Origin of the sequence: Collimonas fungivorans Ter331, assembly GCF_000221045.1 — a bacterium.
Taxonomy (GTDB): domain Bacteria; phylum Pseudomonadota; class Gammaproteobacteria; order Burkholderiales; family Burkholderiaceae_D; genus Collimonas; species Collimonas fungivorans_A.
Window position 1 is genome coordinate 626433 of sequence record NC_015856.1, and the last position, 56947, is coordinate 683379.

Annotated in this window: 58 protein-coding genes and 1 other RNA gene (2 of these 59 only partly in view); 34 read left to right on the forward strand and 25 right to left on the reverse strand. The window is 58.8% G+C overall.

Features of this window, described 5'->3' with window-relative positions; translation table 11 throughout:
• Both tatB and tatC read left to right on the forward strand, forming a co-directional pair.
• Positions 1–13: the 3' portion of a Sec-independent protein translocase protein TatB gene (gene tatB / locus CFU_RS02705; protein WP_041741131.1), read on the forward strand. The gene continues 488 nt to the left of window position 1, outside the view; the window shows 13 of its 501 coding nt (coding positions 489–501); its start codon lies off the left edge, out of view; it ends in the stop codon at positions 11–13.
• 85 nt (positions 14–98) lie between these two features.
• On the forward strand, positions 99–869 hold the full coding sequence (gene tatC, locus CFU_RS02710; RefSeq protein WP_041741132.1) for a twin-arginine translocase subunit TatC: 771 nt from the start codon (positions 99–101) through the stop codon (positions 867–869).
• A gap of 31 nt (positions 870–900) precedes the next feature.
• On the opposite strand, the gene CFU_RS02715 is transcribed toward tatC, so the two are convergent.
• Positions 901–1587 carry a DUF2461 domain-containing protein gene (locus CFU_RS02715; RefSeq protein WP_041741133.1) on the reverse strand — a complete coding sequence of 229 codons (687 nt, stop codon included), beginning with the start codon at positions 1585–1587 and terminating at the stop codon, positions 901–903.
• A gap of 33 nt (positions 1588–1620) precedes the next feature.
• Positions 1621–2787, reverse strand: a complete 1167-nt coding sequence (locus CFU_RS02720; RefSeq protein ID WP_041741134.1) for a Do family serine endopeptidase — start codon at positions 2785–2787, stop codon at positions 1621–1623.
• A 52-nt stretch (positions 2788–2839) separates the two neighbouring features.
• Here CFU_RS02720 and CFU_RS02725 point away from each other — a divergent pair, with 52 nt between their 5' ends.
• The 9 genes from CFU_RS02725 (at position 2840) to CFU_RS02765 (ending at position 13230) form a co-directional block, all read left to right on the forward strand.
• Positions 2840–3592: a Nif3-like dinuclear metal center hexameric protein gene (locus CFU_RS02725; protein ID WP_081466545.1), complete on the forward strand. Its 753-nt coding sequence runs from the start codon at positions 2840–2842 to the stop codon at positions 3590–3592.
• 17 nt (positions 3593–3609) lie between these two features.
• On the forward strand, positions 3610–3996 hold the full coding sequence (locus CFU_RS02730) for an RNA-binding S4 domain-containing protein (RefSeq protein WP_014004522.1): 387 nt from the start codon (positions 3610–3612) through the stop codon (positions 3994–3996).
• A gap of 348 nt (positions 3997–4344) precedes the next feature.
• A complete protein-coding gene (locus CFU_RS02735) occupies positions 4345–5016 on the forward strand; it encodes a TetR/AcrR family transcriptional regulator (RefSeq protein ID WP_081466546.1) in 672 nt (223 codons plus the stop codon).
• 26 nt (positions 5017–5042) lie between these two features.
• Positions 5043–6833, forward strand: coding sequence for an acyl-CoA dehydrogenase C-terminal domain-containing protein (locus tag CFU_RS02740; RefSeq protein WP_014004524.1), 1791 nt, complete (start codon positions 5043–5045; stop codon positions 6831–6833).
• Between the two features lie 87 nt (positions 6834–6920).
• The gene (locus tag CFU_RS02745; RefSeq protein WP_014004525.1) at positions 6921–9308 is read left to right on the forward strand and encodes a 3-hydroxyacyl-CoA dehydrogenase/enoyl-CoA hydratase family protein; all 2388 of its coding nucleotides are present in this window, start codon (positions 6921–6923) and stop codon (positions 9306–9308) included.
• 18 nt (positions 9309–9326) lie between these two features.
• On the forward strand, positions 9327–10520 hold the full coding sequence (locus CFU_RS02750) for an acetyl-CoA C-acyltransferase (protein WP_014004526.1): 1194 nt from the start codon (positions 9327–9329) through the stop codon (positions 10518–10520).
• 135 nt (positions 10521–10655) lie between these two features.
• The gene (locus CFU_RS02755) at positions 10656–11420 is read left to right on the forward strand and encodes an enoyl-CoA hydratase (RefSeq protein WP_014004527.1); all 765 of its coding nucleotides are present in this window, start codon (positions 10656–10658) and stop codon (positions 11418–11420) included.
• Positions 11421–11839: 419 nt separating this feature from the next.
• Positions 11840–12481, forward strand: coding sequence for a hypothetical protein (locus CFU_RS02760; RefSeq protein WP_041741137.1), 642 nt, complete (start codon positions 11840–11842; stop codon positions 12479–12481).
• On the forward strand, positions 12481–13230 hold the full coding sequence (locus CFU_RS02765) for a hypothetical protein (RefSeq protein WP_041741138.1): 750 nt from the start codon (positions 12481–12483) through the stop codon (positions 13228–13230). Before CFU_RS02760 ends, CFU_RS02765 begins: the two co-directional genes overlap by 1 nt.
• Before the next feature lie 262 nt (positions 13231–13492).
• Here CFU_RS02765 and CFU_RS02770 read toward each other — a convergent pair whose 3' ends face one another.
• Positions 13493–14209, reverse strand: coding sequence for a hypothetical protein (locus CFU_RS02770; RefSeq protein WP_041741139.1), 717 nt, complete (start codon positions 14207–14209; stop codon positions 13493–13495).
• A 325-nt stretch (positions 14210–14534) separates the two neighbouring features.
• On the opposite strand from CFU_RS02770, the gene CFU_RS02775 reads away from it, so the two are divergent.
• From CFU_RS02775 to CFU_RS02800, 6 genes are all read left to right on the forward strand, one after another.
• Entirely contained in the window at positions 14535–14744 is a 210-nt protein-coding gene (locus CFU_RS02775) for a SymE family type I addiction module toxin (RefSeq protein ID WP_041741140.1), read from the forward strand.
• Positions 14745–15120: 376 nt separating this feature from the next.
• Positions 15121–17736: a type VI secretion system Vgr family protein gene (locus CFU_RS02780; protein ID WP_014004529.1), complete on the forward strand. Its 2616-nt coding sequence runs from the start codon at positions 15121–15123 to the stop codon at positions 17734–17736.
• Positions 17736–19577, forward strand: a complete 1842-nt coding sequence (locus tag CFU_RS02785; RefSeq protein WP_014004530.1) for an esterase/lipase family protein — start codon at positions 17736–17738, stop codon at positions 19575–19577. Before CFU_RS02780 ends, CFU_RS02785 begins: the two co-directional genes overlap by 1 nt.
• 5 nt (positions 19578–19582) lie before the next feature.
• Entirely contained in the window at positions 19583–20539 is a 957-nt protein-coding gene (locus tag CFU_RS02790; protein ID WP_041741141.1) for a T6SS immunity protein Tli4 family protein, read from the forward strand.
• 245 nt (positions 20540–20784) lie between these two features.
• Positions 20785–21771 (forward strand): T6SS immunity protein Tli4 family protein, encoded by a 987-nt coding sequence (locus CFU_RS02795; RefSeq protein ID WP_041741142.1) that lies wholly within the window; start codon positions 20785–20787, stop codon positions 21769–21771.
• A gap of 195 nt (positions 21772–21966) precedes the next feature.
• Complete coding sequence (locus CFU_RS02800; protein ID WP_014004533.1) at positions 21967–22617, forward strand: M949_RS01915 family surface polysaccharide biosynthesis protein; 651 nt, start codon at positions 21967–21969, stop codon at positions 22615–22617.
• Positions 22618–22934: 317 nt separating this feature from the next.
• On the opposite strand, the gene CFU_RS02805 is transcribed toward CFU_RS02800, so the two are convergent.
• The 4 genes from CFU_RS02805 to CFU_RS02820 form a co-directional block, all read right to left on the reverse strand.
• Positions 22935–23084, reverse strand: a complete 150-nt coding sequence (locus CFU_RS02805; RefSeq protein ID WP_014004535.1) for an entericidin A/B family lipoprotein — start codon at positions 23082–23084, stop codon at positions 22935–22937.
• 70 nt (positions 23085–23154) lie between these two features.
• The gene (locus CFU_RS02810) at positions 23155–23826 is read right to left on the reverse strand and encodes a MarC family protein (protein ID WP_050808457.1); all 672 of its coding nucleotides are present in this window, start codon (positions 23824–23826) and stop codon (positions 23155–23157) included.
• A gap of 82 nt (positions 23827–23908) precedes the next feature.
• The gene (locus CFU_RS02815) at positions 23909–24826 is read right to left on the reverse strand and encodes an ornithine cyclodeaminase family protein (RefSeq protein ID WP_014004537.1); all 918 of its coding nucleotides are present in this window, start codon (positions 24824–24826) and stop codon (positions 23909–23911) included.
• A 12-nt stretch (positions 24827–24838) separates the two neighbouring features.
• On the reverse strand, positions 24839–26107 hold the full coding sequence (locus CFU_RS02820; protein ID WP_014004538.1) for a D-amino acid dehydrogenase: 1269 nt from the start codon (positions 26105–26107) through the stop codon (positions 24839–24841).
• Positions 26108–26285: 178 nt separating this feature from the next.
• On the opposite strand from CFU_RS02820, the gene rnpB reads away from it, so the two are divergent.
• From rnpB to CFU_RS02875, 12 genes are all read left to right on the forward strand, one after another.
• An RNA gene (gene rnpB, locus CFU_RS23550) (RNase P RNA component class A) lies at positions 26286–26611 on the forward strand.
• Between the two features lie 133 nt (positions 26612–26744).
• Positions 26745–27299, forward strand: a complete 555-nt coding sequence (locus CFU_RS02825; RefSeq protein WP_014004539.1) for a fasciclin domain-containing protein — start codon at positions 26745–26747, stop codon at positions 27297–27299.
• Positions 27300–27468: 169 nt separating this feature from the next.
• Positions 27469–28629 carry an acyl-CoA dehydrogenase family protein gene (locus CFU_RS02830; RefSeq protein WP_041741143.1) on the forward strand — a complete coding sequence of 387 codons (1161 nt, stop codon included), beginning with the start codon at positions 27469–27471 and terminating at the stop codon, positions 28627–28629.
• The gene (locus CFU_RS02835) at positions 28626–29414 is read left to right on the forward strand and encodes an enoyl-CoA hydratase (RefSeq protein WP_014004541.1); all 789 of its coding nucleotides are present in this window, start codon (positions 28626–28628) and stop codon (positions 29412–29414) included. The genes CFU_RS02830 and CFU_RS02835 overlap by 4 nt, the downstream gene beginning before the upstream one ends.
• A complete protein-coding gene (locus tag CFU_RS02840) occupies positions 29411–30568 on the forward strand; it encodes an enoyl-CoA hydratase/isomerase family protein (protein WP_014004542.1) in 1158 nt (385 codons plus the stop codon). The genes CFU_RS02835 and CFU_RS02840 overlap by 4 nt, the downstream gene beginning before the upstream one ends.
• 74 nt (positions 30569–30642) lie before the next feature.
• The gene (locus CFU_RS02845) at positions 30643–31101 is read left to right on the forward strand and encodes a DsrE family protein (protein ID WP_014004543.1); all 459 of its coding nucleotides are present in this window, start codon (positions 30643–30645) and stop codon (positions 31099–31101) included.
• 354 nt (positions 31102–31455) lie between these two features.
• Complete coding sequence (locus CFU_RS02850; RefSeq protein WP_014004544.1) at positions 31456–31911, forward strand: DUF2244 domain-containing protein; 456 nt, start codon at positions 31456–31458, stop codon at positions 31909–31911.
• 32 nt (positions 31912–31943) lie between these two features.
• The gene (gene coxB, locus CFU_RS02855) at positions 31944–33116 is read left to right on the forward strand and encodes a cytochrome c oxidase subunit II (protein WP_014004545.1); all 1173 of its coding nucleotides are present in this window, start codon (positions 31944–31946) and stop codon (positions 33114–33116) included.
• A gap of 14 nt (positions 33117–33130) precedes the next feature.
• Positions 33131–34732, forward strand: a complete 1602-nt coding sequence (gene ctaD / locus CFU_RS02860; RefSeq protein ID WP_014004546.1) for a cytochrome c oxidase subunit I — start codon at positions 33131–33133, stop codon at positions 34730–34732.
• A 158-nt stretch (positions 34733–34890) separates the two neighbouring features.
• On the forward strand, positions 34891–35472 hold the full coding sequence (locus CFU_RS02865) for a cytochrome c oxidase assembly protein (RefSeq protein WP_014004548.1): 582 nt from the start codon (positions 34891–34893) through the stop codon (positions 35470–35472).
• A gap of 58 nt (positions 35473–35530) precedes the next feature.
• Complete coding sequence (locus tag CFU_RS02870; RefSeq protein WP_014004549.1) at positions 35531–35746, forward strand: DUF2970 domain-containing protein; 216 nt, start codon at positions 35531–35533, stop codon at positions 35744–35746.
• Positions 35747–35815: 69 nt separating this feature from the next.
• A complete protein-coding gene (locus tag CFU_RS02875) occupies positions 35816–36676 on the forward strand; it encodes a cytochrome c oxidase subunit 3 (protein WP_041741144.1) in 861 nt (286 codons plus the stop codon).
• An 83-nt stretch (positions 36677–36759) separates the two neighbouring features.
• On the opposite strand, the gene CFU_RS02880 is transcribed toward CFU_RS02875, so the two are convergent.
• Positions 36760–36960, reverse strand: a complete 201-nt coding sequence (locus CFU_RS02880) for a twin transmembrane helix small protein (RefSeq protein ID WP_014004551.1) — start codon at positions 36958–36960, stop codon at positions 36760–36762.
• 96 nt (positions 36961–37056) lie between these two features.
• Between CFU_RS02880 and CFU_RS02885 the strand changes: the two genes are divergently transcribed.
• From CFU_RS02885 to CFU_RS02905, 5 genes are read left to right on the forward strand one after another with little or no spacing between them, the layout of a single operon-like run.
• Positions 37057–37779: an SURF1 family protein gene (locus CFU_RS02885; RefSeq protein WP_337999062.1), complete on the forward strand. Its 723-nt coding sequence runs from the start codon at positions 37057–37059 to the stop codon at positions 37777–37779.
• Positions 37739–38362, forward strand: a complete 624-nt coding sequence (locus CFU_RS02890) for an SCO family protein (RefSeq protein ID WP_014004553.1) — start codon at positions 37739–37741, stop codon at positions 38360–38362. The genes CFU_RS02885 and CFU_RS02890 overlap by 41 nt, the downstream gene beginning before the upstream one ends.
• A gap of 7 nt (positions 38363–38369) precedes the next feature.
• Complete coding sequence (locus CFU_RS02895; protein WP_014004554.1) at positions 38370–39530, forward strand: COX15/CtaA family protein; 1161 nt, start codon at positions 38370–38372, stop codon at positions 39528–39530.
• A complete protein-coding gene (cyoE, locus tag CFU_RS02900; protein WP_014004555.1) occupies positions 39527–40411 on the forward strand; it encodes a heme o synthase in 885 nt (294 codons plus the stop codon). Before CFU_RS02895 ends, cyoE begins: the two co-directional genes overlap by 4 nt.
• Positions 40412–40419: 8 nt before the next feature.
• The gene (locus CFU_RS02905; protein ID WP_014004556.1) at positions 40420–41046 is read left to right on the forward strand and encodes an SCO family protein; all 627 of its coding nucleotides are present in this window, start codon (positions 40420–40422) and stop codon (positions 41044–41046) included.
• A gap of 213 nt (positions 41047–41259) precedes the next feature.
• On the opposite strand, the gene CFU_RS02910 is transcribed toward CFU_RS02905, so the two are convergent.
• The 17 genes from CFU_RS02910 to ftsY all read right to left on the reverse strand — a co-directional run.
• Positions 41260–41811 carry a DUF4166 domain-containing protein gene (locus CFU_RS02910; RefSeq protein WP_014004557.1) on the reverse strand — a complete coding sequence of 184 codons (552 nt, stop codon included), beginning with the start codon at positions 41809–41811 and terminating at the stop codon, positions 41260–41262.
• The gene (locus CFU_RS02915) at positions 41808–42974 is read right to left on the reverse strand and encodes a saccharopine dehydrogenase family protein (protein WP_014004558.1); all 1167 of its coding nucleotides are present in this window, start codon (positions 42972–42974) and stop codon (positions 41808–41810) included. The genes CFU_RS02910 and CFU_RS02915 overlap by 4 nt, the downstream gene beginning before the upstream one ends.
• A 134-nt stretch (positions 42975–43108) precedes the next feature.
• Entirely contained in the window at positions 43109–44008 is a 900-nt protein-coding gene (gene rpoH / locus CFU_RS02920) for an RNA polymerase sigma factor RpoH (protein WP_014004559.1), read from the reverse strand.
• Between the two features lie 249 nt (positions 44009–44257).
• Positions 44258–44632 (reverse strand): hypothetical protein, encoded by a 375-nt coding sequence (locus CFU_RS02925; RefSeq protein ID WP_014004560.1) that lies wholly within the window; start codon positions 44630–44632, stop codon positions 44258–44260.
• A complete protein-coding gene (locus tag CFU_RS02930; protein WP_014004561.1) occupies positions 44629–45351 on the reverse strand; it encodes a response regulator in 723 nt (240 codons plus the stop codon). Before CFU_RS02930 ends, CFU_RS02925 begins: the two co-directional genes overlap by 4 nt.
• A gap of 149 nt (positions 45352–45500) precedes the next feature.
• Positions 45501–47795 (reverse strand): sensor histidine kinase, encoded by a 2295-nt coding sequence (locus CFU_RS02935; RefSeq protein ID WP_014004562.1) that lies wholly within the window; start codon positions 47793–47795, stop codon positions 45501–45503.
• Positions 47796–47797: 2 nt separating this feature from the next.
• The gene (locus CFU_RS02940) at positions 47798–48361 is read right to left on the reverse strand and encodes a DUF4390 domain-containing protein (protein ID WP_238531392.1); all 564 of its coding nucleotides are present in this window, start codon (positions 48359–48361) and stop codon (positions 47798–47800) included.
• A gap of 66 nt (positions 48362–48427) precedes the next feature.
• Positions 48428–49738, reverse strand: a complete 1311-nt coding sequence (rsmB, locus tag CFU_RS02945) for a 16S rRNA (cytosine(967)-C(5))-methyltransferase RsmB (protein ID WP_014004564.1) — start codon at positions 49736–49738, stop codon at positions 48428–48430.
• A 64-nt stretch (positions 49739–49802) separates the two neighbouring features.
• The gene (locus CFU_RS02950) at positions 49803–50441 is read right to left on the reverse strand and encodes a LysE family translocator (protein WP_014004565.1); all 639 of its coding nucleotides are present in this window, start codon (positions 50439–50441) and stop codon (positions 49803–49805) included.
• Between the two features lie 159 nt (positions 50442–50600).
• A complete protein-coding gene (locus CFU_RS02955; RefSeq protein WP_041741147.1) occupies positions 50601–51512 on the reverse strand; it encodes an alpha/beta hydrolase in 912 nt (303 codons plus the stop codon).
• Positions 51512–51856, reverse strand: coding sequence for a DUF1840 domain-containing protein (locus tag CFU_RS02960; RefSeq protein WP_014004567.1), 345 nt, complete (start codon positions 51854–51856; stop codon positions 51512–51514). The genes CFU_RS02955 and CFU_RS02960 overlap by 1 nt, the downstream gene beginning before the upstream one ends.
• A 125-nt stretch (positions 51857–51981) precedes the next feature.
• On the reverse strand, positions 51982–52524 hold the full coding sequence (locus CFU_RS02965; RefSeq protein ID WP_238531393.1) for a hypothetical protein: 543 nt from the start codon (positions 52522–52524) through the stop codon (positions 51982–51984).
• A gap of 37 nt (positions 52525–52561) precedes the next feature.
• On the reverse strand, positions 52562–53521 hold the full coding sequence (locus tag CFU_RS02970; RefSeq protein WP_014004569.1) for a DMT family transporter: 960 nt from the start codon (positions 53519–53521) through the stop codon (positions 52562–52564).
• Between the two features lie 90 nt (positions 53522–53611).
• Positions 53612–54448 (reverse strand): AraC family transcriptional regulator, encoded by an 837-nt coding sequence (locus tag CFU_RS02975; RefSeq protein ID WP_041741148.1) that lies wholly within the window; start codon positions 54446–54448, stop codon positions 53612–53614.
• Positions 54449–54467: 19 nt separating this feature from the next.
• The gene (gene ftsX / locus CFU_RS02980; protein ID WP_014004571.1) at positions 54468–55394 is read right to left on the reverse strand and encodes a permease-like cell division protein FtsX; all 927 of its coding nucleotides are present in this window, start codon (positions 55392–55394) and stop codon (positions 54468–54470) included.
• A complete protein-coding gene (locus CFU_RS02985; protein ID WP_041741149.1) occupies positions 55391–56074 on the reverse strand; it encodes a cell division ATP-binding protein FtsE in 684 nt (227 codons plus the stop codon). The genes ftsX and CFU_RS02985 overlap by 4 nt, the downstream gene beginning before the upstream one ends.
• Positions 56075–56112: 38 nt before the next feature.
• Positions 56113–56947, reverse strand: the 3' portion of a protein-coding gene (ftsY, locus tag CFU_RS02990; RefSeq protein ID WP_014004573.1) for a signal recognition particle-docking protein FtsY. 290 nt of this gene lie beyond the right edge of the window; only the last 835 of its 1125 coding nucleotides appear in the window; the start codon falls outside the window, past its right edge — the gene reads right to left on this strand; the stop codon is at positions 56113–56115.

Here is a 56947-nt window from a genome sequence, read left to right on the forward strand (position 1 = left end):
ATTTTTTTCATGATTTCATGCTTCGCCTCCAGCCGGGTCAACGCTGAGGCCTATGCTGAAATCGGCCAATCCGCTTGTTTGCAAAACACTCCGCTCCCATGACTGAAGAACAAAAGACCAGCGGCGTCGAAGAGACGTTCATTTCGCATCTGGTGGAATTGCGCAATCGCATCATGAAGGCGTCGATTGCCGTGATCGTGGTGTTCCTGTGCCTGATGCCTTGGGCCGCGCATATCTACGACCTGCTGGCGGCGCCTATGCTGGCCGCCCTGCCGGTGGGCGCCAAGATGATCGCCACCGGCGTCATCACGCCGTTCCTGATCCCGGTCAAGGTGACCTTGCTGCTGGCTTTTGTCATCGCCCTGCCATGGGTGCTGTACCAGCTATGGGCGTTTATCGCGCCGGGCTTGTATGCGCATGAAAAGAAACTGATCGCGCCGCTGGTGATTTCGTCTTCGTTATTGTTCATTATGGGCGTAGCGTTTTGCTACTACCTGGTATTCGGGGTGATTTTTCACTTCATCAACAATTTCGCCCCGAAGTCGGTCTCGGTGGCGCCGGACATCGATAGCTATTTCGACTTCGTGATGACCATGTTCATTGCCTTCGGCATGACGTTTGAAGTGCCTATCGTGGTCATCGTGCTGGTGCGCATGGGCCTGGTGTCGGTGGAAAAGCTGAAGTCGATCCGTCCCTACATCATTGTAGGAGCTTTCGTGATCGCCGCCGTTGTGACGCCGCCGGACATCATGAGCCAGCTGCTGCTGGCCGTGCCGTTATGCCTGTTGTTCGAGATAGGCCTGCTGGTGGCGCCGCTGTTCGTCAAGGCGACCCAGGCGCCGGCGGAAGAAGCGGAAAAAACCACTTGAATTGAACGGACAGCGCCAGGCTGCCCGGGTTTTACTCGGCTATCGGGGTCTTGATCTGCCGCAGCCAGCTTACCAGCGGGTAAGCGTCTTTAAAGCCGGACACCAGCTCTTTCTCCAGCGCGTCCGACAGCATCTTCTTCAGCGGCTGCTCGTTCCAGACGATAAAGTTTTTCATCTTGATGTATTCGATGTGCGGCGCGTCGGCGTCAAAGCCTTTGGGCGGCCGCTTCAGCTGGCCCTCGGTCTGCAGGTCGCCGTAAGTCTCCACCAGTTTCTTGTTTTTCAACACCTTGCCGAAACCCTTGGCATCGGCCACCACTTGCTGGCGGATCGCCCGCAGGCGGTCGGCCGGCGGCATGTATTCGCCGCCGGCGATGAGCAGAGTGCCGCTGGCGTCGATATGGAAATAATAAGCCGGCCCGCCGCCCTGGCTCGGCTTCTTCAGGCCGCTGGCGGTGATCGATGCCGAGAAATAGGATTTGTACGGACTCTTGTCGTGCGAGAAGCGCATGTCGCGGTTGATCCGGAACAGCGCTTTCTTCGGATTGCAGCCGGCGATCGCCGGATCGAACTTGCTGACCTGGGCGATCAGGCGCACCACCAGTTCCAGGAACTCTGCCCGCAAGATATCGTAGCGCGGCTTGTTCATGACAAACCAGGCCCGGTTGTTATTCTCCGCCAGCTCGGCGAGGTATTGGGTCAGATCGCGTACGTGCATTACCGGATTTCCTTTATGCGGGTTATTCGAATTTTATTCTGGCTCGCGCTTCATCGGCGGCCGCTTGCCGATAACGGCTTCTACCGTGGTTTCCTGGGTCTTGCGCAATACCGTCAGCTTGGCTTTGCTGCCGGGCTGCAACTGGGCGATCAGGTTGGTCATGTCGGTGCTGTCGGCGATCGGCTTGCCTTCGATCGCCACCAGGATGTCGCCCGGTTTCAGGCCGGCCTTGTCGGCCGGGCCGTTCTTGATCACGCCGGCGATGATGGCGCCGGTGCTGCGGTTCAGGCCGAAGCTCTCGGCCAGTTCGGGCGTGATGTCCTGCGGTTCGACGCCGATATAACCGCGCACCATGTGGCCGGTATTGATGATCGATTCCATCACGGTCTTGGCGGTCGTCATCGGCACGGCGAAACCGATCCCGAGCGAACCGCCGGTGCGCGAATAGATCGCGGTGTTGATGCCGATCAGGTTGCCGTTGGTGTCGATCAGGGCGCCGCCGGAATTGCCGGGGTTGATCGCAGCATCGGTCTGGATGAAGTTCTCGAACTGGTTGATGCCGAGATGGCTGCGACCCAGCGCCGAAATGATCCCCATGGTCACCGTCTGGCCGACCCCGAACGGATTGCCGATCGCCAGCACGACGTCGCCGACGCTGGCCTGGTCAGCGCGGCCCAGCGTCACCGCAGGCAGGTTCGGCAGCTCGATCTTGATCACGGCCAGGTCGGTTTCAGGATCGGTGCCGACTACCTTGGCAGTAGTGGTGCGGCCGTCGGCCAGCGCCACTTCGATTTCGTCGGCGGCTTCCACCACATGGTTATTGGTCAGGATATAACCCTGGGCGCTGACGATGACGCCCGAGCCCAGGCTGGACTGCTTGTCATCGGCATCGTCGCCGCGGTCGCCGAAGAACTTCCGCAGCAGCGGATCTTCCGGCATGTCGGGGGTGACCGGCTTGGCGTCCTTGCTGGTGAACACGTTCACCACCGACGGCATGGCGCGCTGCGCAGCCTGGCGGTAGGAACCCGGCGTCGGCGTGCCCGGCGTGGCTTCCTGCAGCGGCACCTTGGAGGCGGCGATATGCAGCGGCGAACTGGTCAAGGCGCCGTTTAGCCAATCCGGCTTCAAGGTCGTTACAATGAACCAGATCGCTAAACCGATGGTGATGGTTTGCGCAAATAACAGCCAGAAACGTCGCATAGTGAAGATCTTAGAAGGAGTAGGAATCGTGAATCAAGAATCGGTGAAACCGGTGGATCGTATTGAACTGGCGAAATATCTTGCCGAAGCGTTAAATATTACACAGTTCCGTGATTATTGCCCAAATGGCCTGCAGGTGGAAGGACGCGCTGAAATTAGGCGCCTGGTGACAGGCGTCACCGCCAGCCTCGCCCTGCTGGAAGCGGCCGCGGACAGCGGTGCAGACGCGATCCTGGTGCACCACGGTTATTTTTGGCGCGGCGAAGATGCGCGCGTCGTCGGCCCTAAACACAAACGCCTGAAATTGCTGCTGGCGCACGACATCAACCTGTTTGCCTACCACCTGCCGCTCGATGCCCACCCGGAATTCGGCAACAATGTGCAGCTGGCGCAACAACTGGGCCTGGCGCCGCACGGGCGCTTCGGCGACGACAGCCTGGGCTGGCTGGGGAGCGCCGTCGATCCGCAGGTAAGCACCGTGGGCGACCTGGCGAATGTGATCGAGCGCCGGCTGCAGCGCGCCCCGGTCCTGATCGGCGATCCGTCCCAGCCGCTGGGGCAAATCGCCTGGTGCACCGGCGCCGCGCAAAGCCTGCTGGGCGATGCGATTGCCGCCGGCGCCGGGGTCTACATCAGCGGCGAGATTTCCGAGCCGACCGTGCACCTGGCGCGCGAAACCGGCGTGGCTTACCTGGCGGCCGGCCATCACGCCACCGAGCGTTACGGCGTGCAAGCGCTGGGCCGCCACCTGGCCGAACGTTTCGGCCTGCAGCATCAATTCATCGACATCGACAATCCGGTTTAATGTATGAGTAACGCAGCATGAGCAAAACAGTCGAAGCAGTGCGAATCGACAAATGGCTGTGGGCGGCGCGGTTTTTCAAGACCCGCACGCTGGCCAGCGACGCCATCGACAACGGCAAGGTCAGGCTGAACGACGAGCGGACCAAGCCCGCGCACAACCTCAAGAGCGGCGATATCCTGGCAATCGACAACGGCGCCAGCGTGTGGGAGGTGGCGGTACTGCTCCTGAGCGACACCCGCAGCTCGGCGGCGATTGCGCAGACGCTGTACCGGGAAACCGAGCAAAGCATAGCGAAACGCGCAACGCTGGCGGAAGACAGGCGGTTTTTCCGCGAGCCGACCATGCAGCTCAAAGGGCGGCCGACCAAGCGCGACCGCCGTCTGCTGGACAAGACGCAGTCCTGACAATCTTCAATAGCGATTTGACATCGCCTGCGTCCGCGTTTCGCGCTAGCGTGGAGCAGCCAGGACGTTTTCCCCTCAGGCGCGGCCGGCCAGGCGCGGCTACTGTTTCCGGGAGTCGAGGCGGGTAAATGGAACCCGCTCCGGATTTCGAAGGAATTCTCGGTAGAACGGCCCCTCTAAGTCGCTGTTTGACATTTCGATTCTGGTGCATAATAGTACGAGCGTTCGCATTCTTGCCGGCAGCCGCCGTCAAGCAGGCCAACGCCGGATATTTCCAGACGAAGATTTCCAAATACGACCAGACAGGACAGGACTATCGTGGCACATACTGACATGCCGCCGAAATTCATGCGTAAAGGCGAAATGACGCGGGCAGCGATTCTCGACGTTGCCATCACGCTGGCGAGCCGTGACGGCCTTGAAGGTCTGACGATCGGCCTGCTGGCTGAAAAAATGAACATGAGCAAATCCGGCGTGTTTGCCCATTTCGGCTCGCGCGAGGATCTGCAGATCGAAGTGGTGAAGCTGTACCACCGCCAGTTCGAGCAGGAAGTGTTCTATCCGAGCATCAAGGAAGCGCGCGGCCTGCCGCGCCTGGAATGCATGTTTGCGCGCTGGATCCGGCAGGTGACGATTGAAATCGCCTCCGGCTGCATCTATATCAGCGGCGCCGTCGAATACGACGACCGGCCCGGCGAAATCCGCGAGCAGCTGGTGACCATGGTGCAGACCTGGCAACAGGCCTTGCATCGCTGCGCGCTGCAGGCAATCGAGGCCGGCCACCTGCGTGGCGACACCGACGCCGACCAGCTGGTCTACGAGATGTACGGCCTGATCCTGGGTTTGCATCACGACGCCCGTTTCCTGAAAAAGGCCGGCAGCGTGGAGCGCGCGCAAAAAGGCTTTGACCGCCTGATCGACAGCTATCGCGATACACAGGTCGATACCCAGGCCACCAAGAAATCCTCGCAAACGAATCAAAAAATCGCTGCCAAGCCGGCAGCTAGATCAATCCAGTAAATACAAACAATCATCAGGAGAGCACCATGGGTCAATACGTCGCGCCACTGCGGGATATGCAATTCGTCATGCACGAGCTGCTGCATGTAGAAGATGAACTGAAACAATTGCCGAAGCATGCCGAGATCGATGCCGACATCATCAATCAGGTGCTGGAAGAGGGCGGTAAATTCACCTCCCAGGTACTGTTCCCGCTGAACCATTCCGGCGACCGCGAAGGCTGCCACCACGACAAGGCTACGCACACCGTCACCGCCCCGAAGGGTTTCAAGGAAGCCTACAAGCAGTACGTGGAAGCCGGCTGGCCATCGCTGTCCTGCGATCCTGAATTCGGCGGTCAGGGTTTGCCGCTGGTGATCAACAATTCGTTCTACGAAATGATGAACTCGGCCAACCAGGCCTGGACCATGTATCCGGGCTTGTCGCACGGCGCCTACGAGTGCTTGCACGCACACGGCACGCCAGAGCAGCAAGCCTTGTACCTGCCTAAGCTGGTTTCCGGCGAATGGACCGGCACCATGTGCCTGACCGAAGCGCATTGCGGCACCGACCTCGGCATGCTGCGCTCGAAAGCAGAGCCGCAAGCCGACGGTTCCTACAGCATCACCGGCAGCAAGATTTTCATCTCGGCCGGCGAGCACGACATGTCGCAAAACATCCTGCACCTGGTGCTGGCGCGCCTGCCAGGCGCACCGGAAGGTTCCAAGGGCATCTCGCTGTTCCTGGTGCCGAAGTTCCTGCCGAATGCAGACGGTTCGCTGGGTGCGCGCAATCCGATCACCTGCGGCGCGATCGAAGAAAAAATGGGCATCCACGGCAACTCGACCTGCCAGATGAACCTGGACGGCGCCACCGGCTGGATCATCGGTGCTCCGCACAAGGGCTTGAACGCGATGTTCGTATTCATGAACGCCGCCCGCCTCGGCGTCGGCATGCAAGGCCTGGGTTTGACTGAAGTGGCTTACCAGAACGCGCTGGTGTACGCCAAGGACCGCATCCAGATGCGCAGCCTGTCGGGCGTCAAGGCGCCGGACAAGCCAGCCGATCCGATCATCGTCCATCCTGACGTGCGCCGCATGCTGTTGACGGCAAAAGCGTATGCCGAAGGCGCGCGCGCTTTCTGTTCTTACGTCGCGCTGCAGCTGGACAAGGAACTGAACCACCCGGACGAACAAGTGCGCAAGGACTGCGCCGATGAAGTCGCCCTGCTGACCCCGGTGGTCAAGGCCTTCATCACCGACAACGCCTGGACTGCGACATCGGAATGCATGCAGGTGTACGGCGGCCACGGTTTCATCGCCGAATGGGGCATGGAGCAGTATGTGCGCGACGCCCGCATCAACATGATCTACGAAGGCACCAACACCATCCAGTCGCTCGACCTGCTGGGCCGCAAGGTATTGATGGACAATGGCGCCAAGCTGAAGAAATTCGGCGCCAAGGTGCAAGCCTTCATCGAAGAAAACGGCGCCGACGAAGCCTTGTCGGAATTCATCACGCCGCTGGCCGACCTCGGCGACAAGGTCAGCAAGCTGACCATGGAAATCGGCATGAAGGCTTTCCAGAATCCGGACGAAGCCGGTGCGGCAGCCGTTCCTTACCTGCGCGTAGTCGGCCACTTGGTCTACGCCTACTTCTTTGCGCAAATGGCAAAGATCGCGCTCGCCAAGCAAGACTCGGGCGACAAGTTCTACGTTTCCAAGCTGGCCACCGCACGTTTCTATTTCGCGCGCCTGCTGCCGGAAACCGCAATGCTGATTCGCCAGGCACGTTCCGGCTCGGGTAGCCTGATGGCGCTGGATGCGGATTTGTTCTAACGGATTTGTTCTAAATGAGCCGTAGGGTGGCCATGCGCTGCAAGCGAGCATGGCCACGCCCCCAACAGACTGACCAAGGAGATACAAGTGTCCAATTTCATCGTTAAAAAAGTCGCCGTCCTCGGCGCCGGCGTGATGGGTGCGCAAATTGCCGCCCACTGCCTGAACGCCAAGGTGCCGGTAGTGCTGTTCGACCTGCCGGCCAAGGAAGGCCCGAAAAACGGCATCGTCCTGCGCGCTATCGAAAACCTGAAGAAGCTCAGCCCCGCGCCGCTCGGCAACAAGGATGACGCCTCGCTGATCGAAGTCGCCAACTACGAAGACAACCTGGATGTGCTGGCCGGCTGCGACCTGATCATCGAAGCCATCGCCGAGCGCATGGACTGGAAACATGACCTGTACAAGAAGGTCGCGCCGCATATCGCGCCGAACGCCATCTTCGCTTCCAATACTTCAGGCCTGTCGATCACCGCCTTGTCGGAAGGTTTCGACGCTGAACTGAAAGCACGCTTCTGCGGCGTCCACTTCTTCAACCCGCCGCGCTACATGCACCTGGTGGAATTGATTCCTACCGCCACCACCAAGCCAGAGATCCTCGACCAGCTGGAAGGTTTCCTGGCGACGACGCTGGGCAAGGGCGTTGTGCGCGCTAAAGATACCCCTAACTTCATCGCCAACCGCGTAGGCGTGTTCGGCATCCTGTCGACCGTGCACCAGGCTGACAAATTCGGCCTCTCGGTCGACGTTGTGGATGACCTGACCGGCGCCAAGCTGGGCCGCGCCAAATCGGGTACCTTCCGTACCGCCGACGTGGTCGGGCTGGACACCATGGGCCATGTGATCAAAACCATGCAGGACAACCTGAAGGACGATCCTTTCTACGGCGTGTATGCCACGCCGCCGCTGCTGGCCAAGCTGGTCGAGCAGGGCGCGCTGGGCCAGAAGGCCGGCGCCGGTTTCTACAAGAAGGTCGGCAAGGACATCCTGCGCATTGACGCCGCCAAGGGCGAATACGTCACCGGCGGCGGCAAGGCCGACGAACTGGTGGCACGCATCCTGAAAGACAAGGATCCAGTCAAGCGCATGAAAACCCTGCGCGAATCGACTAATCCGCAGGCGCAGTTCCTGTGGGCCATTTTCCGCGACGGCTTCCACTACATTGCAGTCCACATGGAATCGATTGCCGACAACGCGCGCGACATCGATTTCGCCATGCGCTGGGGCTTCGGCTGGAGCGTAGGCCCGTTCGAAATCTGGCAAGCCGCCGACTGGAAACAGATCGCCGGCTGGGTCAAGGAAGACATCGACGCCGGCAAGGCGCTGTGCAATGCACCGCTGCCAGCCTGGGTATTCGACGGCCGCACCGGTGTGCACGCTGCCGACGGTTCTTATTCGCCAGCGAAGAAAGCCAACGTCGCCCGCTCCACTTTGCCAGTCTACGAGCGCCAGGTGTTCCGCGCACCGTTGCTGGGTGAAGGCGTGGCCGACGGCAAGACTGCCGGCACCACCGTATTCGAGGATGACTCGGTACGCGCATGGCACCAGAACGACGACGTCCTGGTCCTGTCCTTCAAGACCAAGATGCACGTGATCGGACCTGGCGTCATCGCCGGCCTGAACAAGGCGGTGGCCGAAGCAGAAAAGAATTACAAGGGCCTGGTGCTATGGCACGCGGATGCAGCCGAAGGCGGCGCATTCTCGGCCGGCGCCGACCTGCAGTCGATGCTGCCTTTGTTCATGTCGGGCGGCGCCAAGGCGATCGAACCGATGGTCGCCGAGTTGCAGCAGGCATTCATGGGCCTCAAGTACGCCAGCGTACCGGTAGTTGCTGCGGTGGCCGGCCTGGCGCTGGGCGGCGGCTGCGAGCTGGCCTTGCACACAGCCAAGCGTGTGGCCTCGATCGAGTCGTATATCGGCCTGGTTGAAGTCGGCGTCGGCCTGATCCCGGCCGGCGGCGGTTTGAAGGAAGCGGCAGTACGCGCCGCCAACGACGCCAAGGGCAACGACATCCTGCAATTCCTGAAGACCTCTTTCCTCAACGCCGCCACCGCCAATGTCTCGAAATCGGCCTTGCAAGCGAAGAGCATGGGCTACCTGAAGGCCGACGACGTGATCGTGTTCAATGCCTACGAGCTGCTGCATGTGGCCAAGGTCGAAGCGCGCGCCATGTTCGACGCCGGCTATCGTCCACCGCTGAAAGCGCAGATCGCAGTCACTGGCCGTTACGGCGTCGCCACCATCATGGCGCAGCTGGTCAACATGCGCGACGGCGGTTTCATCTCCGCCCATGACTACAAGCTGGGCACCATGATCGCCAACATCGTTTGCGGCGGCGAAGTGGAAGAAGGCAGCGTGGTGAATGAACAATGGTTGCTGGACCTGGAACGCAAAGCGTTCGTCGAACTGCTGAACAACCCCAAGACGCAAGAGCGGATCATGGGCATGATGCAGACCGGCAAACCAGTGCGCAACTAATCAAATCAGGAGCAGGAAATGACTAAACAACTTCAAGATGCGTACATCGTCGCCGCTACCCGCACGCCAATCGGCAAGGCGCCGCGCGGCATGTTCAAGAACACACGCCCGGACGACCTGCTGGTGCGCGTAATGCAATCGGCCCTGGCGCAAGTGCCAGGCCTGGATCCGAAACTGATCGAAGATGCCATCATCGGCTGTTCGTTCCCGGAAGGTGCGCAGGGTCTGAACATGGCGCGCAATGCCATTATCCTGGCCGGTTTGCCGAACACCATCGGCGGTGTCACCGTCAACCGTTATTGCGCTTCCGGCATCACCGCGGTAGCGATGGCGGCTGACCGCATCCGCGTCGGCCAGGCTGACGTGATGTTCGCCGGCGGCGCCGAATCGATGTCGATGGTGCCGATGATGGGTTTCCATCCATCGGTCAACATGGAAGTGTTCAAGGACGAAAACGTTGGCCTGGCCTACGGCATGGGGCTGACCGGCGAAAGAGTGGCGCAGCAATGGAAAATCTCGCGCGAAGCACAGGACGCATTTGCGTTGGAATCGCACCGCCGTGCGCTGGCGGCGCAAGCGGCCGGCGAGTTCAACGATGAAATGACTTCGGTCGAGATCATCGAGCGCTTCCCTAACCTGGCGACCGGCCAGATCGATACCAAGATCCGCACCGTCGATCGCGACGAAGGCGCGCGCGAATCCACCATGGAAGGCCTGGCCAAGCTGAAGGCAGTGTTTGCCGCCAAAGGTACGGTCACCGCCGGCAACTCTTCGCAAACTTCGGACGGCGCCGGTGCGCTGCTGCTGGTCAGCGAAAAAATCCTGAAGCAATTCAACCTGACGCCGCTGGCGCGTTTCGCCTCGTTTGCAGTGCGCGGCGTACCGCCGGAAATCATGGGCATCGGTCCTAAAGAAGCGATCCCGGCAGCGTTGCGCGCCGCCGGCATCACCCAGGACCAGCTGGACTGGATCGAACTGAACGAAGCATTTGCAGCGCAATCGCTGGCAGTCATCCAGGACCTCGGCCTGGATCCGTCCAAGGTCAATCCAATGGGCGGCGCGATCGCCCTCGGCCATCCGCTGGGTGCGACCGGCGCGATCCGTTCTGCCACCGCGATCCACGCCATGCGCCGCCACAACCTGAAGTACGGCATGGTCACCATGTGCGTCGGGGCCGGCATGGGCGCAGCGGGTATTTTCGAGCGCATGTAATCACGCATTTAATCAATTAGTCAGATTGTCATAAGCAATCGTCAAAAACGAAAAAGCCGTACAGCTACCGCCGTGCGGCTTTTTTGTCTCTTTGAATCAAGGCGCTGCACGCTGCAGGCCGAACCGGAGTAGCAGATGGATATATTGACCAGCAAGGAAAACGGCATCCTGACGATCGAATTCAATCGCCTGGAAAAGAAAAACGCAATTACCGCCGCCATGTACCAGACCATGGTCGACGCACTGAAAGATGCGGAGAGCGACAGCGCGGTAAGAGCCATCCTGTTCACCGGCAAGCCGCAGATTTTCAGCGCCGGCAACGACCTCGAAGATTTCATGAAGAACCGGCCGACCGGTTCCGACAGCCCGGTGTTCCAGTTCCTGTGGCAGATCAGCCATGCCAGCAAGCCGCTGGTGGCTGCGGTGGCGGGCGCTGCGGTCGGCATCGGCACCACCCTGCTGATGCATTGCGACCTGGTCTACGCAGCTGACAACGCGCGTTTCTCGATGCCGTTCACGCAGCTTGGCTTGTGCCCGGAAGCGGCTTCCAGCCTGATCCTTCCGCAAATCGCCGGTTACCAGCGCGCAGCCGAAAAGCTGCTGCTGGGCGAAGCCTTCACGGCAGAAGAAGCCGCATCCATGGGCTTGGTCAACAAGGTCTTGCCGGCGGAAGAACTGCTGGCGTTTGCCCAAGCGCAGGCAGCCAAGCTGGTGGCTTTGCCGGCAGCTTCGATCCGCGTTACGAAGCGGTTGATGAAGGGTGGTCAGACTGCTGAGGTGGAGGCGCGGATGGCGCAGGAGATCGAGCATTTTGGCGCGATGCTGGCGGCGCCTGAGGCGGCTGAGGCGTTTACTGCGTTTTTTGAGCGGCGTAAGCCTGATTTCAGCAAATTTTGCTGATTGGTGTTTTCACCGTAAGAATAAAGAGCCCGACTATAAGTCGGGTTTTTTATGGACGCTCAACATGCGTATTTTGCAGGTATATTTTCGCCCCCGAAGTTGTTTTTATTGGGTGAAGAGAGGTATAGAGTCATCGTATATCGGAACACGATGTGGGGTCGACTTCTGTGGCACTGGTCGTGCCGTGGCATAAAGTGCAATTTCTCAAACTTGAGCTGACAAGAAGTGTCAGGTCAAATCTGGAACGCATTCGAGATGCAATTGGCTGGAACCGGCCAGAAGCCGTCGGTCGCGCATCCACCGGTTGAATCCTCAGCTGAATGTAGTTATTCAGTTTTACATGGACACATCGAAACATGAATCTTCACATATATAGCTATGCGTGTCACAATGCTAAGAGTCATTCAAGGAGAGCTTAAATGGGAAAACAGCCGCCGAAGACAGATCAGAACGGAAAAATGAAGGTGCGGATCATCGAATTTGAGCTTGAAGGAAGCGATATCTCACTGCAGGAGAGCCTGAAAAGCATTACGGCGGCACTCTCACGACCTAGCATTGTTACCCCTGTCCGAATTCAAAGAATTGATGCAAACCGTCAGACTGATGTTGCTCAAAATGGAGAAGCTGAGTCTGTCAGTGAGGCAGATGACTCAGATTTCGTGGATGGTCAGGTCAACGAGATTTCTCCAGCACCGGTAAAAACCGCCAAAAGAACAATGAAGCTGCCGACACCATCGCTCCTGCGCGACGTCCGTTTTGACGATGTTCAGCCTACATTCTCAGACTTCATTCTTGAGAAGGACCCGAAGAGTGAGATGCTCAAATACCTTTGCGTCGCATTCTGGCTGAAGTCATATAAAGACATCCAGGAGATAAGTATTGACCACATATACACAGCATATAGGGTAATGAGTTGGGCGCTTCCGGCAAATGCCGTACAACCAATGCGAGAGCTTGCGGCCACTCGTGATGGACGGTTTAGTAAGGGGGTTGAGAAGGGACATTATGTGATCAACCATGTTGGCGAAGGTTTCGTCAATACCAAGATGGCCCGCGTCTAGTGAGCGATCTCGCAGACTTCACCCGACGGATTCCTGCCTTTGATCGGAAAGGGTTTACGGCCAAGATAGAGACCTTTGCTTGGTTCCTCCAAGAAATCTCCGCAAAGCCGAAATTTAGCCCCGCTGACATAGTCAAGTGTTTTGAGCTCTCCCACAGTGCCAAACCGTCCAGCGTCCATACTTTGCTTCGCAACCTATGCGAGAAAAAGCCAGCTAGGTTATTGAAAGACTCGCAGGGGTACCGCTTGACTGCCGCAGTTCGCGAACAGCTTGGGAAAAGCTTAGGCCAGCGAGCTTCGTCTGGCGCCACCACGGCTCTACTTGCCGGCCTGATTCCAAATGTAACCAATACTGCTCAGCGCACATTCCTCAATGAGACACTGATTTGTTTTAACAATAAGGCCTTCCGCTCTGCCATTGTAATGGCTTGGAATCTCATTTTCTCGCATGTGTGTGATCGAATCTTCGAAACTCATGCCGCTGTGTTCAATGAGCAGCGTCAAAAAGTCTATCCAAAGTTACCTGAGCTGACTAAGCGCACTGATTTCGAGGATTACAAAGAGTCACAAGTGATCGAAATTTGTCGAGGTGCCCGTATCCTCGATGCCACGGTATGCAAAACGCTAACCGAAAAACTCGGCCGACGCAATACAGCAGCACACCCATCTTCAAACGTGATAACCGAGGTTTCGGCCGAGGACATGATTGTCGACTTAGTTACCAACGTGCTTTTGAATCCGGCAATATGAACGGGCTGCTTTGATTTTAAATTTTTTCTAAGCCAAAGTATCGCTATACCTTAAAGCAGTCAAAGAGTAATTACTACTTCTGGTCGAAGCCAATTTGACCGAGCAATCTCACCGTCCGTTTACGCTGCATTTCTGTCGTTGGACCCGCGAGTCGTGACAGGCTGATCGGGGTCGTTTCGGGATGGAGATTCACACGACGAATGTCAGTTCAAGTCTGGGCTAAGACACATAGAGAGACGTGAGCGACTACAACATCAGCACCTCATTTTCCCAGAAGTTCCAGAGAGTGATTCCATTCCGCAGTCCACCCATACAAAAAATCATGCGCATGAAAAGCCCTTTTCAGCTGCGCTATCGGCACCCGATACACATCGTTTAATCCCAGCGCCAAGGTGACCGGATTCCACACGATCTTGTTCTTCGCTCTTTTAGCGCTGCCCTTAACCCTCGCACCTTCATCACCGAATATGCCGCCGCCATCGTTAAGAGCCTGCGCCAGATCAATTTTCACCAGGCTGGAAAATGCCATTAGCACCTGATCTTTGTTGATGCCAGTCTGCGATTCCATTGCCGCTTCAATCTTGACTGGTTGAGACTTGGCTTCGGCCTCGCGCTTCAGCTTGCCTGGCATGCGCTCCAGATCCTTTTTCAGAAAACGCAATTCATGCAAAGCTCTGCGAAAGCCCGGCGGCTTGAGTTGCGCCACGATCTTGTAGACGTCCTTGGTGATCGTGATGAGTACATCTTCGCTGCCGGCTGCGAGCCGTCTGGTGTCGCCTTCGAAAAAGATCGGCGCCGCATAACCGCCGTTGGCGTCGCCGAAGAGTTCCGGATAGTCGGCGTCATAGTCCAGCCAGACGTAAGGGATCAAGCCATTTTCTATCAGGCGCGCCAAGGTCCACGGCTCGCCGGTTTGCTGTGCAAGCCAGTGGCAAGCCTGCTCGGTGGTTGCCCGAAAAGGTAGTTCTATGTTCGTCATTTTTCTTTCTTTCACATGCCAGCGTCAATGCCGGCATTGCTTCGCGCGCTTATGGATACGTGCCACGCTCCACCCGCGCTATGCTTTTTCTTAAATATCGGCTAAGCGTGTTTTAAATGCTGCTTATTTTTTTGACGATGCTAATGTATTGAGTGCTGGGTTTGCATCGTTGAACAGGAAAAGATGGTTCCTGAATGATGAGGTGAGCACAGCGCTTGCAACTGACCTGCGCAGCATTGGCGGGCGAGGCAAGAAGCGCGGCACGAGGATGCTACCAACATCAACGCGCCGCTAACCACAAACAACTAAACCGTAGGAGTTGAATATGGCTAAGCGCAATCATACGCGAGACCTTCGCGCGCCCACAACAGATGATCCGGAACAACGGCTCACCGTTTCTTTCTATCAGGACGATAATCCCGAGACACTCTGGATCAAGCTATGTGGGGCCGGCCTCAAACAAGCCGGCTTTGCACCGCAGTCCTCCGTGCGTGTCAGGATCATGCCCGGCTGTCTGCTTATCACCAGCAACTGACGCCGACGCCTGAGCTATCCGCGCAGGCTAAGCCGCTTTCCCGATTCCGTGCATGCAGCGGTAACGGAAAGCGGCTTTTTATCCTCATAGTCCTCCTCAACCGATTGACGATTGCAAAAATAAGCTTTTTCGCATTTTTAGTTCGCCCTCGCAGACCACGACAATCTGCAATCGTCCAGATCTCCAGCGAAGCTGTCTCACAATCCCCGTAAAGTGTGAACTCTTGCAAATTTCGTTACTTTTATGCATTGCACTGTGGAAATTAAAGATGTTGTCGGTTATGATTTGGTTAAATATTTATCAAGTAGAATGCGAAGACATTGCCTTGCTAAAAAGACTATTTTATTGCTGATGAAATAATTTTCAGGGACCACGCATGAGTAGCCTGCTTCAATCCATAGCGGCCTTAATTCAGGGGCGGCAGCATAATCGAATCCTTCGACTGTCATTTCCACATGGCGATGGCCCGCAAGCCCAACTGTTGGTCAATAAGCTGGATGCGGTTGAAAGCCTGTCACGAGATTTTGAGTTCAAAATTGAACTATTGTCAGATGACCCTGCGCTGGCGCTGAAGGATCTGCAAGGCAAGCTATTCTGCGTAGAACTTGTTCGCGCGGACGGGACGCTTCGACATTTCAGTGGTTTTTGTTTTGAGTTCCGTTCAGTCCGTTCCGACGGTGGAATTACTTTCTACCAAGCTAAATTAGGCCCGTGGCTTCAATATTTGCATCTGCGCAAAGACAACTACATTTTTCACGGCAAGACATTACACGAGCAAATAAGCAGCATTTTCGAAGATTACGGTACGTTGCCCGATTGGGACTTCAGGGTCGGCGGAGAAGACGCCGCAATGACAGATGCCTTTCAATATGAAGAAAGTGACCATAACTATCTTCACAGGCGTCTTGAATCCAAAGGCTGGCTGTACTGGTACGAACATACTGCTCAGGGCCATAAACTCATTGTCACGGACGACTCGACGCAGGCGGCGCCAATAGATGGTGGCCCGGAGATTGGTTTTCAACGGCATGGCGGTGCGATTGAAGAAGACGGAATAGCCCAATTTTCGCCTGTGCGCCAGATTGTGGCCGGTTCTGTGTCGCTCTCGGGATTCAATTTCAAAAGCCCCGTACCAATCAACGTGGGCGTGCCGACACTGAACAAGCAAGGCGATGTGCTCGACATAGAATCCTATGAATATACCGGTGCATATGGCGTTAAGAACACTCAAGACGCCGACAAGCTGTCTCGATTGCGCATGGAAGAGATCGAAGCCAGTGGCAAGCATTTTGAAGCGGCCGGCAACAATCGCTTCGTCGTTCCTGGACGCTGGTTCCGCTTGACCAATCATTTTTCCTTCAATTCTTTTGGCAGCCATGACGAGGCCAGCAAAAGTGAATTCCTCATTCTCTCCGTACATCACAAGGCATCCAATAATTATCTGCAAGACGCTACCGAGAAGGCTGAATACGACAATACGTTGACATGCATTCGGAAGATTATTCCATGGCGACCAGGTCGCAACTTCAATAGCGTCGACACCAAAATCATTTCCCCGCAAACCGTCACGGTGGTCGGCCCTTCAGGCCAGGGCAGTATTTTTACCGACGAATATGGTCGTATTCGTGTGCAGTTTCATTGGGACCGCATTGGCAATAACGATGAAAAAAGTTCGGCCTGGGTTCGCGTCGCCAGTTCTTGGGCTGGCGGCGAGCTTGGTGCAAAGATGATTCCACGGGTTGGGTCGGAAGTTATTTCGCAGTGGCTCGATGGCAATCCTGACCGTCCTATCATTACTGGTAGCGTCTACAACCAGCGCAATATGCCGCCGTGGAAATTGGCGACCCAGCAATCGCTCATGGGTTTTCGCAGTCGTGAGTTAACTCCCGACGGAGGCAACCAGCCTGGCGGCCGCAGTAACCACCTGATCCTGGATGACTCCAACGGAAAAATCCAGGCCCAAATCAAGAGCGATCACCAACATAGCCAGCTGAGTTTGGGGCATATCACGCGCATCGAAGACAATGCGGGCCGTAAAGACGCGCGCGGCGAGGGCTGGGAACTGCGTACCGATGGTCATGGCGTGGCGCGCTCAGCACAAGGCATGCTGATCACGACCGAAGGCCGTAGCAATGCCGCATCGCACATGAAGGATATGGGTGAGACGGTGCAGAGGCTCACTTCGGCGCGTGATCAGCACGAAACGCTGGCCGATATGGCGCAGCAGGCCGGGGCTCAGGAAAAGCAGGGGCAGCAAGCCGATATTGCGAAAGTCCTTAAGACTCAGAACGATGCCATCAAGGGCGGCGGTGCTGGCAGCGACGGCACTTTCCCTGAACTGTCCGAACCGCATCTGGTGCTGGCTAGCCCTGCTGGCATTGAGAGCACCACTGCCCAATCGACCCATATCTCTAGCGACCAGCATACCGCCATCACTACTGGCAAGAGCCTGTCCATTGCCACTGGCGACAGCCTGTTTGCCAGCATTGCCAATACCTTCCGTCTGATGGTCCAAAAATCTGGCATGAAGATGGTCGCTGCAGCAGGGGATATCGATCTGAATGCGCTGAAGGACAGCATCAATGTTTTGGCAAAACTCAATATTACCCAAACCGCCAATCGCATCACGATCACGGCCAAGGAAGAAATCGTGATCAATGGCGGCGGTAGCTACGTCAAATTCAATGCGGGTGGAATCGAACACGGCACGAATGGCATTTTTGTCGCTCATGCCGCCACGCATAGCCTTCCTGGGCCCAAGAATCGTTCAGTTGACCTGCAAAATTCTGCGACCCCTGCGCCATTCGACAGGGAAGTGGTCTTTCACCACATAGACGACCAGAACAGTACTGCTGCCAAACAAATGTTCAAACTCGATCGGGACGGCGCTGGCGCGACTGGGCCTGTCACGGGATCGGACGGCAGTACTCAAATGCAACGCTCCGATGGCCCCGAATTCTACAAAGTCCGCTGGCTTGGGAGGGCCAAATAATGACGGTTCAAGGTGATGACCAAGATATCTGGCTCGATTTCACCCTAGGGGTAAACCAGTCTGCCGAGGTTGGTGTTCAAACCACCCCGACTAGCGATAAACGCAGGATTAGAGTACGCGTGCCTCCGGGCAAATTGATCCCGATCGTATTCTTTCCTGGCATCATGGGCAGCAATTTGCGTCTGTCCAAAAAACGCCAGGCAGAGATACAGCGCCAGGATAATCGTTCCTGGCGGCCGGATGACAAGGGCGATGCTTTGAAGCGACGCAATGCGTCAGCAGCGGAGCGTCAAATGCGCCTGGACCCCGACGAAGTCGAAGTAGATCACTATGAAATCTCCTACGATAAAGACAAAGATCGTTTCGAGTCTACTGGCAATGCAACACAAACTTCAGATAGCCGCCATGACAATGTGCCGGACAATCTCGCGGATGTGAGTAAGTTGTTGATGAGCGATCCCAAGCTTGAAAAGGATCATCCGCTTACCACAGGACACGAGCAGCACTTTAGCGCTGCGCAAAAGGCGCGTGCTCGCGGGTGGAGCGAAGTCATGTTTGGTTCTTACGGCAAAATCCTTATGCTGATGGAAAAGCAGCTCAACGACATGCTTAAGGCTGATGGCGCTAACGTAGAAGTGTCGGCTTCTTGGGCGAGCAAAGGTAACGCGCAAGCTTTGGTTGGACGCGCACCCGCCAGTTTTGGTAACTCAGATGCTCCGGCCCTGGCTGAGGCTGATATTAAAAAAATTGGCAACTGCTGGTATCCGGTACACGCCTTTGGGTACAATTGGCTTAAGAGTAATGGTGACGAAGCCAAAGATATCGGCCCGCGCATCCAAAAGCTTATTGACACTTACAACCAGAATGGATTCGATTGTCCCGGTGTCATTCTTGTCACCCACAGCATGGGCGGGTTATTGGGCCGAGCTTTGATACACCCCGATTATGGCAATCTGAAAGACAAGGTGCTGGGCGTGGTTCACGGCGTGATGCCGACAACGGGTGCCGCTGCGGCTTACAAGCGCTTGCGTGCGGGCTTTGAAGGCAGCAACAAAACATGGTGGCACTTCCTCGATAGAATCCAGGGCGGCATCGTCAAAGGTGTGCTGGGCGATAACGGGGAAGAGGTAACGGCAGTATTGGCCAACGCGCCGGGTGGATTAGAACTGTTGCCTAACAAGGTGTATGGCAGCGGTTGGCTCAAAGTACAAGACAGGCAAGGCAATGATTTAATGCCCGCTTTACCCAAAGAAGACCCTGCGACAGAGATTTATATGCAGGAGCCGCAGAAGTGGTGGCGGCTCATCAATCCGGAATGGATTGATCCGGCAAAGATGGGTGAAAGAGGCCTGAAAGGGACAGAGCAGGTCGGGCAAGAAGCAACAACGAGGCGCATCATCAATGCAATGGGGTTTTCTCATGCGATCCAGGATACCTTCCACGATGAAACCTATGCCCACTTCGGCGAAGATCCCGCGCAACTGGCCTGGAACGATATTGTCTGGAAGGTGACCGATGGCAATGCCAGTGCGGCAGGCGATCCGTTGTCCTGGACTCTTCTGGAGGGCCACAAAGGCGACAATGCTCAAGGCACCATCCGCGTGTTGAGCGCGAACGGCATTCCGTTGACCCTGGAGCTTCAGCCTTCAAACTCGGCTGCGGACGGTACTGTCCCCGTTGAGCGCAGTGCTGACAAGGTGCGTGCCAAGGTCAAATTCAGGCAGACCGGCTACGACCACCAGGGCAGCTACGACAACGAGGGGGCTCAGGCCGCCACGCTGTATGGGGTAGTAAAGATCGCTAATGCTTACAAATCCGACTGGTGGGACAAGAAAGACTGAATGCCATGAACCAACGAATCGAACAACTCTTTACCCGCTCCAAGCTACTTTGCTTTGGACGTTATGTGCTTGAAGTGCCGCAGGATGCGACGCTGATTTGGGGGACGGATGATTTTGAAACGTTTCCCAATCGCGCCAAGGACCTGAAGCAGATCGTGGAGGCAAAGCGGGACGAGATACTTGCAAAGGACAAGACTGCGACGATCAATTTCTCAGGCGAAGGCCCAGCTCCTAACGTAATGTGGATTCGATACTATGCAGATGCAGCTGCTAAGCAAGTAGGACTAGAAGGCTTTCGGATTTATCATGTTGTTGGCCCGCACATTTTTCGTTGGCAGACGGCGACCGCCAAGAGCGTCAACAGCACCGTCGAGACCATTACTCAGAAAACGATTTTTCTGGCCTCCAATCTGCGTCCGAGGACACCATCCGATGTGCCTAAAGAGCCCGGCCTGTGCCTTGAGTACGGTTTCTTGCGCGATGCGCCCTACGACAAACAGGAATACTTTGCGACCGGCTTGCTGCTGCCGACCCTGCCCGATGTGACCTTCAGTGTCGAAAGCAACAAGAACGCGAGCACTCAGGGCAGTAATGGCCACAGCCTGCTCAAACAAATCAATGATAGGCGTAGCGAGTTGGGTGGAAGTTATCCCAAAATCGTCACTTTGCGCGAAGGCAAACGCACCGTGCATGGTTGGGCCGGCGAGGAATCGCTGGTGCGTCGTGCTGATGGCACCCATGATTTTGAATGGAAGTTTATCGGCGAAACAGGTAATGTGGCCAAGCCTGCCATGCTGGACGTAACGATGTACAGCAAGGTCAAGGCCAACCGCGTTGGAGCCGCATCTGCCGCTTCCGTTGACGACGACGAAGCGGTAGCCTTGTGGGACAAGCTGTTGAACGGCTTGAAGTTCCGAGTCGCGGTACCCGGAGCACCGAGCGACGCGGTGGCGCTCTCATGAATGTGGTGACGACTATGGTGCCAATATCTCGTCGCCGTGCGCTTGGTATTCTGATCGCTGCATTGGCTGTGCCTTTGACACCCGCTTGGGCTTTCGAGCCTACCGAGCCTGTCAACCGCCTGTGGAAGCCTATCGATCCGTTCAAGGTGAACGTAAATTAACTATTAATTTGTCCTCATTGGACTCCTGCACGCTAGCTTGGAAAGAACTACGTTGTCGAGAATGGCTACCCACAATGCGACGTGATGGGGAAAGAAGAATTGATCACAGAATCGATGATGAATCAACGAATCGAAAAACTGTTTTCCAAATCTAAACTATTGTGTTTTGGGCGATATGTATTGCTGGCACCTCAAGACGCCAAGCTGATATTTGGCTCGGATTTCCCGACGCTACCGAACAGAGCCAAGGATATCAAGCAGATTATGGAAGCTAGGCGGGCAGAGATATTGGCGAAGGACAAGACCGCAAAGATTAACTACTTTGGCCCAGGCCCGGCATCCAATGTGATGTGGATTCGGTACTACGAGGACGAATTTTCTCCGAAGTATGGTTTAGAGAGTTTTGATACCTACTATATAGTTGGTCCGCATATATTTGTCGGAGGCGGGGCTACTGCTAAGAGCCAGAATTCAACTGTTGAATCCATCACGGCGAAAACCATTGAGGTTGCTCAAAACCTTCGTCCTCGTGCCCCCGACGAAGTTCCCACGGAACCTGGCTTGTGCCACGAATTCGGCTTCACTCGCCTAGCAAGTGACAAGGGCCAAGTGCTATCTCAAGTTGGACTCTACCTCCCGGAGTTACCAGACATCACCTTCAGTGTGGAGAGCAACCAAAATGCCAGCACTCAAGGCAGTAATGGCCACAGCCTGCTCAAACAAATCAATGATAGACGCAAGGAGCTGGGCGAAAATTACCCTAAGCTCACTACTTTGCGTGAAGGAAAACGTATCGTCCACGGTTGGGCTGGTGAGGAATCGCTGGTGCGTCGTGCAGACGGTACTCATGATTTTGAATGGAAATTCATCGGCGAAACAGGCAACGTGGCCAAGCCCGCCATGCTGGACGTCACGATGTACAGCAAGGTCAAGGCGAACCGCATTGGTGCGGCATCTGCCGCTTCCGTCGACGACGAAGAAGCCCTGGCCCTATGGGACAAGCTGCTGGAAGGTTTGAAGTTCCGAGTCGCAGTGCCTGGCGCACCGAGCGACGCAGTGGCGCTTCCATGAATGCGGTGACGACGATGGTCCCAATATCCCGCCGCCGTGCGCTTGGCATTCTGCTAGCTACATTGGCACTGCCTTTGACACCCGCTTGGGCCTTGGAACCTACCGAGCCTGTCAACCGCCTGTGGAAACCTGTCGATCAGTTCAAGGTGAACGTAAATTAACTATTAATTTGCCCCCTATTGGACTCCTGTAACTATGCAAAAAAATATTTCTTATGTAGTCATACTAATAGTTCTCTTTATTTCCGCGAATTGTAATATTGCTTTTTCAGCGGAAATAATGACCTCGAAGATTGATCAAAAAATTCTGTCCGAAGGACATATCGAGCTAAAAGGGAATTTAATTTCTGCGATTAGCGTACAAGATAAGATAGGTCAGCACATATTGGTCTTGACGGAAAAAGATGGACCGTCGAAAACGGAAAAAAATAACTCAAAAAATGAGCGCATAGATTTGCGTGCTGTTTTTTATGCCAAGGAAAATACGGGTTGGGTTGAAGAATGGGCTATCACGGATTTTGTCGACTGTCCTGGTTTGGATTCCAGCGCATCTTTTTTCGCAAAGAACGTGACGTTTACTGACTTGAACAATGACGGCATCGCCGAAGTCACTGTTCCATATAAGATGTTTTGTGGTGGAGGCATTGATCCTAGCACCGTCAAAATCATTATGCGGAAAGGTAAGGAGAAATTCGCCATCAGGGGTGAATCTCAAATAATCATCCAAGGCCAGGAGCCTTACGGTGGAGAGAAGACCTACGATAAGTCTTTATTGCTGCCTGAAAATGCAATGTATAAAAAACATCTTGATGCTGTGTGGAACAAAGTTTACGTTGAGCGTCATTAAGGCAGAACAAAGCTGATTGACCGCTGAAAAATGGAGCTGTCATGAAAGATCAGCATGTCTCTGAAAATTATTGCCGCTGGTGACGACACTGACCACGGCGGCAATGTGTCACCGTCATTCTTGCAAAAAGTGTCTTTGATTGACCCTGAAAATTAGGTGGTGTTGGAGTACATGTGACTTACTTCAGTCACGTAAATCAGGATGGAGATTTGCCGGGTCCTGGATGACGAGGCGACTTTATGCTGCTGGATATTGTTGCAAGGATGGTGGCAGGGGACGGCCGGTAACGCTGCCCGTCCCCGCCCGATCCGCCTGAATTACATTTTCTTTTGCACGTCCTGTGCCGCGTCTTGCACCTTTTCACCACCGGTCTGCACATCCTTGCCCATGCCGGCGACCGTATTGCACGCTGACAGCGCGCCCAGCATGCCAAACATCGCTGCAACTATCATCATTTTCTTCAGCATCGTGTGCTCCTAATGAGTTGGTGAGGCAATGATCTTATCACTAGAATTCTGCAAAACGGGAAAAAGTGATTTAGTGCGCTTGCCCCAGCAACAATAAGCCGCTGACGCCATCCCACAGGATCTGCACGCCGATGCACAGCAAGATGAATGAAGTCATGCGCTGCATGACGGTGGTGCCGGTCTCGCCCAGCAAGCGTATCAGGACGCCGGCAAAACGGTTGCTGAGATAGACTGCTAGTGCCGCCAGCGCCAGGCCGACGACGGCGGCGATCATGGACAGCGGCAGCGGCACGCTCGGCACGCGTATGCCGGCGCCGAGGGTAATGGCGACCGAGATCGAACCTGGGCCGACGGTGAGCGGAAACGCCAGCGGATAAAAAGCCTTCTTCGAGGCCAGCTGTTCGGTCCACAGCGATGCGGGCACCGCTTCCGCCATCGGCGTTTCATCGGAGTTCAGCATTTTCCAGGCGGTGGCCACCACCAGCAGGCCGCCGGCGACTTTCACCACGGGCAGCGACAGGCCGAAAAAAGCCAGCACATGGGTGCCGATGAACATGCCGCCTACCAGCAGCAGGAAGGAATTGATGGCGACTCCGCGCGCCAGGGAGTTGCGGGTGGCGTCGGAGGCGGAGATGGTCAGCGCATGGAAAATCGGCGCGCCGCCGGGTGGGTTCATGATCGGCAACAGCGCTGCCAGCACAAACAGCACGGTCTTCAGGAAGCTCAGCAGGTGGAATTCCATGTGCACATGTCGCCAGTAGTCGTCGGTGGCCCGATTCTAGACCGGCGGCATGATGTCGGCAAGCAATCCCGCTAACAGCCCCTTACCAGCCGAAACGCTCACAGGCGCGGCGGTAAACCAGGCCGGACAGGGCGATGTCTTCCAGGCCGACGCCGATCGCCTTGTAGATCACCAGGTCGTCCGGCTGGCGCTGGTAAGTGCTGCTGCCGTCGACAATCTGTCCCAGCTCCCACACCTGGTCCCAGGCGAAAGTGCCGGGCTGGCACAGCAGCAGGTCGCCGGCTTCCTGTTGCGCCTGCGGTTTCCATTCGACCACCAGCGCATTGGCGCGGGCGATCGCACGGTCGTCGAGTTCGCGCAGGTTGCCTTTGCTGGCGCCGACCGCCGCAACGAAGGCGCCGGTTTGCAGCAACTCGCCGGAAAACAGCGGTGTGGCCGAGCGCGTCACGGTAACCACCACGTCGCCGCCCTGGGCCGCCTCGTCGAGGCTGACGGCGCGCGCCGGGATGCCGGTCTGTTGCGTGACCTTTTCTGCGAATTGCTGCTGGCCGCTGCGGCCGGCGATCAGGATTTCCTTGAACTTGCGCACCGCCAGCAAGGCCGGTACATGCGAATGGGCCTGGACCCCGGTGCCGATCACGGCCAACGTGGCGACGTCTTGCCTGGCCAGGTGGTCGGCGGCGACTGCGGTGGCGGCGGCGGTGCGCAGGCCGGTCATGGTGTCGGATTCGATTGCCGCCAGCGGCCGTCCGTCTTCGGTGGAAAACAGCACGGTGACGAAATGGAATTTGCCGTTGATGGTGGTGTAGACCTTGTAGCCGGCAATACCTGCGGCCGGCAGCAGCGCGCCCATGCTGGACATCATGACGGGGCCGGCGCTGGTGCGCATCCTGGCCTGTTGCGCGCCCTGTCCGATGCCGGCGAAAGCGTCCCGCATGGCACCGATGGCGTCGCTGGTGTTGATCAGTTCGGCGACTTGCTGGTTGGTGATGAGTTTCATGGCTATCCTTGGTTAGGTGCTGAATGCAAAAGGGGCGGCGTCGATGGAGGTTGCTCCGCCCGCGATCAGCTGCGCCAGCAAGCTGGCGCTGCCGTGCGCCAGGGTCCAGCCGAGGCTGCCGTGGCCGACATTGAGGTACAGGTTCTTGACCGGCGAGGCGGAAATCAGCGGCACGCCGCTCGGCGTCGCCGGCCGGAATCCGCTCCACGGCGACAAGCCGGCGCTGTCGGACAGGTCGCCGCAGCCAGGGAACAATTCGCTGGCGCCGCGCTTCAATTCATCGATGGCGGAGGCCGGTATGCTGCGGTCCATGCCGACCAGTTCCACCCGTCCCGCAACCCGCAGGCGGTTTCCCAGCCGGGCGTAAACGATTTTCCGGGACAGGTCGGTGATCGATACCTGCGGCGCTGCGGCTTGCGTGGCGGCGTCGTTCAAGGGGACGGTGATGCTGTAGCCTTTGAGCGGATAAAGCGGCAGCGAGAAGCCGGCATGGCGCGCAAAACCGGCGCTGGCGGCGCCTAGCGCCAGTACGAAAGTATTGGCGGCGATCTGCTCCTGGCCAGCGTGCACCGCGGTCAAGGCGCCGTTGCGCATTTCCAGCTTGTGGATGCGTTGCGAGTGGGCGAAGCGGAAACCCGGCTGTTGCGACATGGCTTCGACCAGTTGCCGGCAGAACAGCGCGCAGTCGCCGGCCTCTTCGCTCGGGGTGTACACGCCGCCGACCCAGTCGCGCTTGGCGTTGGCCAGCGCCGGTTCGATCTGCATGCAGCGCGCGGCGTCGATGATTTCCTGCTGGCAGCCATGCAGGGCCTGGAACTCGATTTGTTTGCGCGCGCCTTCCAGGCCTTTGGCGTCGCCGTACATCACCAGCTTGCCGGCGCGGCGGTGCTGGAAATCCAGCTGCTGCACTTGCGTCAGCTGCTGCAATTGTTCACGGCTGAAGAACGCCAGCCGCAACAGGTCGATGGTGGTTTGCCGGACGCGGCCGGTATTGCAGGCCGCCAGGAACTTGAACAGCCAGCGCCACTGGGCGGGATCCATTTGCGGCCGCAGGGTGAGCGGCGAAGCGGCGCTGAACAGGTATTCCGGCCAATGGGTCCAGACCGACGGATCGGCCAGCGGCGCGACATAGGAGAAGCTCAGCTGGGCGCCGTTGCCGAGGCTGGTCTGGCTGCCCGGCAGCGCTTCGGCGTCGACCAGTGTGACTTGATGGCCGGCTTCCAGCAGCCGGTAGGCGGAAGTGACGCCGATGACGCCGGCGCCCAGTACGCAGATGTGCATGTGTTCTGTCCTGTTGGGGGTGTGATGTCGGCTGCTGCGATCTTGCAGCGCACAAAGCTACTATACGTACGCTCAAATATTCTGTCTCATGCCGTTTTAGCATCATTGGCCGAGCAAGATGACGCAAGTGCAATGAAATAGCACGGCTGCGCTCCCTCATTGCGGTAAAATGCCGCCTGAAGTAAGCCAGACAGCCGCTGGCCGGCGTTGCAATGCGCCGGCGGGAGGAAGGTCCGGACTCCATAGAGCAGGGTGACGGTTAACGGCCGTCCGCCGTGAGGCGAGGAATAGGGCCACAGAGACGAGCGTATTAAGTTACGGTGAAACGCGGTAACCTCCACCCGGAGCAATCTCAAATAGGCACGCGTTGATGTTGCTCGCGGAGCGTGCGGGTAGAGAGCTTGAGCGCTGGAGCAATCCAGCGCCTAGAGGAATGGTTGTCATAACGCGAGGGCGCAAGCCTGGGCGTCGTAACAGAATCCGGCCTATCGGCTTACTTCATTTTCTTCCGGCGGATGCCAGATCGGCATCGCTATCTTATTGCATGATTTTTTGAATCCGGCGAATCCAGTTTCGGGGCAGTTGCGTATATGACTGTGCAGGCTCCGAAAACTGACTTTCTTTCAAAGGAATCATCATGCGCAAACTTACCTATGCTTTGACTTTATCCACAACCCTGCTGGCCGCCGGCGCGGCCTATGCAGAAGATACCGTGATGGTCGGCGGACAAAGCATGTATCCCAGCAAGGACATCGTCGACAACGCTGTCAATTCGGCCGACCACACCACCCTGGTCGCCGCGGTAAAGGCCGCCGGCCTGGTGGATACGCTGAAAGGCAAGGGGCCGTTCACGGTCTTTGCTCCCACCAATGCCGCCTTCGCCAAGCTGCCGGCCGGTACCGTGGAAACCCTGGTCAAGCCGGAAAACAAGGCAACCCTGACCAAAATCCTGACGTATCACGTGGTGCCGGGCCGCTACGGTTACGCCAAGCTGGAAAGCGCCATCAAGCAAGGCAATGGCAAGGCTGAGCTGGCGACCGCCAGCGGCGGCAAGCTGACCTTCATGCAAAACGGCCCGCACAATATTGCCGTCATGGATGAGGGCGGCCATAGCGCCAATATCAGTACTTATGACGTGAATCAGTCGAATGGCGTGATCAACGTGATCGATACCGTATTGATGCCTAAATAGACACAAGGTTGGTAAGCGGCTTCAGGCGACGGCATTCTCCCCGTCGCTTTTTTTCGTCCAAAGGGATTGGGTGACGTTTACGTTAACGTCAATTATTGTTATTCTGCAGGGATAGAAATTGCCGGCAGCAGCAATCACCCATACCCATCCGCTTTGGAGACAGACCACCATGGATTTCGAATTATCAGAGGAGCAACGCGCGTTCCAGCAGACCGCGCGCGATTTCGCCACAGGAGAACTGGCGCCGCATGCCGCCAAATGGGATGCCGAAGCCATTTTCCCGACCGATGTCATCGCCAAGGCTGGCGAACTGGGTTTCTGCGGCCTGTACACGCCGGAAGAAGTGGGCGGCCTGGGTTTGTCGCGGCTGGACGCCACCATCGTGTTTGAGGAACTGGCGCGCGGCTGCACCTCGACCACGGCTTACCTGACGATCCACAACATGGTGAGCTGGATGATCGCCAACTGGGCCACGCCGGCAGTGAAAGATGCGTGGTGCGGCAAGCTGGCGCTCGGCCAGAAGCTGGGTTCGTACTGCCTGACTGAACCCGGTTCGGGTTCCGATGCCGCCTCCCTCAAGACCAGCGCGGTGCTGACCGACGGCCATTACGTCATCAACGGCTCCAAGGCATTCATTTCCGGCGCCGGTTCCACCAATGTGCTGGTGCTGATGGCGCGCACCGGCGCCGGCGGCGCGCATGGCGTTTCCGCCTTCGTGGTGCCGGCCGATGCGGCAGGCATCAGCTATGGCCGCAAGGAAGAAAAGATGGGCTGGAACAGCCAGCCGACGCGCACCATCAGTTTCGACAATGTCCGGATTCCCGCCGACCACCTGCTGGGGCAAGAGGGCGAAGGCTTCCGCCTGGCGATGCGCGGCCTCGACGGCGGCCGCATCAATATCGCTACCTGCTCGGTCGGTACCGCGCAGGCGGCGCTGGATGCAGCGCATGCATACATGAGCGAACGGCGGCAATTCAACCGGCCGCTGTCGGATTTCCAGGCGCTGCAGTTCAAGCTGGCCGACATGCAGACCGAGCTGGTGGCAGCGCGCCAGATGGTGCGCCTGGCCGCTTGCAAGCTGGATGCCAAGGACCCGAATGCGACTACCTACTGCGCGATGGCGAAACGTTTTGCCACCGATATCGGCTTCCAGATCTGCAACGAAGCGCTGCAGATCCACGGCGGTTACGGGTACATCCGCGAGTATCCGCTGGAACGCCATTTCCGCGATGTGCGGGTGCACCAGATCCTGGAAGGCACCAATGAAATCATGCGTGTGATCATTGCCCGCCAATTGCTGGGCAACGCATCCAACGAGGACATCCGATGACTGACACGATCTATACCAACCTGCGGCTGGAAATCGTCGGCCACACCGCCATCGTCACGATGGCCAATCCGCCGGCCAATACCTGGACCGGCGCTGCCTTGCGCGACCTGACGCGCCTGGTCCAGGACCTGAACGCGGACAAGAATATCTACAGCCTGGTGCTCACTGGCGAAGGCGAGAAGTTCTTTTGTGCCGGCGCCGACCTGAAACTGTTTGCCGATGGCGACAAGGTCATGGCGCGCGACATGGCGCGCCGCTTCGGCGAGGCATTCGAAACCCTGTCCGGTTTCCGCGGCGTCTCGATTGCGGCCATCAACGGCTACGCCATGGGCGGCGGCCTGGAGTGCGCCCTGGCCTGCGACTTGCGCATCGCCGAGGAGCACGCGCAGATGGCTTTGCCCGAAGCCGCGGTCGGTCTTCTGCCATGCGCCGGCGGCACCCAGAACCTGCCATGGCTGGTGGGCGAAGGCTGGGCCAAGCGCATGATCTTGTGCGGCGAGCGGGTCACTGCCGACACGGCGCTGCGCATCGGCCTGGTCGAAGAAGTGGTCAAGAAAGGCGAGGTCCGGCAGCGCGCCCTGGCGCTGGCTGAACAGGTTGCCAAACAGAGCCCGTCCAGCATCAGCGCTTGCAAGAAACTGATCCAGGGCGCGCGCAGCAATCCGCTGGCGAACTTGCTGCCGGTGGAGCGCGAATTGTTCCTTGACCTGTTTGATACCGAAGATCAGAAGGAGGGCGTGAATGCCTTCCTGCAAAAACGTCCGGCTGTATGGAGTAATCAATGATGGCAGAAGTGACTATGGCGCCGGCTTTGTTCGAAGAGCTGACGGCTGAAAATGGCAAGCGCATCGGCGTCGCCACGCTGAACGTCGAAAAGACGCTGAATGCGATATCGCTGGAAATGGTCGATTTGCTGGACCAGCAGTTGCGTGCGTGGGCCGCCGATCCGCAACTGGCGATGGTGGTGCTGCAGGCGGCCGGCGAAAAGGCTTTTTGCGCCGGCGGCGATTTGCAGGGTTTGTATCGCACCATGCTCGACCAGCATGCAGCGGGCAAGCAGGAAGACATCCGCAGCAATACTTATGCCTGCGATTTTTTCGAGCGCGAATACCGGCTCGATTACCTGATTCATACTTATTCCAAGCCTATCCTGGCCTGGGGCCATGGCATCGTGATGGGCGGCGGCATCGGCCTGATGGCGGGCGCCAGCCACCGCGTGGTGACCGAGAAATCGCGGCTGGCGATGCCGGAGATAACGATCGGCCTGTATCCGGACGTGGGCGGCACCTGGTTCCTGAACCGGATGCCGGGGCAGGTCGGCTTGTTCCTGGCCTTGAGCGGCGCCTCCATCGGTGCGGCCGACGCCATTTTTGCACGGCTCGCCGATTACCAGGTCAGCCACGCGCAAAAGCAGGCGGTGTTGGCGGCTTTGCTGAGCCAGCCGTGGGACGGCGGGCAGGACGATGTCCTGTTGAGCCGGATTTTGCTGGATGCCCAGGACCAGGGCGCGGCAGCTTTCGCGGGCGCACCGGCTCCGCTGCAGCAGCATTTCGCATTGATCAACCAGCTATGCAGCGCGCCTACCCTGGCGGAAGTGGTGGAAAATATCGTCACGCTGGCAGCCGATGACCAGTGGCTGCAACGAGGCATCGCCACCCTGGCCGCCGGCAGCCCCGCTTCGGCCTGGCTGTCGCACGCCCTGCAGAAACGGGCGCGGCACATGTCGCTGGCGGAAATATTCCGTCTCGAATATGTGGTTTCCCTCCACTGCGCCGCCCGCACCGATTTTGCCGAAGGCATCCGCGCCCTGATCATCGACAAGGACCGCCAGCCGAAATGGCAGCCCGCAACTTTGGCTGCGGTCACCAACGATTGGGGCAACGGCTTTTTCAGCGATCCGTGGTCCGGGAAAAACCATCCTTTGGCAGATTTGATATAACGTTGATGCGCTGATCAATCGCGCGGATAAATCGACGTTATCCTGTTTGTCCGTTTTTCCAGCCGGGAGCCAATATGCAGCGACGCAACATTCTGTGGACCATGTTTTCATCAATCGGCGCGGCGGCGGTCCTTGCCGGAACCGCGTCGCGCGCCAATGCGGCAAACGCTGCGGGCGTGGATAAAGCCAAAGTCGCTTATCACCTGAGCGAACTTGATAAAACCGGTTTCGTACTCGGCAATATCCAGAATCACTTTGACGGCATGGGCGGGCCGGACCAGGTCAAGATCAATCTGGTCATACATGGCGCGGCGCTCAAGGCGTTTCACTCGGCGCAGGCAAGCCCGGAATTGAGCGCGCACGTGGCCGAGCTGGCAAAAATGGGACTCGGGCTGAGTGCCTGTGTCAATACCATGAAGGCACAGAACGTATCGCTGAAAGATCTGCTGCCGGGTTTTAGCGTTGCCGACAAAGGCGCGGTTGTGCTGCTCGCCGACCTGCAGTCGCAGGGCTACGCTTATTTGAGGCCATGACCGGACTGAAGTGATTGACCGCATCACACGGAAAACCAGCATCTCGCTGGATTGGCCACAATAATTCGACTCTGACCCTAATTAATTCCAGGGCGGGACGCGGTGTGGGGCTGCCAATCCTGGTTTTTTTCAATATAATAAATTTCTTATATGAAACATATCGGCAAGGCGATAGTTGAATGGTTTGCCATGGGGGAAAGCGGCTCCGTACGGGGATGAAAACGCGGTTTTGAGGGCATGCGTGTAGCGGGTATAAGGATTTGATTCTCCTTGATAACATCTTCGGTTACCCCTTATACTTCGAAGGTTTTAGCTTGTGCGTACAGGCGACTTGCTCGGTGTCGATAGTGCATCATGATTAAGCGAGAATGGGACTTGAGGCGTAACTGCGCAATCGCGCCGCGCCAACTTGGTTTTTTCTATGCAATCCTCTGCGCCACGTCGTTTGCCGTGGCGATCGGCTTTACCTTGCACGGCGCCTGGTTTGTCCTGGTGTTTGCGGTCCTGGAAATGGCGGCGGTTGCTGCCGCATTCCTGGTCTATGCATGGCACGCCACGGACCGCGAGCACATAGCTATGCTGGACGATTACCTGCTTGTGGAATTGATACAGGCACAGGAAGTTCGACGATTCAAGCTGGATTTACATGCGATCCGGATTGCGGTGCAAGAGACAAACAAGGGCCTGATAGACATCGAGGCGCTTGGCACCAGGGTCGAAGTAGGGCGGTTTTTGACGAAATGGAAGCGGCGCGAGTTTGTTCTGGAGCTGCGGCAGGAGCTACAGCGCAACCAAGTGACCAGTGGTTGACATAATTATAATTTTGGGCTTTTGAGGAAATCATGGAATATGCGAAGCGCCTTATATCGTTGATGCTCGGTGCCTCGCTCTTGTCGGCAGCTATGCCGTCATGGGCGGTGGTCGATAGTCCGGGTGGTCCAGCGGTGCTGCAGATGAACTTTCAACCACCGGTAACGCAAATTGCCCAGCAAATCTATGACCTGCATCACTTGATGCTGATCATTTGCCTGGTGATCTTCCTGGCCGTTTTCGGGGTGATGTTCTACTCCATTCTCAAGCACCGCAAATCGCTCGGCCACAAATCGGCCAGCTTCCACGAAAGCACCGGCGTCGAAATCGCCTGGACCGTGGTGCCTTTCCTGATCGTCATCGGCATGGCCCTGCCTGCCACCAAGACCGTGGTGGCGATGAAAGATACCTCCAACGCCGACGTCACGATCAAGGTCACCGGCATGCAATGGAAATGGGGTTATGACTACCTCAACGGCGATGGCGCCGGCATTTCCTTCCTGTCCAACCTGTCGACGCCGCACGAGCAAGTGGTGGATTCGACCAAGGTCAAGAACGACAACTACCTGATCGAAGTCGACAATCCGATGGTGGTCCCGGTCAACAAGAAGGTCCGCATCATCACTACCGCCAACGACGTCATCCATTCCTGGGGCATTCCGGCATTCGGCGTCAAGCAGGATGCGATTCCCGGTTTTGTGCGCGATACCTGGTTCAAGGCAGAAAAGGTCGGTACTTACCGCGGCCAGTGCGTTGAACTGTGCGGCAAGGACCACGCTTTCATGCCTATCGTGGTCAACGTGCTGAGCGAAGCCGATTACAAGACCTGGGTCGACGGCAAGAAAAAGGAAATGGCTGCGCAGGCAGACGATCCGAGCAAGACATGGACTATCGACGAGCTGAAGCAGCGCGGCGAAAAAGTCTACACCGCCAACTGCGCGGTCTGCCACCAGGCTACCGGCAAGGGCGTGCCTGGCGCGTTCCCGGCGCTGGACGGCGACCCGGTGGTCAACGGCCCGCGTGCTGAACAAATCAACGTCGTGCTGAACGGCAAAGTCACCGGCACCATGCAGATGCCAGCCTGGAAAGCCGTGCTGTCGGATACCGAAATTGCTGCGGTGATTACCTACACCCGTAACAACTGGTCCAACAAGGCTCAGGAAAATATTGTCCAACCAGCTGAAGTGCTGGCTGCGCGTAAGTAAATTAGGAGATTGAGATGAGCACTACCGCAGTCGATCACGCACACGATCATTCTCACGACGACCACGCGCACCACGACCATCCGCACGGCTGGCGGCGCTGGCTGTTCGCTACCAACCACAAGGACATCGGCACCTTGTATCTGTGGTTCTCGTTCACCATGCTGCTGTCGGGCGGCGTGCTGGCGCTGCTGATCCGCGCCGAGCTGTTCCAGCCCGGCCTGCAGTTCTTCAAGCCTGAATTCTTCAACCAGCTGACCACCATGCACGGCCTGATCATGGTGTTCGGCGCGATCATGCCGGCCTTCGTCGGCTTCGCCAACTGGATGATCCCGCTGCAGATCGGCGCCTCCGACATGGCGTTTGCGCGGATGAACAATTTCTCGTTCTGGCTGATGCCGCCGGCTGCCTTGCTGCTGCTGACCTCGTTCCTGGTGCCGGGCGGCGCGACTGCTGCCGGCTGGACGCTGTACGCTCCGCTGTCGACCCAGATGGGCCCTGGCATGGACATGGCGATTTTCGCCATCCACATCATGGGCGCGTCGTCGATCATGGGTTCGATCAACATCATCACCACCATCCTCAACATGCGCGCGCCTGGCATGACGCTGATGAAGATGCCGATGTTCTGCTGGACCTGGCTGATCACCGCCTACCTGCTGATCGCCGTGATGCCCGTGCTGGCCGGCGCCATCACCATGACCCTGACCGACCGTCATTTCGGCACTTCCTTCTTTAACGCCGCCGGCGGCGGCGACCCGGTGATGTACCAGCACATCTTCTGGTTCTTCGGCCACCCCGAGGTCTATATCATGATCTTGCCGGCGTTCGGCATCGTGTCGCAGATCATCCCGGCATTCGCCCGCAAGCAATTGTTTGGCTACGCATCGATGGTGTACGCCACGGCGTCGATCGCGATCCTGTCGTTCATCGTCTGGGCCCACCACATGTTCACCACCGGCATGCCGGTGACTGCGCAGCTGTTCTTCATGTACGCCACCATGCTGATCGCGGTGCCTACCGGCGTCAAGATCTTCAACTGGATCGCTACCATGTGGCGCGGTTCGATGACATTCGAAACACCGATGCTGTTCGCGCTCGGCTTCATCTTCGTGTTCACCATGGGCGGTTTCACCGGCCTGATCCTGGCGGTGACGCCGATCGATATCCAGATGCAGGATACCTACTATGTGGTGGCCCATTTCCACTACGTGCTGGTGGCAGGCTCGCTGTTCGGGCTGTTCGCCGGCTACTACTACTGGAGTCCGAAGTGGACCGGTTTCATGTACAGCGAAAGACGCGGTCAGATCCATTTCTGGAATTCCCTGTTCTGGTTCAACGTCACGTTCTTCCCGATGCACTTCCTGGGCCTGGCCGGCATGCCGCGCCGCTACGCCGACTACCCGGCGCAGTTCACCGATTTCAACATGCTGGCTTCGATCGGCGCCCTGGGTTTCGGCCTGAGCCAGGTCTACTTCCTGTTCTTCGTGATCATTCCATCGATCAAGGGCGGCAAGAAAGCAGCCGACAAGCCATGGGACGGCGCCGAAGGACTGGAATGGACTGTGCCTAGCCCAGCGCCTTTCCATACTTTCGAAACGCCACCGACCTTTAAATAACGGCAGCGGCGGGCTGCAGCAAGCCCGTCGGCGCTGCATGACTGAGCAAAATGAGCAATCAAAAAAAGCCGAATAACTTGCGTACCGGATTACTGGTAGGCCTGCTTGCGTTGAGCTTCTTCATCGCGATTTTCGTCAAGATGCTGTGGTTCAAGTAAATGGCCGATCCTGCAGATAGCCAAGCAAACCAGGGCAAGGTCGAATCGCGGAAGCTGAACAAGCAAATGCTGGGCAAGCTGCTGGTGATTGCGGTATTGATGTTCGGTTTCGGTTATGGCCTGGTGCCGGTATATAAAAAGATCTGCGAGGTCACCGGCGTCAATTTCCTGACGCCGAAAGACGCCACAGTGGAAGCGCCGGCCAATACCCAGGTCGACAAGAGCCGCACGATTACCGTTGAATTCGACGGCAATTCGCAAGGCCCCTGGCGTTTCAGGCCGACGGTCAGCAGCCTGCAGGTGCATCCGGGCGAAATGACGCAGGTGGTGTATGAGGTGGTGAACAAGCAGTCGCGCAAGATGGATGCCCAGGCGATTCCAAGTTATGCGCCGCAGCAGGCGGCGGCTTTCTTCAAGAAAGTCGAATGTTTCTGTTTTACCCAGCAGACCCTGGGCCCGAACCAGGCCAAGGAAATGCCGGTGGTGTTTTACATAGATCCTGCTATACCTAAAGATGTAAAGCTGATCACGCTGTCCTATACGTTCTTTGAAATTGCAGGGCAGCCGGACAAGGCAGGCTGATTTGGGCTGATTTGGGCCGGTTCAGCAGCAGGGTTAGCCGGATAACGAGAGGTATCAAATGTCGGACCTGGAGCAAGCAAGCCGCCGTAAAGCCTCATTTGGCGCCACCATGAAAGCGGTATTCTGGTCGTTTTTCGGCGTGCGCAAGAGAAAAGATTATGAAAACGATGCCGCCAGCCTGAATCCAGTGCATGTAGTGATCGCCGGCATACTCGGCGCCCTGATTTTCATTGCGATCCTGATCACCATCGTGAAACTGGTTGTCGCTAAATAAACGCAGTGCCGTAGTACCGTAATTGTACTGACTGACAGAAACTAATTAAATTTGTATCGGGAGATGGAAATGAGTTCTCAACAAGGTAGTGCGCCATACTATTTCGTCCCTGGACCATCCAGGTGGCCGGTGCTGGGCGGCCTCGCGCTGCTGGCGACGATGGCCGGCGCCGCGGCATGGGTCAACAGCGTCGTGTGGGGCCCTGAGCTGTGCGCTATCGGCATCTTGTCGTTCCTGGTGGTGCTCTACAAGTGGTTCGGCGATTCCATCCGTGAATCCGAGGGCGGCATGTACAGCGCGCGCATCGATACCTCGTACCGCTGGAGCATGAGCTGGTTCATCTTCTCCGAAGTGATGTTTTTCGCGGCGTTTTTCGGCGCCTTGTTCTACGCCCGCAGCATTGCCATGCCGTGGCTGGGCGATCTGGACAACAAGCTGCTGTGGCCGGATTTTGCCGCGCACTGGGGCAATGCAGGCCCGGCCGGCACCATCGAATCCTTCAGCACCATGGGGCCGTTCCCGATCCCGACCATCAACACCGCCTTGCTGCTCGCTTCCGGCGTCACGCTGACCATTTCCCACCACGCGCTGCGCGCCGGCCACCGCGGCAAGACCGCATTCTGGCTGTTTGTCACGATCGCGCTGGGCGCAACCTTCATGGGCTTCCAGGCTGCCGAATACATCGAAGCGTATAGCGACTTCAACCTGAAGCTGACTTCCGGCGTCTACGGTTCGACCTTCTTCCTGCTGACCGGCTTCCACGGTTTCCACGTCACCATCGGCGCCATCATGCTGTCGGTCGTGCTGTTCCGTGTGCTCAAAGGGCATTTCACCCCGGAACACCATTTCGCATTCGAAGGCGCGGCCTGGTACTGGCACTTTGTGGACGTGGTCTGGCTTGGCCTGTACGTCGTGGTGTACTGGCTGTAACAGCCAAGCGGATCAAGCGCGCATAAAAGAAAGGCCACACTTCGGTGCGGCCTTTTTTACTGTGGATTCTTGCAGCGCTGGGCTTAGTGCAGCCCGGTCGGCTGGATATAACCGAGCTTGTACAGGACCAGCAGCAGGATGAACAGGGCGACTGAAAAGCCGACGCGCATGGTCAGGGCTTGCACCGTGCGGTTGCTTTTACCTTTGTCGCGCATCAGGAACACCAGCGCCGAGGCAAGGCTGCCGATAATCAGGATGAAGGCGATGGCGACGACGATTTTCATAGGCAGGCCGGGGAAACACGGGGAAACATTGATTAAGGCGCTATTGTAATGCCAATCGGATTCCGGTTCAGGTTCAGATTTCGGCCGGTCCCCTTCGTGGTGACCGTATTGCTGGTGGTGCTGGGCATCGCGTTGGCACAATGGCAAACCCGGCGCGGCGACCAGAAGCAGGCGATTGAAAGCAGGCTGCTGCGGCGCGAAGCCGACGCCACCGTCAGGCTTGGCGCTGCCTTACAGGTGCAGGACGTCGACCAGTTGGAGTTTCGGCGCATGGCGCTGCGCGGTGAATTTATTGCCGGCTGGCCGGTCTATCTCGACAACCGTCCCTTGAACGGCGTGGCAGGCTTTTATGTGCTGATGCCGTTCAAGCTGGCGGCGTCGGACACGGGGGTGGCTAACTACATCTTGGTGGCGCGCGGCTGGCTGCCGCGCGATCCGGCCGATCGCAGCAAGCTGCCGTCTTACCCGACGCCGGCCGGCACGGTCGAGATAGAAGGGCTGGTCAGGCGCGATTTCGGCCATGTCCTGCAGCTGGGCGATGCCGCTCCCTTGCGCCCTCAGGCGATTGTGCAGAACCTGGCGGTCAGCGAATTTGCCACTGCCAGCAAGTTCAAGCTGCAGCCGTTCGTGATCGAGCAGACCAGCAACACCGAAGACCATTTGCTGCGCGACTGGCCCCGGCCCTCGCTCGGTATCGAAAAGCACCGCGGCTACGCGTTCCAGTGGTATGCGCTGGCCGCGATGGCCTTGATTTTTTTTGTTGTGACAGGATTTAGACGTGGACCAGAAAACACCGACAAGCCAGCCCAGTCCGGCTGAGAATAAACCGCGCTGGGGCGGCCGCTGGAAACTGTTCGCGGTGATTGCGGTATGCGCAGCGCCCATGATTGCTTCCTATCTCACCTACTACGTGATCAAGCCGCAAAGCCGCAATAACTACGGCGAGCTGCTCGATCCGCGCGACTATCCCGTGCCGGAGCTGGGCAGCACCGCGCTCGACGGCAAGCCGCTTACGCTCGACGCCTACCAAGGCAAATGGCTGATGCTGCAGGCCGATGGCGGCGCTTGCCCCAAAACCTGCCAGGACAAGCTGTTCGAAATGCGCCAGCTGCGCCTGATGCAGGGCAAGGAAATGGAAAGGATCGAGCGGGTCTGGCTGATTACCGACGACCAGCCTTTGCCGACCATGGTGATGCGCGAATACGACGGCACCAGGCTGTTGCGGGTCAAGCCGGAGCTGCTGAAAGCCTGGCTGCCGACCGAAGCCGGCACCAGCGCCGCCGATCACATCTACCTGATCGATCCGCGCGGGCACCTGATGATGCGTTTCCCCAAAGACGCCGATCCAAGCAAAGTGAAAAAAGACCTGTCCAAGCTGCTGCGGGCGTCGGCGATAGGATGAGTTTGCGATGACAACGCCAATGTTAATCCAGCTCGGCAGCATGGGACTGCTGGTGGCCTTGCTGGCGTTTTGCGTGGTCTGGGTTTCCAGCGACACCGATAAATACCGCAAGCTGGTGTGGGTGACGCTGTTCCTGACCTTTGACCTGATCATGTTCGGCGCATTCACCCGGCTCACCGATTCCGGCCTCGGCTGCCCCGACTGGCCCGGCTGCTACGGCCACTCCAATCCGCTGCAGGCGCACGAACATATCAGCGCCGCCCAGGAAGCCATGCCGACCGGTCCGGTGACAGTGATGAAAGCCTGGATCGAAATGACCCACCGCTATTTTGCGATGGGGGTCGGCGTGCTGATCATCGCCCTGATGGCGATCGCCTGGATGCGCTGGTTCAAGGCGCGCAAATCGGCTGTGCCACAGGACAGCAAGTTTTCACCGTGGTTTCCGACCTGGCTGTTCTTGTTCGTCTGTCTGCAAGGCGCTTTCGGCGCCTGGACCGTGACGCAAAAACTGCAGCCCGTGATCGTCACCACCCATCTGCTGCTCGGCCTGACCTTGCTGGCGATGCTGACCTGGCTGGGCGCACGCCAGAGCGGCCACGCGCCGGTGGCAGCCAGTGCCGCCGGCCTGGTCAAGCCGGCGCTGGCCGGCCTGCTGCTGCTGATTCTGCAAATTGCGCTGGGCGGCTGGGTGAGCACCAATTACGCTGCCCTGGCGTGCACCGATTTTCCTACCTGCCATGGCGCGCTGCTGCCGCAGATGGATTTCGCCAACGGCTTTACCCTGTGGCGCCACCTGGGCATGACCGCCGACGGCGAATTCCTGTCGTTCCAGGCCCTGACGGCAATCCATTGGACTCACCGCAGCTTCGCTTTCGTGGTGATCGCCTTCGTTGTCTGGCTGGCTGGCAAAGCCTTGTGCACCGAGGGCCTGCAAAAAACCGGCCGCTGGCTGCTGATCGTTGTCGGCTTGCAATTGCTTACCGGTCTGTCTACCATTTTCCTGAACTGGCCGCTGGCTATCGCCGTGGCGCACAACGGTGGTGCGGCGCTGCTGCTGCTGTTGCTGGTCATGTTAAACTATAAGACTAGACTAGCTCCTGGCGTATCTCCGGTTTTTGGGGCGCCAAGCCATCCAGTAATCGCTGACCGCCTCAACCCGCATCCATGACCGCTTTGACCGTACCACCTAATCGAATTGCCCAGTACTGGGCGCTGACCAAGCCGCGCGTTACGCAGCTGGCGGTGTTTTGCGCGGTGATCGGCATGTTCCTGTCCACGCCAGGCTTGCCGGACTGGCAACGTTTGATCGCCGCCACCATCGGTATCTGGCTGCTGGCCGGCGCCGCTTTTGCCATCAATTGCCTGGTCGAGCGTGAAATCGACTCGCGCATGGCGCGTACCGCCCGCCGGCCCATGGCGCGCGGCGAAATCACCGTGCCGCAGACCCTGGTGTTTTCCGGCGTCATCGGCGGGGCTGGCATGTGGGTGCTGTACAACTTCGTCAATCCGCTCACCATGTGGCTGACCTTCGCCACGTTCCTCGGCTACGCCATCATCTACACCATCATCCTGAAACCGGCGACGCCGCAGAATATCGTCATCGGCGGCCTGGCCGGCGCCATGCCGCCGGCGCTGGGCTGGGCTGCAATCGCCAACGACGTGCCGATGCAAGCCTGGATCCTGGTGCTGATCATCTTCGTCTGGACCCCGCCGCATTTCTGGGCGCTGGCAATGTACCGGCGCGACGACTACGCCAAATCCGGCCTGCCGATGCTGCCGATCACGCACGGCATGAAGTTCACCCAGTTCCAGATCTGGCTGTACACGATCGCCCTGGTGGCGACCACCATGCTGCCGTTCGCGGTCGGCATGAGCGGCCTGATCTACCTGGCCAGCGCGGCGATACTGGGCCTGATCTTCCTCTGGTACGCATGGCAGATCTACCGGCACTACACCGACCTGATCGCGCGCAAGACCTTCGCCTATTCGATCGTCTACCTGTCGCTGCTGTTCGCCGCCTTGCTGGTCGACCACTACCTCAAATTCTGAAAGCAAACATGAAGCGTGTTATTCCTGTCGTTGTGGCCGGCTTGCTGGCGGCTTTGTCTTTAATCGCCTGTGGCGACAAGCCTGCGGGCGGCGGCCAGGAAATGACGCTGTCGCCAGCCAACAGCGCGTTCATCAACACCGACGTCACCGGCCTCGGCTACGCCCGCGATTTCGCCCTGACCGACCATACCGGCAAGCCGCGCACGCTGGCCGACTACAAGGGCAAGGCGGTCGTCGTGTTTTTCGGCTACACCCAATGCCCGGATGTCTGCCCGACTACCATGGTCGAAATGGCGAACGTGATGAAGGAACTGGGGCCGCAGGCAAGCAAGGTGCAGGTCCTGTTTGTCACCGTCGATCCGGAGCGCGATACGCAGGAGCTGCTGTCGAAGTATGTGCCGGCGTTCGATCCGAGTTTTGTCGGCCTGTACGGCGACCAGGCGGCGACCGACAAGGTGGCCAAGGAATTCCGCGTGTTCTACCAGAAAGTACCCGGCAAGACCCCGGGCAGCTACACCATGGACCATACCGCCGGCAGTTATGTGTTCGATCCGGAAGGCCACATCCGCCTGTTCGTGCGCCACGGCCAGGGACCGGATCCGATTGCCCACGACCTGAAGCTGTTATTGAAGTAATCGACAGGGCGTCCCGGTCGTTCCTGAGCAATCAAGGCAGAATCCTGTACGGTTCTGCTTTTTTTTGATCCGGCAATTAACGATTCTCCGTTGGGTCTTCCATGAAGCGCAGGCAATGCTCGGCGCTCGGCAGGAAACATGAATCGCTGCGGCCGAATATGCGATGGTGGTAGAGGGCGTCCCTGATGAAGGACGGCAGCAGTCATGCGGTGATCATAGGGCGATCTCTTCCTGTTCAATTTTCAGATAGCCTCGATACTCGGCCAGCACGCCGACCAGCGGCAGATGCGCCGCCACATTGAAATGCAGTTTGCCTGGGGAGGCGGTTTCTTCCGCCAGCACCGACGGCACGAGAAATCGCGGGCACGGAATACCGCAAACAGTTATGCGCTGGAGTAGCATTGTCAGCCGGCCGCTGTCGGCCTTCAGCTTGAAGTGCAAATCTACCGGGCCCAAGCGTTCAACCAGCGTTCCGGACTTGACCTGCATGCGCGAAATCATCATGCGGCCAGGGTAGTGGCGGCGCCAGGTTTCTTGCCGGGAGTCGGCATCCAGCTCAAACAGGAAATCGGTTTCCGCCATCGCTTTCGGCAGCGAAAATACCTTGCCCATCAGGCGTCCGATGGCGCTATGCGGGCTCTTCACCTCGCATCTGCCCGGCAAGCTGACGTTGCCGGCCATGCTGTGAAATATCTGCAGTTCGCGGCCGAGCGAATCGAAGTCTGCGCCTAGTACCTGGCGATAGAGTGAATCCGCAGGACTCATTTTGCGCTGCTCTCCGTAGTGATCGCCAGTCCCTGCATGACATCGAGGAAATCCTCAAGCTTGAGAATGCCGATGCAGGGAAATGCGCCGCGGCGTGTGGTTTGATTGCGGGCGAGCTTGCCGGCCAGGATGGCGCTGGCCAAAACCGGGACATAGGGACCGTCGCCGTTTGCGGCAATCAGCGTCCAGCGGCGATGCTGTTTTGCGCCATCGATTCCAAGCCCATCCAGCTCAACGTGCATGGCGCCGGCGTCGGAGCCGAAACGGATGAACAGGTCGCTGAGTTTTTTAAGGATCGCCGCGTGGCGCGACCAGTTTTGCACCAGCCCGGCCCGGCGCATTCCGCTCATCAGCCATACGCCGAAATGCAGTAATGGCAACTCCAGTCCGGCGCCAAAGGAAACCCGTTGCACACCTGGATAGCGCTCGGGGAAAAGCTGAAGATCGGGGACATCGCAGTTTGCCAGCCAGCGGCCGCCAACCGGCGCCCGGTAGTTCTGCCGGCGCAGTCCTTGCCAGCCGAAAGCCTGCTGCCAGCGTCCCGCGCGCCATTGCGGAAATGAAGCCCCGCAATAACCGAGGATCGCACCGACAGTCGCTAACCCGCGTTCGGTGCGATTGCCGGGGCTGATGCCGACGTCGATACCGTGCAGTTCGCTGAAATTTCCAGCCAGCTCGTCCACCACTGCGCCGGACAAGGCCGGCACCGAACTGGCGCCGCTCGTCACAAACAGGTCTGCTTGCCTGGCGTCGGCATCCAGTGTGATGATGCCAGAGACAAAATCGCGCCCGTCCGCCAGGTCGGCATAATGGACTCTCGCCTCAATGCAGGCGCGAGCCACTTCATATCCCTGTCCTTGGAATGGTCCGCTGGCGTGGATTACCATATCGGCCCGGCTTGCGCGGATCCGCGTTGCCAGTCCTGCTTCGGACACATCAATCCGGCATGCGGAGAATCGCTCGGTTGCTGTTCGTCGATTCAGGGAGTCCGCCAGCATCTGAGCTGCGGCCATGTCTCTGCCGGCAATCGTGACATGAAGAAGGGGATCGAGCGCAAGGCGTTCGGCAAGTCGCCTTCCAAAAAAGCCATATCCGCCGATCAAAAGCACTTTATACGCCGATTCGCCTGGGGAGCAGGCGGAGATGTTTTTTTCTTCCGTCATGAATCGTGCTCGGCAGGTAAGTAGTGATTAGTGTAGCACCCAGGGAAACTATTTCGAGGATAAAATAAAAGCCCCGGCAGCGTTGGCTGGCGGGGCTTTTGCAGGCTTGGGCTGCGAGATCGGCAGTGCCTTTGTCAGGCAAACGCCGCCAGCGAACCCTTCATCTTCTTCAGCGCAACCGCCTCGATCTGGCGTATCCGTTCGGCCGATACGCCAAACTCGTCCGCCAACTCATGCAAGGTGGAGCCGGAGCCGTCGTCGTTGGCCAGCCAGCGGGCTTCGACGATGCGGCGTGAGCGGTCGTCCAGCTTGCTCAGGGCCGATTCCAGGCCTTCCGACTGCATGCGGTCGTAGCGTTGCGCTTCCAGCACTTTGCTTGGCTCTTGCGCTTCGGTCGACAGGTAGGCGATCGGCGCAAACTTGTCGTCATCGTCGTCGGTCGGCGCTTCCAGCGCGATGTCGCGGCCGGTCAGGCGCGTTTCCATCTCGATCACTTCTTCGCGCTTGACGTTGAGGGTCTTGGCCAGTGCATCGACCTGGGCCGGCGTCATGGCGTCCAGGCCTTCCTTGTGGCTGCGCAGGTTGAAAAACAGCTTGCGCTGCGCCTTGGTGGTGGCTACTTTCACCAGGCGCCAGTTTTTCAGGATGTATTCATGCATTTCGGCCTTGATCCAGTGCATGGCGTACGACACCAGCCGTACACCCTGGTCCGGGTCGAAGCGCTTGACTGCCTTCATCAGGCCGATATTGCCTTCCTGGATCAGGTCGGCATGCGGCAAGCCGTAGCCGAGGTAGCCGCGGGCGATCGACACCACCAGGCGCAAATGCGACAGCACCAACTTTTGGGCGGCGCCGAGGTCGTTTTTGTCGCGTAATTGTTGCGCCAAAGTAATTTCTTCATCATGTGTCAACATCGGCAGGCGATTGACTGCCGAGATATACGCGTCAATATTTCCCAGCGTACCGGAAAAGCCGAGCGCCAGGGCGCTGGTGTCGGTGGGCATTAAAGCAGTGTTGACGGATGGGTTCTTCATTCTTTCTCCTTGCTGTCCGGCCAGCTGAAGCTGCCGGTAGATCAACGATCAGACCTTTGACTTGATTATATTAGCACTCTCTATTGTTGAGTGCTAATAGGATTTGTTAAAGAGTGTATATAGGCGGTTGCTATCGGTATTATTCTTTTGATTGTTCGAAGCAGATATTTAGAGAGGCAAACCGGAGGAAAGTTGCGTCCATATTAAAGCAAATGCTGCATAGCCGCACGGCAGCGCCGAAAAGGGCCGTCAGACCGCCAGATCGGGCGTCATCTCAAGGAAATCGTCGTAGGGCGGGTGCAGCAGGAAAGTGCGCAACTGCGCCAGGTGCGTACTGTCGGCGATGCTGATGTACAAGCGTGCCGGCGGCTTGCGCAGCAGGCGGTTCAGGGTGACGCGCAGGGTCAGGTTACCGATGCAGCACAAGCAGCCGGGCGCAATCCTTTTGATATCGAGATCGAGTCCAGGCGGCAGCGTCGCCGCTTTGCCGTCAGGCAGGCCTTCCAGTATGAGTGCAGTGCCGAGATGGACGCCGCTCCGTGCCAGGTCTTGCTCCAGGGCGGCGTAGATGGCGGTTTCGCGCATGCCGGCCGAGCCGCCGCTGACCAGGGTGGTGAGGGTCATCCGCCTTTTTTGGACAACTTCCCTGGGTCAACCCCGAGCTGTTTCAATTTGCGGTACAGGTGGGTGCGTTCCAGTCCGGTTTTTTCGGCCACCCGGGTCATGCTGCCGCTTTCGCGGATCAGGTGATATTCAAAGTAGGCGCGTTCGAAAGCGTCGCGCGCCTCGCGCAGGGGCAGGCCGAACGAGGATGAGAACAGGCTCTCGGAGGCGACCGCCACCGATGGCATCGTCGTGATATGGGCCGCTTCCGACGATGCCGGATTGTTAAAGACGCCGGCGGTGACCACCGTATCGTTCGATTCGCCGGAAGCCGCGGCCGGCTGCGGATACAGGGTTGGCGCGCGGGCGGTCTTGGGACCTTGCGACAAGCCTTGCTGGACTGCTTTCAACAGCTTTTGCAGGGCAATCGGCTTTTCCAGGAAATTCAGGGCGCCGATGCGGGTCGCCTCTACCGCGGTGTCGATAGTGGCGTGGCCGGACATCATGATGACAGGCATGGTCAGCAAGCCGTCGCGCTGCCATTCCTTCAATAGGGTGACGCCGTCGGTATCCGGCATCCAGATATCGAGCAGCACCAGATCGGGCACGCCGCCGTGACGAAATTCGCGAGCCTGTTGTGCATTTTCCGCGGCGGTTACTACATGCCCCTCGTCACCTAAAATCTCCGAGAGCAATTCCCGAATTCCCATTTCGTCGTCAACGACTAGGATGTTAGCCATGCGGTAGCCTTCCCATTTCCTGTTGCATCAAATCCCACTGTATGGACTGTTCGGACAGCCCAGTTAAGTTATCAATGTCTATTTATTTTATTTTCGCGTCCGGATACGTATGCTATATCAGCAAATCGTCAATTTGCAGCTGTTCTCGATCAAATTACAGCTGAATCGTGGTTCGAGGCTAACTTTAACAGCAAAATCAGGATTTTTGCGCCCTTTGTGTCGCTTCGGTTCTGCAGATCGATGCGGCCGCCGTGTTCGTCGATGATTTTTTTCACCATCGGCAAACCCAGGCCGGTGCCGCGCGGCTTCGAGGTGACATAGGGTTCGAAGGCGCGGGCCAGTATCTTGGGCGAGAATCCCGAACCATTGTCGGTGATCGACAGCCGCACCGCGGTGCGCGACAAACCGTCCGAACTTTGATAGCTGACGCGCTCGGTCACCAGGTCGATGCGCGGCGGCGCCACATCGTCGGCGCGCTCGAGCACGGCATCCTGGGCGTTTTGCAAAAGATTATGGATCACCTGCCGCAGCTGGGTGGCGTCGCCCATGATCAGCGGCAGGTCCGGCGCCAGCGAGGCGTGGATCATGTCGCGCTCGTCGCCGGCCAGGTAGAGGTGCAGGATTTCCGCCACCAGCACGTTCAGGTCGAGCTCGCCCAATACCGCCGGCGGCGTCTTGGCGTAGTCGCGGAAATCGTCCACCATGCGCTTCATGGCGGCCACCTGGTTGACGATGGTGTCGGTGCTTTTCTTCAGGATCGCTGCGTCCTGGGTCATCAGCTTGTCTTCCAGCTTCATCTGCAGGCGCTCGGCCGAGAGCTGGATCGGCGTCAGCGGATTCTTGATTTCATGCGCCAGGCGGCGCGCCACTTCACCCCAGGCGATGGAACGCTGGCCGGAGATGACGTCGGAGATATCGTCGAACACCACCACGTAGCCGGTGCGGTTTTCTACCGGCAGGCGCGAGCCGCGCGCCAGCAGGATGATGTCGTCGCTGTCGCTGTTCTCGCCGCTGTCGACCCGGCGCGGAATCTCGATCTGCTGCTGCCAGTGCAGCAGCTCGGTGCCGATCTTGCCGGTGGCGAACTGCGCGTTCTGTTCCGAGAAGGCGTTGATGATGACTTCGGCGAAGTGGGCCAGGCCGTCGATGATGGTCAGCGGCTGGCCGATGTGCGGCGAAAAATCGTATTGCAGGATGCGCGCTACCGACTGGTTGCTGGTGACCAGGCGGAAATCGCCGTCCAGCACCATCACGCCGGCCGACATGTTGGCCAGCACCGACTCCAGGTAGGCCTTGGCGTTTTCCAGCTCGCTGCGGTTTTTTTCCACGGCGGCGCGGGCGTCGTACAACTGGCGCGTCATCAGGTTGAAGGATTGGGTCAGGACGCCCAGTTCGTCGGAGGTGGCGACGATCGGCCGCGGCGACAGGTTGCCTTCGGCCACCGCCTTGGTGCCTTCGGCCAGCAGCAGCAAGGGCTTGGCCAGGTCGGTGGCGATCAGGAAGCCGCTGACGATGGCGCCGAACACAGCCAGCAGCAAGGTCAGGGTCAGGGTTCCTGTATACATTTTGCGCAAGCCGGTACGGCCTACCGAAAGCTCTTGATATTCGGCCGAGGCGGCGGCGACGAGGCCGATGTTGGAAGCCAGGTAGGACGGCACCGGCTGTATCATTTGCAGGAAATGCGTTTCGTTTTGCAAGGACGAACTTCTCAGCGGCGCCGGAATGGCGACTATCACGCGCTGGCGCAGGTTGGCAGCGTCATTGCCGTTGACCGGTTTACCGCTGCTGCCGGGGGCGTCGAGATCGCTATCGAGCTGGGCATAACCGCGCGGCAAACGCGCTCGCTGCAGCATCGCGGCGGTCGGCAAGCTAGGCACCAGGGTTCCCAGGTGGCCGCCGACGGAAGCGATCACCTGGCCGTTGGCGGTAACGATCGATGCTTCCACGTTCTGGTCGCTGAGCCGGCCCAATTGAGTTGCCTGCGCCGAATTGGACAGCTCCGACCATTCGGCCGCCAGCGTGCGCGCCCTGGCGCTGAGATCGCTGAGCGACGCATCGAGGGCGGCGTGGCTGAGGTTGACGCCGGCCTGCAAGGCGGTCTCGACGTGGACGTTGAACCAGGATTCAATCGAACGCGACGCGAACTGCACCGACACCAGGTAAATCACCGCGCCCGGCAAGATGCCGACCAGCGCGAACATCAGCACCAGCTTGGCGGTCAGCCGGGAGCCGAACTTGCGGCGTTTGTAGCGCTTGTACAGGCGTACCAGCAGCAGGCAGACCAGCAAGAACAGCGCCACCGCCATCAGCACATTCAGGCCAAGCAGCCAGGTATAGTGCTTGTCGAAAAAATCGGTATTGGAGGACGCCGAAGACAGCAGGAACAGCAGGACGCAGACGATGGCGCCGCCTACCACCAGCAGATAGCGTAATGCGCGCGACACGGCTATTCCGCCTTGTAGTTGAAACTCTTCCAGTCGGAAGAAAAGCGCCAGTCGCTATTGTTGAGGGCGTTGACCTGGAACGGCTTGGACAGCAGCCCGAGGTCGAGGCCCATGCGCACCGCAACCCGGTACACCTCGCCCTGCTTGAGCGCGCTCTTGTCGGCGATCAGCCAGCGGCTGGGGCGGCGGATCAGGGACAAGGCCTCGTCCAGCGTACTGAAGCTCTGCTGCAGGCTGCCGTTGATGGCAACGTTGTAGCGCCGTGTGATGACGTTGTATTGCAGACGGATGGTCTGGGTGGCGGTAATCGCCTTTTCATCGAACCAGTACCAGCGCGGCCGCGTCAGCTCGACGTCGGTGGTGAAATACAAGGTGACGCCACGGTTCACCACGTCTTCCAGGCCGCGGTTGAGATCGAAGGAAAACGTGGCCGACAGGCGATAGCCGTCGTCGCTGGCTTCGATATGGGCCTGACTCAATTCAACGCCATCCGATGCAAATGACGGCGGGCTAAAAGACAGAGCCAGCAGCAAGGCCAGCAGCCAGTATTTTATGAATTGAGGCAATGGTCGCGTCACTGGTTTCAGGTATGGTAAAAAGTTATCGCAAAAGGGTGTTGGAACTATGGGGCGTCAGCACTTCTGGAACAACGCGTAAAACAGGCCATCATGATCGTGTTGGGCATCGGCGGTCGGCAGCAGCTGCCCTGGCGCCGGCAGCCTGCGCGCATTGTTGCGCGCGGCAAAGGCTGCTGCCTGGGCTTCCGATTCCTGCGGCCATACGGAACATGTTACGAGTAACAATTTACCATCCGGGCGTAGCATCTGCCACAGATTGTCCAGAATCTTTGCCGAAAGTGTTGCAAGTTGCTCGGTATCGGTCTTGCGCCGCAGCCAGCGTATGTCGGGATGGCGGCGCACGATGCCGGAGGCGGTGCAGGGGACGTCGGCCAGTATGCGGTCGAACAGCTGGCCGTCCCACCAGTCGCCGCCCTGGCTGCCGGTGCCGGCATCGCCCAGCTGCAGCTTGGCTTCGAGTTGCAGGCGCTGCAGGTTCTGGGTGATGCGCAGCAAGCGTTTGGGATTGTTGTCCAGCGCGGTCAGCTCGACGTCGGCGCTTTCCAGGATATGGCCGGTCTTGCCGCCAGGAGCGGCGCAAGCGTCCAGCACCCGCATGCCGTCTTGCAGGTCCAGCAGCGGCGCGGCAAGCTGGGCGGCGGCGTCCTGCACGGAAGCCAGGCCGTCTTCAAAACCGGGGATCTGGGCCACCGGCATGGCTGTGTCGAGGCGTATCGCATCGGGGCCGATCTGCCGTGCCGTTATGGCGTGGCTGGCCAAGGTGTCCAGGTAAGCGGCGACCGAAGTCTTGCGGCGGTTGACGCGCAGGGTCAGCGGCGGCGCTGCATTGCCGGCGGTGAGGATGGCTTGCCATTGCTGCGGGTAGGCTGCTTTCATGCGGTCTATCCACCACACCGGGTAATTCCAGAGGCCGAACGGGGTTTTGATGGCAGCCGCCACCAGCGTTTCGCGTTCGCGCAGGAAACGCCGCAGCACGGCATTCACCATGCCTTTGGCGTGGGCCATCTGCGGATCGGATGAGACCGCGGTGACGGCCTGGTTGACCACCGTGAAATTCTCGTAAGCCGGATCGTCGACATCGGCCAGCAGGCACAGGGCCGCGCACAGCAGGCAATGCAGCAGGGTAGGTTCCGGCGGCCGGCTGGCCAGGTTGCCGAGCAAGGTTTCGGCGCGGCCGATGCCGCGCATGGTGCGGTAAGCGATGTCCTGGATCGCGCCGCGCGTTGGCGCCGGCGCTGCCGATTGTGCAAATACCTGGGTCAGCGCCTGCGGCAGCGCCGCGCCGTCGCGCACCAGGGCGATGGCTTGGGCTGCGCCTAACAGGCTAAAGGCGAGAGAGTCTTTTTTGAGGGTCGAATAGGTCACAAGTGGTTCAGGTCGGTTCTGCGGGTATTGGTTGTTGGAAAATCGGTTTTTGTTCAGTTCTTGTTCAGTTTTTAGTTAACGCCAGCTTGATGCCCAGGGCAATGAAAGCGGCGCCTACCGTGCGTTCCAGCCAATGCTTGATCTGCGGATTGTTGCTGGCGTGCCGTGTCAGGGTGCCGGCCAGCATGGCGGTGCCGCTGTTCCAGCACAGCGTGACGACCGAAAATACTGCGCCGAGCAGCAAGAAGGCAGCGATCTTGTGCGGCGAATCATGGCGCACGAACTGCGGGAAAAAGGACAGGAAAAACAAGATCACCTTGGGGTTGAGCACGTTGGTGATCAGGGCCTGGACAAAAATCGTCTTGTGCGAGCGCAGGTCCAGCTGCGGCTGCTGTTCGCTGGCGGCAGCTTTCTTGCTGAGCAGCATCCTGATCCCGAGATAGACCAGGTAGGCGCCGCCCGCCAGCTTGACCGCCATGAAGGCGGTGGCCGAGGTTGCCAGCAGCGCCGTCAGGCCGAAGGCCGACAAGGTTGCATGGATGCAGCAGCCGGCCGTGATGCCAAGCGCGGACAGCAGGCCGGCGCGCCGGCCCTGCGCCACGCTGCGGCCGACAATATAGGCGGTATCCGGGCCGGGAGTGGCGTTGAGCAGCAGGACAGCCATCAGGAACAGGCCAAAATCGGTAATGCCGAAGGAAATCATGATGCGGCTAGACAGGATGGGAACAACGCGATTGTAGCGGGGATATGGTCGCTCACCTACAGTTAGGTGGCGATTGCGACAGGAAAACGTGAAATTTCCGAATTGCTTGACAGTAACAATTCTTTGCCATAACGGTTAAGCTGGCAAGCGTATTGAATGTCAGATCGGCAATTTTTCCGCCAGGCCCGGCTGGACTGTCGCCGGCGGCTGCAGCAGGTACTGCGCCTCAAGCCAGCGGCGCACATCCGCAAATACCCGTTCGGCGCCGATTTCATTGAAAATCTCGTGGTACATGCCGTCATAGTCGCGGAATGTGACGATCGCGGGCGGCAAGGCGGTAAAAAACCGGCGGCTGCCGTCGGCATCGATGATGCGGTCGTCGCCGCCAATCACCAGCAGCGTCGGGACCGCCAGGGTGTGTGCTTGGCTTTGGGCGAATTCGCCGGAGCGCAGCATGCTGTTCAGCAGGCGCGCGGTGATCTTGTTGTGCACCAGCGGATCGCTGCTATAAGCTTTGGCCACTGCGGGATCGTGCGACAGGTGGTCGACGTCCAGGCCGTTGGGCAAGGCCAGGCCGGGAGCCACTGCCGACATCAGCTTGAGCAGGCCGAGCTGCACCCGGCTCAAGCGCAAGGCCAATCCGGGCGAGGATAAAATCAGGCCGCGCAGCGGAGCCATCGCAGCTACCGCAAAGCGCGCTGCAAACAGGCCGCCCATGCTATGGCCGAATAAAAAGGGGAGATTGCCCGCCAGCGCCGGATAGTCCAGCTGCGCCTGGCGGTTGAAATCGTCCAGCACCAGCCGGGCGTCGCGCAACAAGGCGGTGTCGTCCGGCGCATCGCCCCGCGGTCCGCCGGAACGGCCGTGGCCGCGATGATCGTAGCTGCGCACCAGCAGGCCGCAGCGGTTGAAAAAACGTATTACATGGGCGTAACGCCCGGCATGTTCGCCCAGCCCGTGCATCAGCAGGATGCTGCCGGCCACCGGCACGCCGTCGGCCGGCGCCCAGTCGGCGACGAAGAGAGAGATGCCGTCCGCGGTCGTAAGCTGTCGCTCAAGACCGGAGGTCATCAAACGCCCCAGAGTACGTTGTCGTTATGCTTGTGCGCTTCGCGCAGCATTTCCAGCAGGGGATAGATCTTGGCGGCGAAGTTGACTGTCTGCACCGGCTCATGGCCGCTGTCGTCGCCGGCAGCGTTGTGATGGGCCGCGATGTCGTGCTGCACGCTGTCCGATGCCGGGTGGGCGCGGCTTTCCGATGTTTCCGCTTCCAGTTTGGCAATCGCTGCCGCGCCTTCTTCGGCCGTGATGACGCCGATCTTCACATCTTTGTTCAGCAGGTCGAGGATGCGTTTGGCATCGTGTTCAAACATGATGACTTCGGCCGACGCCTTGGATTTGAATGTAACTAACATAAAACCTCAGAATATTGTTTTTGATGAAAAAAGACATTGTACAGAATACCCCTTTGTCGGGGGGCTCGCCACTGCTGTCACCGGTGGTTACAGTACGGCCGGGCGCCGTAATTCTTGCGTTAATGTCAATTATGTTTGAATGAGGAGATGAAAGTTTCGGCATTTTCTCGCGAAACGGCTTTTTCCGGCCCCATCACGATGACCTGGTAGATTTCCTTGTCCTTGCTGACAAAATGCCCGAACAGGATTTCCGCCTTGCCGCCCGGCGTGGTGCCGACTGCCTCGACATCAATGCTGGCCGACAGCCCTTGCGTACTGCTGGCGGCAGCAGCCGCTTTCTCCGACTTGACGGTGCCGTTGATGTTTTTCACCAGCGCGGTTTTCATCGCGGCCAGCGCCGCTTGCGCCTTGGCGGCGTCGGGCACGGTAGCGCTGCCGACCGCGAATACCGTGTCGTCCACCTTGGCGGCGGTCATGGTCATGGTGACCGGCGTGCCGTCGAGGTCGATAGGGCGCGCGAAGGTTGACGGTTTGGCCGGCAGCAGCACGCTGTAAGGAGCGTCCTTGCTGTGCACTTCGCGCCAGTTGAATTTGGGTGAGCAGGCCAGCAATGCCAGTACGGAACAGGCAAGCAGCAAGCGGGACGACAGGGTAAATGCAGGTTTCACGGGGTAACGCAGCCGGCTGCGGAAATGGAAGCAGCCACTATGGTATCTGATGCTGGAAGGTGCGCACACCGAAAACTATGCCTATGCACAGCAGCGCTATGCCCGCCATCACCTGCACGCCTGGCACGGCGTCGCGGAAAATGAAAGCGTACAGCAGTGCCGCCAGGGTTTCAAACACGATCAGCTGCGCCAGCAGCGCCGTCGGCAGATGCTGGCTGGCCTTGTTCCAGAGCAGGGTGCCGATCCAGGACGCGCACAGGCCGATGACCAGCATCAGGCCGACAAACTGCAGCGGCCGCGGGCCAAACGGGAAGGAATAGGAGCCGCCGGTCAGTTTCAGGTAAGCGCCGTAGCCGAGCAGTCCGATCAGGGCCAGCGGCAACACCGCCAGGCCTTGCGCGGTGGCCCAGGTGGACGGGCTGATATGCGGATTGGCGCGCAGGTAGCGGGCGTTGACGATCGGGTACCAGGTCCAGGCGCCGACCGCCGCCACTGCAATCAGGCAGCCCAGCACATAGTCGCCGATCGAGCGGGTATTGCTGCTGCCTGCCAGCCGCATATGCGTCAGTTCGGCGGCGTTGACGCACAGGATGCCGAGCAGGATAATCAGCAGCGACGGCGCCAGCCGGCGCCAGGCGACGCTTTCCACGGCATGCCCAGGCGACCAGTTGGAAAACACAGAAATCACCACCGGCAGGGTGCCGATCAGCATGGTCGGCAGCGGCGCATCGGCCAGCTGGATCGCCGTCGCCAGCGCTGCGTAATACAGCAGGTTGCCTACCAGCGACAGCTTCAGCGCGGCGCGCCAGTCGGCCCTGGTCAGGGCGGCGATGCGCTTGCGGTCAAGCAGGGCCGGCGCCAGCGCGATCAGGCCGAAGGCGACGTAGCGGCCGAACGACAGCATCAGGCCGGGGTAGTCGGGCAGCATCAGCGGCGCGATGAACACCAGTCCCCACATCAGGCCGGCGCCCAGGGCGCATAACAGGCCGGTCAGCATGAGGCAGGCCGGGGCGACAGCGCGGTAAAGTGAATTGGTGCCATGAAAGGGTCGAGGACAGGTAATGATATTGACCCATCATGCCCGTTTTTAGCTGAGCGGTCTTGTACCAATTTGCTGTTGATACTGCGCCGGGGTGACGCCGTAGGCGCGCTTGAACCAGCGCGTCAGGTGGCTCTGGTCGGCCAGCCCGACCGCGGCGGCGGCGTCGGTCGGCGTGCTGCGCTGGGACAGCAAGGTCTTGGCGCGGGTGGCGCGGCGCGCTTGCAGGTATTGGTGCGGAGTGGCGTGGAACGCGGCCGAGAACGCCCGCACGAAATGGAACATCGACATGCCGGCTTCCGCCGCCAGGGTATCGATATGCAGGGTCTGGTCGAGGTTGGCTTCGATGCAATCGAGCACGCGCCGCATCGCCAGCATGCGTTGCGGCTGGCCGGGCCTGGGCAGGGAAACCGGGCGCAGGTTCTTACCGTAGCGCTGGGTGACGGCGTCTATCAGCACCGTGAAATGCGAGATGAAGGCGAGGTCGTCCGGCGCCTGCCACATGCGTTTGAACAGCAGCTGGAAACTGTCCGCGAGCTGGGGATCGTGCGCGGTGGCGGCGGTGAAATACGCTTCGCTGCCGGTCAGTTCGCGCAGCAGCTGCGGTTCGATGAACAGCATCTGGTAAGTCCAGCCGGCAGCGATTTCGGCGTGGCCGTCATGCAGTTCGTCGGGATTGAGCAGCACCAGCGTGCCGGCCGGGGCCACATGCTGCGAGCCCTTGTGGCGGAAACGCTCGACCCCGGTTTCAATCGCGCCCAGCGAATAGGCCTCGTGCACATGCGGCGCAAATTCGTGGTCGACCAGCCGCGCCGAATACAATTCCACGCCCGGTAAATGCGGGCTGGTCTTGAAGGTGACGAATTCGGACGGGTGGTGGAACACGCTGGTCTCGGAGCCGGGTTCAGGCCAGGCGGGCCAGGTGGCGCCGCACCGACAGCAGGGCCCCAACTAGGCCGAGGCCGGCGCTGATCGCCAGCAGGACCAGGCTGGCGATCCAGTTCAGCGGCAGCAGGCGGAATTCGGAGGCATACAGGCGGGCGAATTCGGCAATCGCCTGGTTCAGCGGCTGCAGGCCAAGTGCTACCGCGCCCAGCGCCAGGCCGCCGGCGCACAGGCCGAGCAATGCGCCGGTGTAATAGAACGGCCGGTGGATGAAGGCATCGGTGGCGCCGACCAGCTTGGCGACGGCAATCTCTTCGCGCTGGGTCAGCACCTGCAGGCGCACGGTATTGAACACCACCGCCACCACCACGACCGCCAGCGTGACCGCCAGGAACATCAGCACCAGGCGCAGGATGCCGAGCAAGGCCGCCAGGCGCTTGACCCATTCCGAATCGACCTGCACGGTATCGACTCCGGGCAGGGCCTTGAGGTCGGCCGCGATGGTGTCGATGCGGGCTGCGTCAGGCGCATCGTGGAAACCGGTCAGTTTCAGTACGTAAGCATCCGGCAAAGGATTCTGGCCCAGCGTGGTCAGCGCATCGTCCATGCCGGTCTTGTTTTTCAGGCTGATCAGGGCGTCTTCGCGCGGGATGAACATGACCGTGGCCGTGCTGTGGTGCTGCTGTAGGATGGCGTCGATTGGCTTGGCCAGCGCGGTGGTTTTTTCGCGCGCCGCGTCCAGCGCCATGAAGATGCTGATTTCGGGTTCTACCGCCAGCTGCTCGGAAACAGGACGCACGTTCTCGATCAAGGTCAGGCCGCCGAACGGCAGCGCCAGCGCAATCGCCACCACCAGCACATTCAGCGCAAAACCGCCGGGCGCCTTGAACAGATGGGTGAAGGCGTCGTTGATGGCGAACAGGTGTTGTCGCAGCCAGCTGTTCATGCTGCCCCCCCGGCTGCGGACTTGCGCCAGTGGTCGACGATCTGGCCTTGGTCCAGGAACACCACGCGGTTGGCGCTGTCAAGGAACTGCTCATCGTGGGTGGAAATCAGGCAAGTCACGCCGGCTGCGTGGAACGACCGGAGCGCATCGAGCACCTTGTTGGCGTTGTCGCGGTCGAGGTTGGCGGTCGGTTCGTCGGCCAGGATGATTTGCGGCCGGTTGACGATGGCGCGCGCGATCGACACGCGCTGCTGTTCGCCTCCGGACAGGGCTTGCGGATCGGTAGCGGCCTTGTCCAGCAGACCGACCTTGTCGAGCGCGGCCTGCGCCCGTTTTTCCGCTTCGGCGCGGGTGGCGCCGGTCACCAGCAGCGGCAGCATGACATTGGCCAGCACGCTGCGGTCTTGCAGCAGCTTCTGCTGTTGCAGGATCAGGCCCAGGTTGCGCCGCAGGTAAGGCAGGCCGGACGATTTCAATTTGCCGACGTTGGCGCCGCTGACGGTCAGCGTGCCGCTGCTGGGACGTTCTATCGCGGCGATCAGGTTGAGCAGCGTGGTTTTGCCGGCGCCGGAAGGACCGGCCAGGAAAATCAGGTCGCCCTTGTTGACCGTCAGTGTGATATCGCGCAACGCAACTACGTCGCGCGTGTATTTTTTGGAGACCTGGTTGAATTCAATCATGGAATGGCTAGGACCTGTCATCGATAATTGGCTTGGAATTAATTCAGCAATGCATCCACAAATTCAGCCGCGTCAAACGGCTGCAAGTCTTCGATCTGTTCGCCGACGCCGATGAAATACACCGGGATCGCGCGGGTGGTGGCGATGGCCGCCAGCACGCCGCCCTTGGCGGTGCCGTCCAGCTTGGTGATCACCAGGCCGGTCAGGCCCAGCGCATCGTCGAACGCCTTGACTTGCGCCAGCGCGTTCTGGCCGGTGTTGCCGTCGATGACCAGCAATATCTCGTGCGGCGCGGTGGCCATGCCTTTGCCGATCACGCGTTTGATCTTCTTCAGCTCGTCCATCAAGTGCAGCTGGGTCGGCAGGCGGCCGGCGGTGTCGACCATTACCACGTTGGTGCCGCGCGCCTGCGCCGAATGCACGGCGTCGAACGCGACAGCGGCCGGATCGCCGGATTCCTGCGAGATCACGGTGACGTTGTTGCGCTCGCCCCAGATCGTCAGCTGCTCGCGCGCCGCGGCGCGGAAGGTGTCGCCGGCGGCCAGCAGCACCGATTGTTTATGCGCTTGCAGATGTTTGGCCAGCTTGCCGATGGTGGTGGTCTTGCCGGCGCCGTTGACGCCGGCGATCATGATCACCAGCGGCTGGTGCTGGTCCAGCACCAGCGGTTTCTGCAAAGGAGTGAGCAAATCGATCAGCAGGCTGCGCAGCGCCGCCTTGACCTGGACCGCCTCGGTCAGCTTGTCGTCCTTGACCTTCTTTTTCAGGGCGTTGAGCAGGAAATGCGTGGCGTCGACGCCGGCGTCGGACACCAGCAGCGCCGATTCCAGTTCTTCGTACAGGTCGTCGTCGATCTTGGCGCCGACAAACAGG

Bases quoted from the DNA above. Each gene is read 5' to 3' on its own strand.
- tatC (WP_041741132.1), top strand. From the start codon at position 99: ATGACTGAAGAACAAAAGACCAGCGGCGTCGAAGAGACGTTCATTTCG.
- CFU_RS02715 (WP_041741133.1), bottom strand. From the start codon at position 1,587: ATGCACGTACGCGATCTGACCCAATACCTCGCCGAGCTGGCGGAGAAT.
- CFU_RS02720 (WP_041741134.1), bottom strand. From the start codon at position 2,787: ATGCGACGTTTCTGGCTGTTATTTGCGCAAACCATCACCATCGGTTTA.
- CFU_RS02730 (WP_014004522.1), top strand. From the start codon at position 3,610: ATGAGCAAAACAGTCGAAGCAGTGCGAATCGACAAATGGCTGTGGGCG.
- CFU_RS02735 (WP_081466546.1), top strand. From the start codon at position 4,345: ATGCGTAAAGGCGAAATGACGCGGGCAGCGATTCTCGACGTTGCCATC.
- CFU_RS02740 (WP_014004524.1), top strand. From the start codon at position 5,043: ATGGGTCAATACGTCGCGCCACTGCGGGATATGCAATTCGTCATGCAC.
- CFU_RS02750 (WP_014004526.1), top strand. From the start codon at position 9,327: ATGACTAAACAACTTCAAGATGCGTACATCGTCGCCGCTACCCGCACG.
- CFU_RS02755 (WP_014004527.1), top strand. From the start codon at position 10,656: ATGGATATATTGACCAGCAAGGAAAACGGCATCCTGACGATCGAATTC.
- CFU_RS02760 (WP_041741137.1), top strand. From the start codon at position 11,840: ATGGGAAAACAGCCGCCGAAGACAGATCAGAACGGAAAAATGAAGGTG.
- CFU_RS02770 (WP_041741139.1), bottom strand. From the start codon at position 14,209: ATGACGAACATAGAACTACCTTTTCGGGCAACCACCGAGCAGGCTTGC.
- CFU_RS02775 (WP_041741140.1), top strand. From the start codon at position 14,535: ATGGCTAAGCGCAATCATACGCGAGACCTTCGCGCGCCCACAACAGAT.
- CFU_RS02780 (WP_014004529.1), top strand. From the start codon at position 15,121: ATGAGTAGCCTGCTTCAATCCATAGCGGCCTTAATTCAGGGGCGGCAG.
- CFU_RS02785 (WP_014004530.1), top strand. From the start codon at position 17,736: ATGACGGTTCAAGGTGATGACCAAGATATCTGGCTCGATTTCACCCTA.
- CFU_RS02790 (WP_041741141.1), top strand. From the start codon at position 19,583: ATGAACCAACGAATCGAACAACTCTTTACCCGCTCCAAGCTACTTTGC.
- CFU_RS02795 (WP_041741142.1), top strand. From the start codon at position 20,785: ATGGGGAAAGAAGAATTGATCACAGAATCGATGATGAATCAACGAATC.
- CFU_RS02800 (WP_014004533.1), top strand. From the start codon at position 21,967: ATGCAAAAAAATATTTCTTATGTAGTCATACTAATAGTTCTCTTTATT.
- CFU_RS02805 (WP_014004535.1), bottom strand. From the start codon at position 23,084: ATGCTGAAGAAAATGATGATAGTTGCAGCGATGTTTGGCATGCTGGGC.
- CFU_RS02810 (WP_050808457.1), bottom strand. From the start codon at position 23,826: ATGGAATTCCACCTGCTGAGCTTCCTGAAGACCGTGCTGTTTGTGCTG.
- CFU_RS02815 (WP_014004537.1), bottom strand. From the start codon at position 24,826: ATGAAACTCATCACCAACCAGCAAGTCGCCGAACTGATCAACACCAGC.
- CFU_RS02820 (WP_014004538.1), bottom strand. From the start codon at position 26,107: ATGCACATCTGCGTACTGGGCGCCGGCGTCATCGGCGTCACTTCCGCC.
- CFU_RS02825 (WP_014004539.1), top strand. From the start codon at position 26,745: ATGCGCAAACTTACCTATGCTTTGACTTTATCCACAACCCTGCTGGCC.
- CFU_RS02830 (WP_041741143.1), top strand. From the start codon at position 27,469: ATGGATTTCGAATTATCAGAGGAGCAACGCGCGTTCCAGCAGACCGCG.
- CFU_RS02835 (WP_014004541.1), top strand. From the start codon at position 28,626: ATGACTGACACGATCTATACCAACCTGCGGCTGGAAATCGTCGGCCAC.
- CFU_RS02840 (WP_014004542.1), top strand. From the start codon at position 29,411: ATGATGGCAGAAGTGACTATGGCGCCGGCTTTGTTCGAAGAGCTGACG.
- CFU_RS02845 (WP_014004543.1), top strand. From the start codon at position 30,643: ATGCAGCGACGCAACATTCTGTGGACCATGTTTTCATCAATCGGCGCG.
- CFU_RS02850 (WP_014004544.1), top strand. From the start codon at position 31,456: ATGATTAAGCGAGAATGGGACTTGAGGCGTAACTGCGCAATCGCGCCG.
- coxB (WP_014004545.1), top strand. From the start codon at position 31,944: ATGGAATATGCGAAGCGCCTTATATCGTTGATGCTCGGTGCCTCGCTC.
- ctaD (WP_014004546.1), top strand. From the start codon at position 33,131: ATGAGCACTACCGCAGTCGATCACGCACACGATCATTCTCACGACGAC.
- CFU_RS02865 (WP_014004548.1), top strand. From the start codon at position 34,891: ATGGCCGATCCTGCAGATAGCCAAGCAAACCAGGGCAAGGTCGAATCG.
- CFU_RS02870 (WP_014004549.1), top strand. From the start codon at position 35,531: ATGTCGGACCTGGAGCAAGCAAGCCGCCGTAAAGCCTCATTTGGCGCC.
- CFU_RS02875 (WP_041741144.1), top strand. From the start codon at position 35,816: ATGAGTTCTCAACAAGGTAGTGCGCCATACTATTTCGTCCCTGGACCA.
- CFU_RS02880 (WP_014004551.1), bottom strand. From the start codon at position 36,960: ATGAAAATCGTCGTCGCCATCGCCTTCATCCTGATTATCGGCAGCCTT.
- CFU_RS02895 (WP_014004554.1), top strand. From the start codon at position 38,370: ATGACAACGCCAATGTTAATCCAGCTCGGCAGCATGGGACTGCTGGTG.
- cyoE (WP_014004555.1), top strand. From the start codon at position 39,527: ATGACCGCTTTGACCGTACCACCTAATCGAATTGCCCAGTACTGGGCG.
- CFU_RS02905 (WP_014004556.1), top strand. From the start codon at position 40,420: ATGAAGCGTGTTATTCCTGTCGTTGTGGCCGGCTTGCTGGCGGCTTTG.
- CFU_RS02910 (WP_014004557.1), bottom strand. From the start codon at position 41,811: ATGAGTCCTGCGGATTCACTCTATCGCCAGGTACTAGGCGCAGACTTC.
- CFU_RS02915 (WP_014004558.1), bottom strand. From the start codon at position 42,974: ATGACGGAAGAAAAAAACATCTCCGCCTGCTCCCCAGGCGAATCGGCG.
- rpoH (WP_014004559.1), bottom strand. From the start codon at position 44,008: ATGAAGAACCCATCCGTCAACACTGCTTTAATGCCCACCGACACCAGC.
- CFU_RS02925 (WP_014004560.1), bottom strand. From the start codon at position 44,632: ATGACCCTCACCACCCTGGTCAGCGGCGGCTCGGCCGGCATGCGCGAA.
- CFU_RS02930 (WP_014004561.1), bottom strand. From the start codon at position 45,351: ATGGCTAACATCCTAGTCGTTGACGACGAAATGGGAATTCGGGAATTG.
- CFU_RS02950 (WP_014004565.1), bottom strand. From the start codon at position 50,441: ATGATTTCCTTCGGCATTACCGATTTTGGCCTGTTCCTGATGGCTGTC.
- CFU_RS02955 (WP_041741147.1), bottom strand. From the start codon at position 51,512: ATGACCTCCGGTCTTGAGCGACAGCTTACGACCGCGGACGGCATCTCT.
- CFU_RS02960 (WP_014004567.1), bottom strand. From the start codon at position 51,856: ATGTTAGTTACATTCAAATCCAAGGCGTCGGCCGAAGTCATCATGTTT.
- CFU_RS02970 (WP_014004569.1), bottom strand. From the start codon at position 53,521: ATGCTGACCGGCCTGTTATGCGCCCTGGGCGCCGGCCTGATGTGGGGA.
- ftsX (WP_014004571.1), bottom strand. From the start codon at position 55,394: ATGAACAGCTGGCTGCGACAACACCTGTTCGCCATCAACGACGCCTTC.
- CFU_RS02985 (WP_041741149.1), bottom strand. From the start codon at position 56,074: ATGATTGAATTCAACCAGGTCTCCAAAAAATACACGCGCGACGTAGTT.